Annotated in this window: 43 protein-coding genes; 16 read left to right on the top strand and 27 right to left on the bottom strand. The window is 29.5% G+C overall.

The window, feature by feature from the left end:
* Positions 1-119 precede the first annotated feature (119 nt).
* The 11 genes from Q1A46_RS19650 to Q1A46_RS19600 form a co-directional block, all read right to left on the bottom strand.
* Positions 120-2,051: a T9SS type A sorting domain-containing protein gene (locus Q1A46_RS19650; RefSeq protein ID WP_299683130.1), complete on the bottom strand. Its 1,932-nt coding sequence runs from the start codon at positions 2,049-2,051 to the stop codon at positions 120-122.
* 227 nt (positions 2,052-2,278) lie between these two features.
* Complete coding sequence (locus Q1A46_RS19645; protein ID WP_299683128.1) at positions 2,279-3,205, bottom strand: hypothetical protein; 927 nt, start codon at positions 3,203-3,205, stop codon at positions 2,279-2,281.
* A gap of 64 nt (positions 3,206-3,269) precedes the next feature.
* Positions 3,270-4,550, bottom strand: coding sequence for an argininosuccinate lyase (gene argH / locus Q1A46_RS19640; protein WP_299683126.1), 1,281 nt, complete (start codon positions 4,548-4,550; stop codon positions 3,270-3,272).
* Between the two features lie 44 nt (positions 4,551-4,594).
* Complete coding sequence (locus Q1A46_RS19635; protein WP_373456523.1) at positions 4,595-5,686, bottom strand: M20 family metallo-hydrolase; 1,092 nt, start codon at positions 5,684-5,686, stop codon at positions 4,595-4,597.
* Positions 5,665-6,441 (bottom strand): acetylglutamate kinase, encoded by a 777-nt coding sequence (argB, locus tag Q1A46_RS19630; RefSeq protein WP_299683124.1) that lies wholly within the window; start codon positions 6,439-6,441, stop codon positions 5,665-5,667. The genes Q1A46_RS19635 and argB overlap by 22 nt, the downstream gene beginning before the upstream one ends.
* 1 nt (position 6,442) lies before the next feature.
* Positions 6,443-7,378, bottom strand: coding sequence for an acetylornithine carbamoyltransferase (locus Q1A46_RS19625; protein ID WP_299683122.1), 936 nt, complete (start codon positions 7,376-7,378; stop codon positions 6,443-6,445).
* A 112-nt stretch (positions 7,379-7,490) separates the two neighbouring features.
* Positions 7,491-8,630: an aspartate aminotransferase family protein gene (locus tag Q1A46_RS19620; RefSeq protein WP_299683120.1), complete on the bottom strand. Its 1,140-nt coding sequence runs from the start codon at positions 8,628-8,630 to the stop codon at positions 7,491-7,493.
* On the bottom strand, positions 8,627-9,427 hold the full coding sequence (gene proC, locus Q1A46_RS19615) for a pyrroline-5-carboxylate reductase (protein WP_299683119.1): 801 nt from the start codon (positions 9,425-9,427) through the stop codon (positions 8,627-8,629). Before proC ends, Q1A46_RS19620 begins: the two co-directional genes overlap by 4 nt.
* A 164-nt stretch (positions 9,428-9,591) precedes the next feature.
* Positions 9,592-10,569 (bottom strand): N-acetyl-gamma-glutamyl-phosphate reductase, encoded by a 978-nt coding sequence (gene argC, locus Q1A46_RS19610; protein WP_299683118.1) that lies wholly within the window; start codon positions 10,567-10,569, stop codon positions 9,592-9,594.
* Positions 10,562-11,749: an argininosuccinate synthase gene (argG, locus tag Q1A46_RS19605; RefSeq protein ID WP_299683116.1), complete on the bottom strand. Its 1,188-nt coding sequence runs from the start codon at positions 11,747-11,749 to the stop codon at positions 10,562-10,564. The genes argC and argG overlap by 8 nt, the downstream gene beginning before the upstream one ends.
* On the bottom strand, positions 11,746-12,363 hold the full coding sequence (locus Q1A46_RS19600) for a GNAT family N-acetyltransferase (protein WP_299620346.1): 618 nt from the start codon (positions 12,361-12,363) through the stop codon (positions 11,746-11,748). The genes argG and Q1A46_RS19600 overlap by 4 nt, the downstream gene beginning before the upstream one ends.
* Positions 12,364-12,813: 450 nt before the next feature.
* Here Q1A46_RS19600 and Q1A46_RS19595 point away from each other — a divergent pair, with 450 nt between their 5' ends.
* The 10 genes from Q1A46_RS19595 to Q1A46_RS19550 all read left to right on the top strand — a co-directional run bounded on the left by Q1A46_RS19595 (position 12,814) and on the right by Q1A46_RS19550 (position 19,239).
* Positions 12,814-13,230, top strand: coding sequence for a DUF2141 domain-containing protein (locus Q1A46_RS19595; RefSeq protein WP_299683114.1), 417 nt, complete (start codon positions 12,814-12,816; stop codon positions 13,228-13,230).
* Positions 13,231-13,283: 53 nt separating this feature from the next.
* Complete coding sequence (locus tag Q1A46_RS19590) at positions 13,284-14,639, top strand: 2TM domain-containing protein (protein WP_299683112.1); 1,356 nt, start codon at positions 13,284-13,286, stop codon at positions 14,637-14,639.
* 5 nt (positions 14,640-14,644) lie between these two features.
* Positions 14,645-14,944, top strand: coding sequence for a 2TM domain-containing protein (locus Q1A46_RS19585; RefSeq protein WP_299683110.1), 300 nt, complete (start codon positions 14,645-14,647; stop codon positions 14,942-14,944).
* On the top strand, positions 14,934-15,215 hold the full coding sequence (locus Q1A46_RS19580; RefSeq protein ID WP_299683108.1) for a 2TM domain-containing protein: 282 nt from the start codon (positions 14,934-14,936) through the stop codon (positions 15,213-15,215). The genes Q1A46_RS19585 and Q1A46_RS19580 overlap by 11 nt, the downstream gene beginning before the upstream one ends.
* Positions 15,216-15,217: 2 nt before the next feature.
* Positions 15,218-15,562 carry a 2TM domain-containing protein gene (locus Q1A46_RS19575; RefSeq protein WP_299683106.1) on the top strand — a complete coding sequence of 115 codons (345 nt, stop codon included), beginning with the start codon at positions 15,218-15,220 and terminating at the stop codon, positions 15,560-15,562.
* 4 nt (positions 15,563-15,566) lie between these two features.
* Entirely contained in the window at positions 15,567-15,911 is a 345-nt protein-coding gene (locus Q1A46_RS19570) for a 2TM domain-containing protein (protein WP_299683104.1), read from the top strand.
* Between the two features lie 18 nt (positions 15,912-15,929).
* Entirely contained in the window at positions 15,930-16,283 is a 354-nt protein-coding gene (locus tag Q1A46_RS19565) for a 2TM domain-containing protein (protein ID WP_299683102.1), read from the top strand.
* Between the two features lie 14 nt (positions 16,284-16,297).
* On the top strand, positions 16,298-17,053 hold the full coding sequence (locus Q1A46_RS19560) for a LytTR family DNA-binding domain-containing protein (protein ID WP_299683100.1): 756 nt from the start codon (positions 16,298-16,300) through the stop codon (positions 17,051-17,053).
* An 84-nt stretch (positions 17,054-17,137) separates the two neighbouring features.
* The gene (locus Q1A46_RS19555) at positions 17,138-18,496 is read left to right on the top strand and encodes a sensor histidine kinase (protein ID WP_299683098.1); all 1,359 of its coding nucleotides are present in this window, start codon (positions 17,138-17,140) and stop codon (positions 18,494-18,496) included.
* Between the two features lie 2 nt (positions 18,497-18,498).
* Positions 18,499-19,239, top strand: a complete 741-nt coding sequence (locus Q1A46_RS19550; RefSeq protein WP_299683096.1) for a LytTR family DNA-binding domain-containing protein — start codon at positions 18,499-18,501, stop codon at positions 19,237-19,239.
* Between the two features lie 4 nt (positions 19,240-19,243).
* Here Q1A46_RS19550 and Q1A46_RS19545 read toward each other — a convergent pair whose 3' ends face one another.
* From Q1A46_RS19545 to hutI, 3 genes are read right to left on the bottom strand one after another with little or no spacing between them, the layout of a single operon-like run.
* A complete protein-coding gene (locus tag Q1A46_RS19545; RefSeq protein ID WP_299683094.1) occupies positions 19,244-20,422 on the bottom strand; it encodes an MFS transporter in 1,179 nt (392 codons plus the stop codon).
* A complete protein-coding gene (locus tag Q1A46_RS19540) occupies positions 20,419-21,426 on the bottom strand; it encodes a formimidoylglutamase (RefSeq protein ID WP_299683092.1) in 1,008 nt (335 codons plus the stop codon). The genes Q1A46_RS19545 and Q1A46_RS19540 overlap by 4 nt, the downstream gene beginning before the upstream one ends.
* A gap of 1 nt (position 21,427) precedes the next feature.
* Complete coding sequence (gene hutI, locus Q1A46_RS19535; protein ID WP_299683090.1) at positions 21,428-22,663, bottom strand: imidazolonepropionase; 1,236 nt, start codon at positions 22,661-22,663, stop codon at positions 21,428-21,430.
* Positions 22,664-22,716: 53 nt separating this feature from the next.
* Here hutI and Q1A46_RS19530 point away from each other — a divergent pair, with 53 nt between their 5' ends.
* The 3 genes from Q1A46_RS19530 to Q1A46_RS19520 all read left to right on the top strand — a co-directional run bounded on the left by Q1A46_RS19530 (position 22,717) and on the right by Q1A46_RS19520 (position 24,205).
* Positions 22,717-23,145: a DUF3995 domain-containing protein gene (locus Q1A46_RS19530; protein ID WP_299683088.1), complete on the top strand. Its 429-nt coding sequence runs from the start codon at positions 22,717-22,719 to the stop codon at positions 23,143-23,145.
* A gap of 93 nt (positions 23,146-23,238) precedes the next feature.
* Positions 23,239-23,745, top strand: a complete 507-nt coding sequence (locus Q1A46_RS19525) for a DinB family protein (protein WP_299683086.1) — start codon at positions 23,239-23,241, stop codon at positions 23,743-23,745.
* A gap of 7 nt (positions 23,746-23,752) precedes the next feature.
* Complete coding sequence (locus Q1A46_RS19520; RefSeq protein ID WP_299683084.1) at positions 23,753-24,205, top strand: HAD domain-containing protein; 453 nt, start codon at positions 23,753-23,755, stop codon at positions 24,203-24,205.
* Here Q1A46_RS19520 and Q1A46_RS19515 read toward each other — a convergent pair.
* The 11 genes from Q1A46_RS19515 to fumC all read right to left on the bottom strand — a co-directional run bounded on the left by Q1A46_RS19515 (position 24,197) and on the right by fumC (position 40,423).
* A complete protein-coding gene (locus tag Q1A46_RS19515) occupies positions 24,197-25,066 on the bottom strand; it encodes an aldose 1-epimerase family protein (RefSeq protein WP_299683082.1) in 870 nt (289 codons plus the stop codon). The two genes, Q1A46_RS19520 and Q1A46_RS19515, sit on opposite strands and share 9 nt — an antisense overlap.
* A gap of 49 nt (positions 25,067-25,115) precedes the next feature.
* Positions 25,116-25,589 (bottom strand): nucleoside deaminase, encoded by a 474-nt coding sequence (locus tag Q1A46_RS19510; protein ID WP_095071501.1) that lies wholly within the window; start codon positions 25,587-25,589, stop codon positions 25,116-25,118.
* Positions 25,590-25,634: 45 nt separating this feature from the next.
* Positions 25,635-26,774, bottom strand: a complete 1,140-nt coding sequence (locus tag Q1A46_RS19505; protein WP_299683077.1) for a tryptophan 7-halogenase — start codon at positions 26,772-26,774, stop codon at positions 25,635-25,637.
* A gap of 12 nt (positions 26,775-26,786) precedes the next feature.
* The gene (locus tag Q1A46_RS19500) at positions 26,787-29,972 is read right to left on the bottom strand and encodes a LodA/GoxA family CTQ-dependent oxidase (protein ID WP_299683075.1); all 3,186 of its coding nucleotides are present in this window, start codon (positions 29,970-29,972) and stop codon (positions 26,787-26,789) included.
* Positions 29,973-30,326: 354 nt separating this feature from the next.
* Entirely contained in the window at positions 30,327-31,727 is a 1,401-nt protein-coding gene (locus Q1A46_RS19495) for a vanadium-dependent haloperoxidase (RefSeq protein WP_299683073.1), read from the bottom strand.
* 483 nt (positions 31,728-32,210) lie between these two features.
* Complete coding sequence (locus Q1A46_RS19490; RefSeq protein ID WP_299683071.1) at positions 32,211-34,649, bottom strand: TonB-dependent siderophore receptor; 2,439 nt, start codon at positions 34,647-34,649, stop codon at positions 32,211-32,213.
* On the bottom strand, positions 34,650-35,579 hold the full coding sequence (locus Q1A46_RS19485; protein ID WP_299683068.1) for a FecR family protein: 930 nt from the start codon (positions 35,577-35,579) through the stop codon (positions 34,650-34,652).
* Positions 35,580-35,635: 56 nt separating this feature from the next.
* Positions 35,636-36,157, bottom strand: a complete 522-nt coding sequence (locus tag Q1A46_RS19480) for an RNA polymerase sigma factor (protein WP_299683066.1) — start codon at positions 36,155-36,157, stop codon at positions 35,636-35,638.
* Between the two features lie 251 nt (positions 36,158-36,408).
* On the bottom strand, positions 36,409-37,560 hold the full coding sequence (locus Q1A46_RS19475; protein ID WP_299683064.1) for a cytochrome-c peroxidase: 1,152 nt from the start codon (positions 37,558-37,560) through the stop codon (positions 36,409-36,411).
* 268 nt (positions 37,561-37,828) lie between these two features.
* Positions 37,829-38,845: a DUF4476 domain-containing protein gene (locus Q1A46_RS19470; protein ID WP_299683062.1), complete on the bottom strand. Its 1,017-nt coding sequence runs from the start codon at positions 38,843-38,845 to the stop codon at positions 37,829-37,831.
* A gap of 180 nt (positions 38,846-39,025) precedes the next feature.
* A complete protein-coding gene (gene fumC / locus Q1A46_RS19465; protein ID WP_299683060.1) occupies positions 39,026-40,423 on the bottom strand; it encodes a class II fumarate hydratase in 1,398 nt (465 codons plus the stop codon).
* 151 nt (positions 40,424-40,574) lie between these two features.
* Here fumC and Q1A46_RS19460 point away from each other — a divergent pair, with 151 nt between their 5' ends.
* Together Q1A46_RS19460 and Q1A46_RS19455 are read left to right on the top strand one after the other, a co-directional pair.
* Positions 40,575-40,748 (top strand): hypothetical protein, encoded by a 174-nt coding sequence (locus Q1A46_RS19460; RefSeq protein ID WP_198517136.1) that lies wholly within the window; start codon positions 40,575-40,577, stop codon positions 40,746-40,748.
* 382 nt (positions 40,749-41,130) lie between these two features.
* Positions 41,131-41,325: a hypothetical protein gene (locus Q1A46_RS19455; protein ID WP_299683049.1), complete on the top strand. Its 195-nt coding sequence runs from the start codon at positions 41,131-41,133 to the stop codon at positions 41,323-41,325.
* 72 nt (positions 41,326-41,397) lie between these two features.
* Here the strand turns inward: Q1A46_RS19455 and Q1A46_RS19450 are convergent, their stop codons facing one another.
* Positions 41,398-43,836, bottom strand: coding sequence for an outer membrane beta-barrel family protein (locus tag Q1A46_RS19450; RefSeq protein WP_299683047.1), 2,439 nt, complete (start codon positions 43,834-43,836; stop codon positions 41,398-41,400).
* 142 nt (positions 43,837-43,978) lie between these two features.
* Entirely contained in the window at positions 43,979-44,440 is a 462-nt protein-coding gene (locus Q1A46_RS19445) for a cation transporter (protein ID WP_299683045.1), read from the bottom strand.
* A gap of 91 nt (positions 44,441-44,531) precedes the next feature.
* On the opposite strand from Q1A46_RS19445, the gene Q1A46_RS19440 reads away from it, so the two are divergent.
* Positions 44,532-45,404, top strand: coding sequence for a DMT family transporter (locus tag Q1A46_RS19440; protein WP_299683043.1), 873 nt, complete (start codon positions 44,532-44,534; stop codon positions 45,402-45,404).
* Positions 45,405-45,517: the final 113 nt, after the last annotated feature.

Here is a 45,517-nt window from a genome sequence, read left to right as displayed (position 1 = left end):
GTTCGCTTTTTCTTGGGTACAGTGTTATTCATAAAATAAGTCTAAATTGTGTAAACTTATTTCAGGACGGGACACAAAATAAAATAAAAGCCTTTCTTAAAGAAAGGCTTTTTGTTGTTTTAATTACGTTTAATAAAGCTTTTTGTTCCTTTTTCAGTTTTGATAAAATACAAACCAGTTTGAAGAGTTTGTATTTGAATTTTTTGCTGTTTAGTTTTTATAACTTCTCGACCATTTGTATCATAAATTTTAATTAGAGAGTTTTCAGGTATTCCGTTTATATTCAATGTGTTTTTTACTGGATTTGGATAGATATTAAATAGACTGATATTATCATCAGTTTTAATATTGAATCTTGAAGAGATAGCACTTAATAGTGTAGCATTCAAATTAGAACTTCCATGTAACCAAATTGATTTTCCAATTTCGTTATTCCATCTTGAAGAAATTCCTGTATTAGATTGAACTCTTGCATCTCCCCAATATCCCTCAGCATATCCACTCCCAGGTCCGAATTTAGAAGTGTCTTCATCCCAATTCACATTAATGTAATCTACAGCTCTAATAACATCTTTGTTGGCATATACATATTCAAACATTGGTGTATACCATTCATTCCAAATTTGATTAGATGATTTATTCTGACAATTAGAATTAGCAGTTCCGTCTATAAACCCAATATTACATTTTGTTCCGGCACTTACATCGTAGCCTTGAGGTGAAGTTTCAGAAAGCTTTACAGGTTTATTTTTACGCCTAGCCAAATTAATTACTTCATCAGCTAATTGTCTTTGTGTTGCAGCTTGATATCCGTTTCTTTCATAGACACGATCTGGAACTAAAAACCAAGAAAAACCTAGCCAATCTACATAATCATCTCCTGGCCAAAAATCTTCAATATTTTCTCTTCTTCTGTCAATTAAATCATCAACAGGAGAAGCACAAGCCTGCCAAACAAAAGCTACATTGGTTACACCTTCAGCTCTCATTACATCAACAAAACGTCTCCAAGCTCTTTTAAATTGACCACTATCGTATCTATTCCAAGCACCATCAAATTCAAAACCTAAACGTAAATAAATGGCAATATCATTATAATCTTTTGCAAATTTTGCAAATCGTTTTATATTATCGTCCCAAACACCATTTCCTATTTGATTCAAACATCCAGCACACCAAGTTTCAGATTCATTTCCTTCAGCAATACTCATTCCTATAGATAAACTAGAATTTGGAAAACCTATAGCACCACTGTGACTATTTAAAGGTCCAGCTCCCCAATTAATGTCTATACCAGTTGGAACTCCATTTGGATTTTCACCTAATGCTCCATATTGTGGATTAGATGGATTTAAAAGATTGTAAAAAGCAACATATTGTGTAACTCCTCCCATTGCTGGATACAAATTAGAATTATCGTATTCTGCAACAGTTTTTAAATCTTGACCAATGGTTAGTAATATTTTATCATTAGGAGGTAATAATCTCGCATTTAAACCAGATGTGGGATTACAAGTATTTGGACAAGAACCTCCACAATCAATTCCGGTTTCATTTCCATTTTGAATTCCGTCATTACATGTAGGAGGTGGAGTTATATCGCAAGAGTTTGAACAAGAACCTCCACAATCAATTCCAGTTTCGTCTCCGTTTTGAATTCCGTCATTACATGTAGGAGGTGGAGTTACATCGCAAGAGTTTGAACAAGAACCTCCACAATCAATTCCAGTTTCGTCTCCGTTTTGAATTCCATCGTTACAAGCTGGTGTTACAGGATCATTACAAGTTTCATTACATCCACCAGAACGAGCTTGTTGTTCATCTACCCAACATCTTCCACAAGCGTATAAATTATATCCAGGAGGACAATCACCAGCGCAATTTTTGTTTTTATTTTGTGTTGTAGTTGTTTTTTTAGAAGCTACTTTTTTTAAGACTTGATGAATGGCCTTTGTTGTTTGGTCTAATTTTTTTGAATTAGAGTTTTGTGCAGACAAAGAAAATGACATCACAAAAAATAGAGCGTAAAATAAAAGGGAATATTTAAACATGATTTTAAAAATGATAGGTTAATAATTATTGCGAAATTAATAACGTACATGGTTTTAAATTTTATGTTTTAATAAAATAAGTTTTGAATTTTAAGAAATGTGTATTTTTTTAAGATATAGATTTGTTAGATTCTTACTAGCCTTAATGGTCTTTTTATAATTTACGTAAAGCTTTACGTAATTTTTACGATTATTTCTTGTAGTTTGAGAATATTCCGAAATGAGTTTTATTGATTATTTAAATCAATTTTTACCTTATAAATCCTACTCTGACCATTCATATAACCATTAGTAATTGTATTGAATTCTGAAAGACTATCTGTTTTTTTAAGTTTTGTATTATCTCTTTTACTTGTAAAATAAAGTGTATTTGTTTTTTCATCATAAAAAGGGCAATAATCCATTCTCTCTGAGTTAATCAGATTCCCTAAGTTTTTTCTTTTTTGAAAATAACCTTTTTCATCTTTAATGCTGATGTATAAATCACCACTTCCTATTCCATCTTTAGCTTTATATATAGTATACAAAAGGAAATTTTCATCTGGATCAATAAATGCATTAAATTCATAACCTTTACCATTGATGTTTTCATTTAAAACCTTTGGTTGCTCGTAGTTTGATCCATTCCATTCGGCAAATAAAATATCATCTTTACTTGTTTTGTTATTTTGATCTGAAGTATAATAGATATTATGTTTTTTACTTAAAGAAGGATAAAATTCATTATGTTTTGTATTTACAGGAGTTCCTAAATTTATAGGTTGAGACCATTTAGAATTAATAGTTTTACGTTCTACATACCAAATATCGTAATCATCTTCTTTTCCATTTTTATTCTTAGGTCTGTTTGACGAAAAATACAATCTTAAATTATTTGGAGATAAAAAAGGTTCAATGTCTCTGTGTTTTCCTGAAAATGAAACTATTTCAAAATTTCTCCATGTATTATTAATATTTTCAGCCTTTACAATAGCAGCTTTACTTTCATTTAAGTTTTGAATAGTAAAGTAAGCTTCTTTTCCGTTAGTTGATAAAGTAAAATCTCTACAACTTATAAATTGTTTAAACGATTGATCTATAGGAAGTACTTCTTGGGTTTGGCTAAAACTAAATAATGTAAATAGAAAAATGTACCCTGTAATAATAGTTTTCATAAGAATTCATTTATCACAAAGTACATTTTAATATTAGTAATTGTTTACAGAAAAGTAACTTTAACTAAAGTTTAGCATCCAACTTTTCTTTTATTTTGTCTAACGATAAGTTGTTAATACTTCCAATATGTGTATGCTTTTTTGAAGTATCTGGAACGTAGGTTTTGTTTTCTACTTCGCCACTAATCTTTAAATAAGCTTCTCTAAAAGGCGTTCCGTTAGTTACTAGGTTATTAATATTATCTACTGTAAAGAGATATTTATATTTCTCATCGTTAATATTTACATCTTTTACAATGATTTGCTGAATACTATAGTTGAAAATATCTAAAAGTAATTTTGTGTTTTCAATAGCTTTAATACTATTTTCTTTTAATAATTGATAATCTCTATGATAACCACTAGGTAGATTATTTGTTAACAGCAACATTTCAGTATGTAATGCTTGAATTTGGTTACACTTACCTCTAATTAATTCAAAAACATCTGGATTTTTCTTATGTGGCATAATGCTGCTTCCAGTTGTTAATTGATCAGGAAAAGAAATAAAACCAAAATTCTGACTCATATATAAGCAAATATCCATAGAAAATTTACTTAATGTATTGGCTAAATTACCTAATGAACTGGCTAAAACTCTCTCATTTTTACCTCTAGCCATTTGTGCAGCTACTACATTATATTTTAGAGTTGAAAATTCAAGTTCTTTTGTTGTAAAATTTCTATCAATAGGGAAGGAACTACCATAACCAGCTGCTGAACCTAATGGATTTTGATCTACAATTTTTAAAGTAGCTTTTAATAACTCAATATCATCCAATAGTGTCTCTGCATATGCAGAAAACCATAAACCAAAAGAAGAAGGCATTGCCACTTGTAAATGTGTGTATCCAGGCAATAATTTTTCTTGATGTAATTCTGCTAATTGAATTAAAGTGTTAAATAAAGTTTTTACTTTGTCAATAATTACTTGTAATTCATTTTTATAGTATAGTTGTAAAGCCACTAAGACCTGATCGTTTCTTGATCTAGCGGTATGAATTTTCTTTCCAGTATCACCTAGTTTTTTAGTTAATTCATATTCGATTTTAGAATGTACATCTTCAAAATCATTCTCTATAATAAATGATTCATTTTCTATTTCTTTAAGTAAAGTATCTAGAGCTTGAATCAAAAGTTTTGCTTCTTCTTCAGATATGATTTTTACTGAAGCCAACATTTTTGCGTGTGCTTTTGAAGCAATCACATCGTATTTTGCTATATGTAAATCAATCTCTCTGTCATTGCCAACTGTAAAATTTTCAATGACTTTATCTAGAGAAAATTCTTTTTTCCAAAGTTTCATGTTTTCAATTGTCAGTTTTCGGTTATCACTTACTAGTTAATTGATCAATGATCAGTGAGAATTGTAGTAAGTATTTTAATATAAATATCTATTCCTTCTTTAATTTCATCAATGTAAATGAATTCATCTGCGGTATGAGAACGTCTACTATCACCAGGACCTAATTTTACAGACTGACAATTTAAAACTGATTGATCTGATAGGGTAGGAGAACCATAAGTTTCTCTACCTAAAGCTATACCAGCTTGAATTAATTCATGATTTTTATCTATTGATGATGAATTTAATCGTAAACTTCTCGGTATAATTTCACAAGGAGCTTCTTTTTGTAATAAATCAGCAATTTCTTGATTTGTATATTTATCGTTCACACGAACATCTACTACTAAATCTACTGCAGATGGAACTGCATTATGTTGTTTACCTGCATTAATTTGTGTGACTGTCATTTTTACATCACCTAAAACTTCTGAAGTTTTATCAAACGTGTAGTTTTTAAACCATTCTAGAACCTTTATTGTATTGTAAATCGGATTATCATTATTAGGATGTGCGGCGTGACTTGGTGTTCCTTTTACTTTAGCATCAAAAACAATCAATCCTTTTTCGGCAATAGCTAATTGCATTAATGTTGGTTCTCCAACAATGGCTACGTCAATTTTAGGAATTATAGATAACATGCTATTTAATCCGTTTGGACCACTACTTTCTTCTTCAGCAGAACCAACAAAAACTAAATTATAGTTTAAATTTTCTTGATGATAAAAATGAGTGAATGTTGCTAATAAAGAAACCAAACATCCTCCAGCATCGTTACTTCCTAAACCATATAATTTTCCATCTTCTACAATGGCTTTATGTGGATCTTTTGTGTATCCGTTATTTGGATAAACAGTATCGTGATGAGAGTTTAATAAAATAGTTGGTTTACTTTCATCAAAATATTTGTTGACAGCCCAAATATTGTTATTTGTTCTCTTATAATCAATACTGTGAATCGTACACCAATAGGCTAAAACCTCCGCAGTTTTATCTTCTTCTGAAGAAAACGATGGAATCTCTATAAGTTTTTTTAAGAGATCGATAGCGCTATAGGTAAGTTCTTTTTGTGTCATTATTGTTGAAACGTTGTACATTTTACATTCGTGTTAAAAGGCATTGCGTTATTTCCTATATGAACACTGTTTACACCTTTTTTTATTGCTTGTAAACAGTTATGTATTTTAGGAAGCATACCTTCATTAATTATTTCTTCACGCTTTAAATCTTCAAATATCTTTTCATTAATCTTTTCAACTACGGAATCATCATCAGTAATATTTGTTAATACACCATTTTTTTCAAAACAGTAATAAAGCGCAACTTTGTATGATTTAGATAATGCTATTGCTAGTTCAGCAGCAATAGTATCTGCATTTGTATTTAGTAATTGTCCGTTTTCATCGTGTGTAATGGCACAGAAAATCGGACTAATTTTATTGTCTAGTAAAATCCGTGAAGTTTCAGTATTTATTTCAATAACATCACCAACAAAACCATAATCTATAGTAGTTACAGGTCTTTTTACAGAAACAATAGTATTGCCATCTGCACCAGAAAAACCAATACTATTACATTTTCTAGCTTGTAATTGTGCAACAATATTTTTGTTGATTTTTCCACCGTAAACCATAGTTATAATCTCTAAAGTATCAGCATCAGTAATTCTACGTCCATTAATCATATTAGGGCTGATTCCCATTTTTACTGATAATTCTGAAGCAGCTCTTCCACCACCATGTACTAAAATTTTTGGTGATTCAAGTTTTGCAAAATCATCAAGGAAATCACTCAATAATTTTTCATTGTTGATTACGTTTCCTCCAATTTTTATAATCTTTAATTCTTGCATATTATAAGTTTTCGAGGATGTTTTTTAAAACAACCTGAGCTGCATATGTTCTATTGTTTGCCTGATTTATCACCAAAGAATTATCAGAATCTAAAACTGCATCTTCAACAACAACATTTCTTCTAACAGGTAAGCAATGCATAAATTTAGCATTATTAAGTTTATGTTGAGTGATCATCCAATCGTTATCTTGACTCAATATTTGTCCATAATCCTCATATGAACTCCAGTTTTTTACATAAACAAAATCCGCATTTTTTAAAGCCTCCTCTTGATCGTAACTTACCTGAGTGTCTTTTGTGATTTCAGTACTTAACTCATAACCTTTCGGATGTGTAATTGTTAGGTTTACAGGTAATTTTTGCATCATGTTTACAAAAGAATTCGCTACAGATTGTGGTAAAGCTTTAGGGTGTGGTGCCCAAGACAAAACTACATTTGGTTTCTCATTTTTATGAAACTCATTAATAGTAATTGCATCTGCTAATGCTTGTAATGGATGCGCTGTAGAGCTCTCTAAATTTATTACAGGAACATCTGCGTATTTAGAGAAACTATTCATGATTACTTCTGTATAATCCAACTCTTTGTCTTTTAATGTTGGAAATGCTCTTACAGCAATTATATCTGCATATTGAGCAATTACTTTTGCAGCTTCTTTAATATGTTCAGATGTTGATAAATTCATCACAGTTCCGTCTTCAAATTCTAAATTCCAAGAGTCACTAATTTGTAAACAAATAACATCCATTCCTAGATTTTTAGCAGCTTTTTCGGTGCTTAATCTAGTTCTTAAACTAGCATTAAAAAACAACATTACTAAGGTTTTATTTTTACCTAAGTTTTTATGCTCAAATGGAGCCTTTTTTAATGCTATTGCTTCTGTTATTGTTTGGGGTATATTTTTAATATCATTGATTTCAGTATATTTTTTCATGGGTTTTGAGTTTTGTATAAGGTCATACTGAGTTTATATCAGGATTTCAATTTTTTTTAAACTTTATTTAATGAAATACTTAAAATAATACAGCATGACGGATAATTAATTTTTATACTTTTTGTAACTCTAATGCTTTTGTTAATGCATTGATAAAAACATCTATATGTTCTTTCTTAACTGTTAAAGAAGGAAGAATACGTAGTAAGTTCGGGTTTTTAGAACTTCCTGTAAAGATGTGATAATTATAAATCAATTCTTTACGTAATTCTACAATTGGGAAGTCAAATTCTAAACCAAGCATTAAACCCCGTCCTTTAATTGTTTTTATTTCTGAAATTTGTGATACTTTATCGATAAAATAGGTCGAAATTTCTTCAACATTATCTAATAATTTTTCTTGTTGAATCGTTTCTATAACTGCTAATGTAGCAGTACAAGCCAAATGATTTCCGCCAAATGTGGTTCCTAATAAACCAAATGATGCTTTAATTTTCGGATGAATTAAAATTCCTCCAACAGGAAAACCATTTCCCATTCCTTTTGCCATTGAAATAATATCTGGTTCTATTCCATGTTTTTGAAAAGCAAAGAAATCACCAGTTCTTCCAAAACCAGATTGAACTTCATCAGCAATCAATAAGGTTCCGAATTGTTTACAAAGTTGTTCTACAGTTTTGTAAAACTCTGTAGAAGCTTCATCTAAACCACCAACTCCTTGAATAATCTCTGTGATTACTGCACACACATCTTCTTTAGCTAAAATCTTAGTTAAAGCTTCGATGTCTCCAAACTCAACGAATTCAACGGCTTGTTGTGCGTTAATCGGTGCAACAATTTTTGGGTTATCTGTTGCAGCTACAGCTGCCGAAGTTCTACCGTGAAATGCGTTTTTAAAAGCTACTACTTTATGTTTTTGCGTATGAAAAGAAGCTAATTTTATAGCATTTTCGTTGGCTTCTGCTCCAGAATTACATAGAAATAACTCGTAAAGTTTGCATCCAGATGCAGCTGTTAATTTATCTGCTAGTTGTTGTTGTAAGGGATTTTGGATAGAATTACTATAAAATCCAATATTTGCTAGTTGTTGTTGTAATTTTTCTACGTAAGTAGGGTGAGAATGACCAATGGAAATCACTGCATGTCCTCCGTATAAGTCTAAATATTGTGTGCCACTTTCATCATACACATATACATCTTTAGCCTTTACAGGAGTGATATCGAATAATGGATAAACGTTAAATAAACTCATATTTGTTCTTTTTTAATAGTGTTAATTTTATTGAAAGAAGCAACCATTCCTTGAATTAATGAAGAGCTTAAACCTTTGTGTTCCATTTCATTTAAACCTTCAATTGTACATCCTTTCGGTGTAGTTACTTTATCGATCTCTTGTTCTGGATGATTTCCAGATTGAATTAATAAATTAGCAGCTCCTTCACTTGTGAACATTGCTAATTCCTGTGCTTCTTTAGCATCAAAACCTAATTGAATAGCAGCCTGTGTTGTAGCACGAATTAAACGCATCCAAAACGCAATTCCACTTGCACAAACTACTGTTGCAGCTTGCATTAAGTTTTCAGGAATAATCATGCTATTTCCAAGTTGATTAAAAATAGATTCTGCAATAGTAATTTTACTAGTATCATTAGTATTGGCCGAAATACAAGTCATTGATTTTTCTACAGCAATAGCTGTATTAGGCATTGCTCTTATAATTGAAAACCCTTGACCTAAAATATTTTCAATTTTTTCTATGGAAAAACCAGTGATTGTTGAGATTACAAGTTGTTCTTTACTGATGTATTCTTTAGATTGAAACAAAATTTCTTCCAATTGCTTTGGTTGAACTGCAAAAATTAAAACATCAGAATTTTGAATTGCTTCACTATTATCACTCGTGATAATAATATTCTCTTGTTTTGGTAAATCGTTTAATTCACTTACGTTTCTTTTAGTTAAATAAAGCGAATTAAAGTTCTGACCTTTTATCAATCCTTTAGCTATTGATTTTCCTAAGTTTCCTGTTCCTATGATTGCTATTTTCATGATTTCATTTATAGTTGATAAAGAGATTATCTAAAAATTGTAATTCGTCAAACTGAATTTGTTTCAGTTTCTTATCATAATTAATGATCTACTAGGTGAGATTCTGAAATAAATTCAGAATGACGTTTGAAATACGAATTATATATTCTCTTATAGTTTGATGTTTAGAAAAAGTTAGCTTTTAATTGTAACCCTTCTGTTTCCTCAAAACCAAACATCAAATTCATGTTTTGTACTGCTTGTCCAGAAGCTCCTTTTAATAAATTATCAATACAACTTGTGATTAATAATTGATTCTCATGTTTATGAACATACACTAAACATTTATTAGTGTTCACTACTTGCTTCAGATGTAAAGTTTGGTCAGCAACAAAAGTGAAAGCAGCATCTTTATAAAATTCTTTATAAATTTTAATAGCTTCTTCTTCTGAACCTGAAAACTCAGTATATACAGTAGCAAATATTCCTCTAGAAAAGTTTCCTCTATTCGGTAAGAATAAAACTTGGTGTTTACTCTCTGATTGAAATTTTTCTATGGTTTGATAAATCTCTCCTAAATGTTGATGCGTAAAAGGCTTGTAATAGGAGAAGTTATTATCTCTCCAGGTAAAATGTGTAGTTTTTGATAAGCTAGTTCCTGCACCAGTTGCACCAGTTACAGCATTTACATGAATGTTATTTGTGATTAGTTTTTCTGATGCTAAAGGAGCAATAGCTAATTGAATCGCAGTAGCAAAACAACCTGGATTTGCAATATAATTCACATTAATTATTTCCTTTTTATTGATTTCAGGTAAACCATATATGTATTCATTTCCTTGAAATACTTTATTGTTTACAAGTCTGAATTCATTACTTAAATCAATAATTTTTGTAGTATCAGAAAATTGATGTTCCGCAAGAAATTTACCAGAATTTCCGTGTCCTAAACACAAGAATAAAATATCAACATTAGTATTAATTGTGTCTGTAAATTTTTGATCTATAGATCCAACTAAATCTTGATGAATCGCGCTAATTGGATTACCAGCATTTGAAGTACTAAAAACAAAATCAATTTTTACTTCTTTATGATGTATTAATAATCTAATTAATTCACCAGCTGTATAACCAGCTCCACCTATAATTCCAGCTTTAATCATGACTGTTGGTATTTTGATAGATTTTAGTTTGATTTCCGTAAATATTAATGAAACCTTTAGCGTCTTCTGCCGTCCAAGCATTATTCATTTCACCATAGCTACCAAATTTCGATTGTAACAAATCGTTATCTGAAGAAATTCCGTTTAAAGTAAAATGATAAGGCTTTAAAGTTAAAAATACATCGCCAGTTACTTGTTGTTGACTGCTACTTAGCATGGCTTCTAAATCTCTCATTACAGGATCTAGATATAAACCTTCATGTAAGTGATTTCCGTACCAATTAGCTACATAATCTTTATGTTGTAATTGCCATTTGGTTAATGTATGTTTTTCTAATAAGTGATGTGCTTTAATAATTAATAAAGCAGCAGCGGCTTCAAAACCAACTCTTCCTTTAATACCAAGAATTGTATCACCAACATGAATATCTCTACCAATAGCGTATTTAGAAGCGATATTGTTTAGTTTTTCAATGATAACTCCAGAAGCATCTTTCTCGCCGTTAATTGCTACAGGTTCTCCTTTTACAAAGGAAATTTTAATATCTGTAGCTTTTGTTTCTTGTAGTTGAGAAGGATATGCTTCTTCTGGTAAGGCTAGGTGAGAGGTTAAAGTTTCATCTCCACCAACACTAGTTCCCCATAAACCTTTGTTTACAGAATACTTAGCTTTACTCCAAGATAAATCTACACCGTGACTTTGTAGATAAGCAATTTCTTCTTGTCTGCTTAACTTTTTATCTCTAATTGGAGTAATAATTTTAATATGAGGAGCTAATGTGTTAAAGATTAAATCGAAACGAACTTGATCGTTTCCAGCTCCTGTACTACCGTGTGCAATATATTCTGCTCCAATAGATTTTGCATAATTAATAATTTCTATGGCTTGTACAATTCTTTCTGCACTTACTGACAATGGATACGTATTGTTTTTTAATACATTTCCATAGATTAAGTATTTAATTACTTTTTCGTAGTAATTGTGAACTGCATCTATATTTTTATACGTTTTTACACCTAATTGATATGCTTTATTTTCAATATCATGTATTTCTTCATTGGTAAATCCACCTGTATTTACACTAACAGCATGAACTTCAAAATTTTCATCCTTTGTTAAGTGTACTGCACAATAAGAAGTGTCTAAACCTCCGCTATATGCTAAAACTAATTTTTTCATTTTTTCTCTTTTTTTAAGAATAAATGTTGTTTGATACTTTTCAACCTAGTGAATGTTTTCTCTTTAAATTTCTTAGGTTGATTTTTATTTTCGGTAGCTGGATCATATAACATTCCTGTACATAAACACATTTTTTGTTCTGTTCTCGTCAAAACATCATAATTCACACAAGTTTTACATCCATCCCAAAACGTTTGATCTGTTGTTAATTCAGAAAATGTAACGGGTTTATAACCTAGGTTACTATTAAGTTTCATAACTGCTAACCCAGTAGTAATACTGAATATTTTAGCATTTGGAAACTTAGTTCTTGAATGATCAAAAATCTTTTGTTTTATTTTCTTAGATAAGCCTAAACCTCTAAAGTTAGGATGAACGATTAATCCAGAATTGGCAACAAATTTTCCATGTCCCCAAGATTCTATGTAACAAAAACCGGCAAATGTATTTCCATCTAGAGCGATAACTGCGTTACCTTTTTCCATTTTAGAAATAATATATTCTGGTTTTCTCTTTGCAATACCTGTACCTCTAATTTTAGCTGCATTTTCTATGGTAGTACAAATTTCTTCTGCGTAAATTTTATGTGATATATCGGCAATAATGATTTCCATTACCTTAAATTTAAAATTGTTTGTTGTCTCTTTTTTTCTGAAGAAGAACCGGACTCACCTAAGTTCTATTAGTCATATTAGCCCTTACGGGCGCGGGAAATATCGTCGTACAGAAATTCTATTATCAGTTGTGATAATTATGAATGTTAACGATAAAAAAGTATTGTAAGATTGCATGATGATGTTAATAAGATGAATTCAAATTTCTATTGATTCTTAGGCAAGAATAAACTAGCTACGTCGCATGGGGCGTCGTCGGCGTAATGAAATTTGATTTGTCTTATTGCTTGTATGCATGCCGCTAATGTATAAAAAAAATCAATACTTCAAACTTATTTTTTTAAAATTTACAATTCATCATGTAAAATTTACAGTTCGGTAATAATAAGTTTTAAAATAAACAATGTCACTGCATCTTTGAAGTGTAATTAATCTTTAAAACTAAATACAATGAAATTTTTAAGTACTATTTTATTCGCATTATTAACGTTTAATAGTGTGTTAGCTCAGAAAGGAAATCAGAAAATTACAGTTACAGTAATTAATGCTACTTCAAGTGAAGGAACTGTGAAATTTGCTCTTTCTGACAAAGAAAATTTTTTAATAGGAAAACCAATTCAAGCTAAAGAAGCAAAAATAGAAAATGGTAAATCTGTAGTTGTGTTTGAAAATGTTCCTGCAGGAGAATATGCAATTACTTGTTTTCATGATAAGAATAGTAATGGTAAAATGGACTTTCAACCAAGTGGTATGCCGATGGAAGATTATGGAGCTTCTAATAATGTAATGAATTTTGGTCCCCCAAGATATGATGATGCAAAGTTTACTATTACCAACAAAGATGTATCTTTAGATATTAAATTCTAAGTGATTTTAAATACACAAGAATATAGAAACTAATATTTATTAACTGTTTTATAATGAGGTCAAAAGAAAAACTGTTTTCAATCAAATATTTTCAAAAAGAGATAACACATACGTTAAAGTTAACATTTGGTTTTGGTTTTTTCTTTTGGCTTGTTGGAGGCACATATACCGTTAAATTATTATGGATCTCTATTGGAATTTCTGCAATGTACTCTTTTGTATTAGCACTTACTCAAGGTGTTGTAAATGATTATTTGAGTAGTAAATGGGATTGGATTACTGAAACGAATCAAAGAGTTTGGGCGGGAATTTTATTTACAATCTTATATACAGTGCCTGTAATATTGGCAATTAACTACATCCTTTTTGTGAAAATTCAAGGTATGCCACCTGAAGATTTCTTTAAAAAAGGAATGATTTGGACACATTTATTTTGGATTCAGTTTTCTTTTGGAGTTTCCGCTTTTTTACATGCTAGAGATTTTATGTTCAATTGGAAAAAAGCAGCAAGTCAAGAAACCAAACAGCAACAAATTGTAGCAAAAACAGAAACTGCAAAGTTTGAAACATTAAAAAGCCAGATTGATCCTCATTTTTTATTCAATAGTTTAAATGTATTGACTTCCTTAATTGGTGAAAATCCGAATCAAGCTGAGAAATTTACAACAAAACTATCGAAAGTATATCGATATGTTTTAGAACAGAGAAACAAAGAATTAATACCACTCGAAGAAGAATTAAAGTTTGCTAAAACGTATATGGAATTATTACAAATGCGTTTTGAAGATGCTTTAGAATTTGAAATTTTAACCAATGTAACTACTAGTGATTTAAAAATAGTACCGTTATCGTTACAATTACTTTTAGAAAATGCTGTAAAACACAATGTAGTTTCAAGTTCTCGACCGTTGCAGATTTCAATCTATGAAGAAAACGGTTACTTGAAAATTAAAAACAATATTAATCCTAAAGAAGCCATAGGGAAGAAGAGTACAAAAGTGGGGCTTCAAAATATTGCAGATCGATACGGACTTATTTCTAACGAAAGAGTTCATATCGAGAATAATAACAAAACATTTACAGTGAGTTTACCACTGTTATCTAAAACAAAAGACATTATGAAAATATCAGATAATTTCGAAAATAATAGCTACATCAAAGCAGTTGAACGTGTTGAAAAAATGAAAGAGTTTTATAGAAATTTAGCGTCGTACTTAATTTGTATTCCGTTTTTCATTTTTATCAATCTACGATTCTCTCCACAATTCCATTGGTTTTATTTTCCAATTATAGGTTGGGGAATAGGAGTGTTATTCCACGGATTAGAAGTATATAATTATAATATGTTTTTAGGAAAAGATTGGGAAGAGCGTAAAATCAGAGAATTAATGGATAAAGATAAATTTTAGTAGTTATGGAGTTACCTAAAGAAGAGGAAATCAGATATATGAGAGCTCTTAAAAAAGTAAAAGAGATTAAAGAATTTTATAGTCATTTATTGATTTACATCATTGTTATTCCGATACTAATTTTTATCAATTTAAAATTTTCTCCACAATTTCATTGGTTTTGGTTTTCAGTATTTGGATGGGGAATAGGATTATTTTCTCACGGATTTCAAGTTTTTGATGGCTTTAAATTAATAATGGGAAAAGATTGGGAAGAACGTAAGATTAACGAATACATAAAAGAATACAACAGAAATGGAAAATAATTATATAGAAGAACAACGCTATTTAAAAGCAAAGAAAAAAGTAAAAGAAATTAAAGGTTTTTATGTGCATTTGGCATTATATCTTTTAAACACACCAATTATAGTATACACTAATTTAACTTTTTCTCCTCAGTTTCATTGGTTTTGGTTTTCTGTGTTAGGTTGGGGAGTTGCTATAGGAATTCACGCTTTTTTAGCTTTTAATGATAATCTTTTTAGTAAAGAATGGGAAGAGCGTAAGATTAAAGAGATAATGGATAAAAAGTATTAACGATGGAGCAAGATTTTTTAGAAGAGCAACGCTATTTAAAAGCTAAAAAGAAAGTTAAAGATATAAAAGGATTCTATTCTCATTTTGCAGTATATATAGTTGTGAATTTATTTCTTAGTGCTATCATAATTGTTGGTATCATGAATGATAATGGGAATTCTTTTGAAAAAGCAATTAGTAACTTCGGTGTATATTCTACTTGGTTGTTTTGGGGAATAGGAGTTTTCTTTCATTGGTTAGGAGTTTTCGGATTTGGTAATTTGTTATCTAAAGATTGGGAAGACAAAAAAATTAAAGAATTTATGGAAAAGGATAGAAAGAGAAATCAAAAAATGTTAAATCACTAAAGCTATGTTTGTAACAAATTATACTGAAGAACAAGAATATATTAAAGCTAAGAAGCGAGTTGAGGAATTGAAGAATTTCTACAGACATTTAGCTGTATACATCATCATAAATTTTTTCATTTCAGCAATGAAAATTAGAAGAAATTTATTGAATGGAGAATCTTTTGAAGAAGCTTTTTTCGATTTTGGAACGTTTGCTGTATGGATTTTTTGGGGAATAGGAATAGTTTTTCAAGCATTACGATTATTCGGACCAAACTTTTTATTCGGAAAAGATTGGGAAAGAAGAAAAATAGAAGAGTTAATGCGTGAGGAGGAAGATAAGAAAAGAAAAATGTTAAGAAATTAATTTAAATCAGAAAAGGTTATGGTATTAGATGTAAAGAATAAATATTTACTAGCTAAGAAAGAAGTGGCAAAAATAAAATCGTTTTACGATCACTTAACAGTTTATCTGGTTTTTAATATAATTTTTGCCTTATCATCTAATATATCAGAAATAAACTTTCATATATTCGGTGGCTTTAAAATTAGTAATCTTTGGTATAATTTTGAAAATTTTAAAGTGTACCCTCTTTGGGCTGTTTGGGGAATTATTGTAATTTTTCAAGCCGTAGACGTTTACGCAATATCAATACTTTTAGGAAAGAATTGGGAAAAAAGAAAAATTAAAGAGCTGATAGAAAAAGATAAAAAACTAACAAATAAATATATAGACTAATTGGTATTAACAATATGAATGTTTTAATAATTGAAGATGAAAAACCAGCAGCAAGACGTTTAAATAGAATGTTAGCTGAATTGAATATAGAAGTAAATACAATGTTGCATTCTGTAGAAGAAGCGTTAAATTGGTTTCAAAAGAATGAACATCCAGATTTAATCTTCCTAGACATTCAACTTTCAGATGGTTTGTCTTTTGAAATTTTTGAAGAAATACCAGTAAAATCTGCAATCATTTTTACTACAGCTTATGATGAATATGCACTTAAAGCTTTTAAATTAAATTCTATTGATTATCTATTAAAACCAATAGATGATGATGAATTGAAAGTTGCAGTAGATAAATATAAAGAACAACAACCAAAAAGTAATAATATTCAAGTTGATATTAACGAAATTAGAAAGTTGTTAATTAATCCGATAGATAGAAAATACAAGAAGCGTTTTACGATAAAAATAGGTCAACATATAAAGATTATACATACAGACAATATCGAGTGTTTGTATTCAGAAAATAAAGCTACTTATATACATACGAACGAGAATAGAAATTACTTGATAGATCATTCTTTAGAGCATTGGTACGATCATTTAGATCCAGAACAATTCTTTAGAGTAAATAGAACGTTTATAGTTCATATTAACGCCATAAAAGACATCATATCGTATACAAATTCACGATTAAAATTAGTGTTACATTCATTTACCGATCAAGAAATTATTGTGAGTAGAGAGCGTGTGAAAGACTTTAAAAATTGGATTGATTAACTGTTTACTATTTATTTTTTACAGTTCACTTACTTTTGTTTTTTTATAAAAAGATGATAATACATCTTTGAAGAAAAAATAAATATGAGTAAGTCCATAAAATCATTATTAATATCAGTTTTTGTTAGCTTTTTAATTGTTTTATCTATTCAACAAATATTTTCAGAAGCCATATTAGAGATAGAAGGAATAAGAGATCTGTTTATTCTTTTTCCATTTATAACTACTTCAATATTTATAGGGATATATTTTTCACATAAATATAAAAACTTTATAAAATCATTATTTGGTGTAACTATTGGTTCTTTTTTGTTTCACTTATTACTACTATTCTTAATTACTAAAATTTATAATTTAAAATCCGATTCACTTTATAAAATACTTTTTTTAAGTGCTATAATTACTTCATTTATAACTTTAATAACTTTTTTGATAACAAGTTTTAAAAGAGAGGAAAGTGGACCTTTAAATACTCAAAATCTAATTATTTCATATTTTACTCTTACAATTATTTATGAGTTTTCTATTTTAATTTGGGTTAATAAGTTTAATAATTATTCTATTATATATAATACTTTAATCATTGGTTGTTTCATTTTATTAGGAGCACTATATTTCTTTGATTCTGTAGATAAAAAAATAAAAGTGTTCAGAATTAAAGGTTTTTTAATTCCATTTTTATACTTTATTTCATTAATTATTTTACCGCTAATAGGAGTAGATTTTAGTGTTTTTAAATATATAATATTAACTAAGGAAACAATTGTCGGATTAATCTTAATAAAAGGAATCTATTACGCAGCTATTGTTTTAATTGTTCATCTAAACTATATTTTTAAGAAAAGTAAAAATGAGAAAGAAAAACTAGAACAACAAAGTTTACAATCACAACTCAATTATCAACAGTTAAAAAGTCAGTTAAGTCCTCATTTTCTATTTAATAATATTAATGTATTAACTAGTTTAATTGAAGAGAATCCTAAAAAAGCTACACTTTTTTCTACCAAACTATCGGATATTTATCGTTATTTTTTAGAGCATGAGAAATCAGATGTAGTAAAAGTTGGAGAAGAATTAGAGTTTATATACAATTATTTAGATTTATTGACTATTCGTTTTGAGGAAGGTTTAAATTACCAAATTGATTTGTCCGCTGATGTAAAAGAACTGTATATTATCTCTACAGCTATGCAACAAGTTTTAGAAAATATTGTAAAACATAACGAAGTAAGTAAATCATTTCCGGTACAAATTTATATTAATAACAAAGAAAATTATTTAGTTATAGAAAATAATAAGAATAATAAAATCTCTAAAGAAAGAAGTCATAAAAGAGGAATAGTTAATATTAAACAACGTTATTCGTATTTTACAGATAATGAGGTTATAATTGAAAACAGTGGGAACAAATTTATAATTAAATTGCCTTTATTGACGGAGTAAATATGAAAGTAATTATAATTGAAGATGAATTAGTAGCATCTAGAAGATTAGAGCGAATGCTTTCTAGTTATAAATTTGAAATTCAAGCGAATTTAGTTTCAGTTAAACAATCTGTATCTTGGTTGAAAGCAAATAAACACCCTGATTTAATTTTTTTAGATGTCCATTTATCTGATGGTTTATGTTTTGATATTTTTAAAGAAATTAATATTCAATCTAAAATTATTTTCACAACTGCTTTTAGTGAATATAGTATTAAAGCTTTTGAGTATAATAGTATTTTTTATTTGTTAAAACCAATAAAAGAAAAAGAGCTTCAACTTGCAATTAATAAAGCTGATACAATTCAGAAAATAGAGAATGAATATAAAACGTTAAAAAATTTATTTTTAGATGTAGAAGAAAAAAAGTTTAAAACTTCTTTTACTATCAAAATCGGAAAAAAGATTAAGATTATTAATCAAGAAGAAATTATAGGGTTTTATAGTGAAGATAATGTTACCTATATAAAATCGATACAAACAAAAGGAATCATTCATAATTCACTAACACATTTAGAGGAAGAATTAAATCCTAAAAAGTTTTTTAGAGTTAATCGATCATGGATTGTTCATAAAGATTTTATATCAGATATAAGTATACATAAAATAGCTAGATTAAAATTAGTTTTACATTTTTTTACAGACCAAGAAATTATTGTAAGTAGAGAACGTGTAAAAGACTTTAAAAATTGGATTGATTAAAAAACTAATGGGTTATAGTTTTATTGTTTTGTTTTAATGCCAATAATCCAAATACTGGACCTATAGCCAACACAACAAATAAATATTCTTGAGGAATAAATTCTCGTAAATAGTTTATCGTTTGAATACTTATAATTGTTAAACTATATCCTAAACAATTTACAATAGTAAGGGCAGTTCCCTTAATTTCTACAGGAGCATTTTTAGCTACTAAGGTTGAAAAAAGAGGAGAATCCATAATTACTGTAAAACCCCAGAGTAAAACAAAAAGAATAAATATAAATAACGGAGAAGAAAAGAATAGAGAAGAAGTAAGACAGCATAATCCAGATATTGCTAATGCGATCATGGCAATCTTCTTAGTTTTCCATTTTAATGATAAATAACCACCTAAAATACATCCTAAACTACCAATAGCTATAATACTAAAAGATAGTAGAGATATATTAAATTTTATGGTTGGATTTCTATCTAAATAAATACCTAGAATAACGGGAAGAAAAGCCCAAAAGGTATATAATTCCCACATATGACCGAAATATCCTAATGCAGCAGATCGAAAATCTTTCTTTTTAAAAACTTGAAAAATAGCATTCAGTTTTAAAGAACTACTTTTTTTTCTGAAAGGACCATCAGGAATGCATATTAAAATTAGTAAACTCCCTAATAAAGATAAACCTGAAGTACTATAAATAACAATTTTCCAAGGTAAAGCTGTTGTAAAAAAGGATAAAAAATGAGGGAAAGCTGTACCTAAAACAAGTGCACCAACTAAATACCCTAAAGATTTGCCTAAGTTCTTTTCAAAATGATCTGCGGCAATTTTCATACCTACAGGATAAATACCAGCTAAGAAGAATCCGGTTAAAAATCGAAAGATTACTAAGCTATTTATGGTATTATCAGGATAAACAATTCCTAAGTTAAAAACGGCTCCTAATAATCCACTAACGAAAAATACTTTTGAAGGAGAAAATCGATCAGCAATATTTAATAGAGCAAAAGATAAAGTTCCAATAATAAATCCGAATTGTACTGATGATGTAAGACTAGCTAATGATCCGTTTTCTAAATTAAAAACAGTAATTAAATCATTTAAAACTCCATTACCAGCAAACCACAAAGAAGTACAGAAAAACTGCGCTAAAACAATTATTAATAATATAGTTGAAGCTTTTTTCAATTAGTTTTCGATTTAATAAAATCAGTAATTAAATAACTGATATATTTTCCTACTTGTTTTGTAGTTAGTTTTTCATTGGATAATGAAGGAGCACCTTCACAAATATGCAAATAGTTTGCTGATTTATGCTTACCAAAGAAATAAACAACTCGTCTGGCTTCTCCAGGAGTAAATCCACTTGGAGTCATTGCACTACTAGGAAAAGATTGAATACAATCGAGATCAATTTCAATTCCGAAAGGTTTCTCAGCAATAAAATTTAAAGCTCGCTGTAATTCGCTTTGAAACGTTGTGCTTTTGTAAACAGCGATTTCTTCAAACATATTATATTCAAGATTGATGTTGTTGTGAATAAGATCGAATATGTATTGAGGTGTATAATTTTCATGTAAACCAAACATGAAATATTTATCTAAAAAACCATGTTGTAAAGCGTAAGAAAAACCATTTCCACTATGGCGTTCTTCTAATTTTCTAAGATCGGTATGAGCATCAAGATTAATCACATTTACCGATTGATTCAAAGCTTCGGAAAAACCTTTAATATTTCCATAAGAATTATTGTGTCCTCCACCAATTACAATTGGAATTTTGTTAGCTTGAACAATAATAGAAATCCATTTAGATAATTCAGTATCTAACTTTTTTAATAGTTCATTTCCTTTATTACGATCTTCAGGATTAAAATCAATTACTTCATCTAAAAAATCTAAATAACCAAGAATCAATATATTATTACCATTAAGAAACTGATTTTGTTGTGTATTTAATAATGCTTGTAGTGCAGGAATGAAAGCTGTGTGAGCTCCTGCATTTCCATAGTTCATTTGTACACCAATATCTTCAGGAACACCTAAAATAATAAATGTAGCAGAAGATGCTTTCAATTCTTCTACTACATTTTTATTATTATGTATCGTTTGAACATGTTCGCCAAGTTTAGATTCTCCATCTCTAAGTGACACAAATTCTAAAATGGTATTACTAGAAAATGTTTGCAACATGTTATACAAGTTTTCCGTTTATATATACAGATTCAATAACGCTAGATCCGAAATTATAAGGCAAGAAATTATATGATGAGATTTCTTTTGTTATAAAAAAGTTTGCTTTTTTACCTTTAGTGATCGACCCTACTTCATCAGATAAGTTCATTGCATATGCACCATTTATTGTTGCCGCATTAATAGCTTCTTCTGGAGTCATTTTCATTTTAATACAAGCTGTAGCAACAACAAAGTTCATATTTCCAGAAGGAGTAGAACCTGGATTATAATCTGAAGCTAAAGCTAAAGGCAAATTACTATCAATAATCTGTCGAGCTGGTGTGTAAGGAATACTTAAGAAATAAGAACATGAAGGAAGTGCAACAGGCATAGTTCCTGAGCCTTGCAATGCTTTGATGTCATCATCGCTTAAAACTTCTAAATGGTCAACAGAAAGCGCATCGTTAGAAACACATTTTTCTACACCACCAATAGTTGTAAATTGATTTACATGAACTTTAGGTTGTAATCCTACTTTTTTAGCTGCCTGAATAATTTTTTCAGTTTGTTCAACAGTAAAATATCCTGTTTCACAAAAAACATCAACAAATTCAGCTAAGTTTTCAGAAGCTACTTTAGGTAGCATTTCATTAATGATTACATCAATATATGCTTCTTGATTTTCTTTAAATTCTTCAGGAAAAGCATGGGCACCTAAAAATGTTGCTTTAATAGGTAAATCGAATTCATCTCTAAGTCGTTTTACAACTCTAAGCATTTTTAGTTCAGCATCGGTAGTTAAACCATAACCAGATTTTATTTCTATAGCTCCAGTTCCTAAACGCATCACTTCATCGAGTCTAACTTTAGTTAACTCATATAATTCCTGTTCAGAACTTTCTCGTAATCTTTTTGCCGAATTTAATATTCCACCACCATTTTTAGCAATTTCTTCATAAGTTAAACCGTTAATTCGATCTACAAATTCTTGCTCTCTTGTTCCAGCGTAAACGATATGCGTATGACTATCACACCACGTGGGGAATACCATTTTACCTTTACAATCTATTAAAATAGCGGCAGAATAAGAAGGAATGTCTTCCATTAAACCGAAATCTATTATTTTTTCATCCTTAATAGCTAAAAAAGCATTTTTTAAGGTTGGTAGTTCTTTCATTTCATTACCAGAAACCTTCTTAACGTTTTCTTCTCTAACTTGAATTAATTCCTTGATATTTATCAATAAGGTTGTCATAAGGGATCTTTAACTTTGGGTAATAACAAACATACATAAAAAGACGAATCAAAATGACATTTTTTCTTGCAATTATATGTAGTATTATATTACTTATTATTTCTTTATTTCATTTCTATTGGGCTTTTGGAGGCACTTTCGGTCTCGATCGTGTTATTCCAACGAATACAAAAGAAGTAAAAGTTTTAAAAGCCCCGCCAATTTTAACGTTATTAGTTGCGTTTTTTGTATTGCTGATTTTTAGCAGTTATATACAAGTAGCAAAAATCTATGACTTTTATTTTCTACCTCAATGGATTAAGACGAATGGATTATTAATTTTTTCTTCCATTTTTTTATTAAGAGCTATAGGAGATTTTAAATATGTAGGTTTTTTTAAGAAAGTTAAACAAACAAAATTTGCTGTAAATGACACCAAATTCTTTTCACCTTTGTGTTTATTTTTGGCTTTGTCAGGATACATTCTTTTATTTTTAAACTAGGAAATGGTATTTTTAGCATTAAATTTTAAAAGATATTAAACGACAAAGGCTTATAAATTAGTTTTTGGTTTAATAGACATAGACTAAAAATTTATGATACCAACTACAGAATATAACCCGTATTATACTTCGTTTATTACAAACTTAGAAACTGAAAAATCTATAATCGAAAATTTAAAGATAGTTCAAGAAGATTTTGAAACTACTTTAAGAACTATACCATCAAATAAAGAGAATTATGCTTATGCTGATGATAAATGGACAATTAAGGAATTAATTCAGCATTTAATAGATACAGAACGTATTTTTTGTTATCGAGCTTTATGTTTTGCAAGAAATGACAAAACCGATTTACCTGGTTTCGATCAAGATTTGTTCGTTATTAATTCTATAGCTCAGGATAGAGATTATAAAGATTTACTTGATGAAATGAATTTACTTAGAAAAGGAACGATTCAGTTATTTAAAAGCTTTAGACAAGAAGATTTACTGAAAATAGGTTCAGGTTCTGGAAATAAAATATCTGTTCGCGCTTTAGGAATGGTTATGGCTGGTCACCAAAAACACCATTTACAAGTTATTAAAGAACGTTATTTATAAAAATACATTGAAGAAAGTTTTAATATTAGATTTAGACGGAGTTCTAATTACAACCCCACCATGGAAGTCTGATACTATTCACATAGATGGTTATTCTGATTTTAATCAAAACTGTGTATCAAACTTGAATAAACTTTTGGAATATGCCGATATCGAAATTTGGTTGAGTTCTACTAGAAGGTTGAGAAAAACATTATCTGAATTCAATCAAATTTTTAGAAATAGAAAAATTCAAAAAGAAATATCAGGTTTTTTACCAGCTTATGAAAATTGTAAAAATAGGAGAGAAGAAGTTCTGAGATTTCTTTTAGATTATCATATAAATGATTTTATAATATTAGACGATGACAAATCTCTTAATAGTTTAAAAGAAGAGATAAAGCAAAAGCTAATATTGACAGAGTTAACTATTGGGTTTAATTCTGAAAAATTGAAAGAAGCTTTAGTAAAACTAAAATAATTCGATCGTATATTCTTTTTCAAACTCCTTATTTACATCTAATTTGATAATACTATCTTTTTGAGTGAAATCTTGGTTGGTAGTTTCAAGATCAGCAGCTCCCATCCATGGTTCAAAACAAATGAAAGGAGCATCTTTTTTGGTCCAAAAAGCAAAATATTCCCAGTCTGAACTTAAAAAATTAAGTCCGTGTTCATGTTTATTTGATTTTAAAGCAATCTTTTTAGAGGAAATGTTTTTATAAATTAAAGCGTCATCTTTAAATAATTCATAATTTAATTTAAAGATTTTATCAAGCGATTGTTCAGTTGGATTTATAGTACGTAACCCGTTAGTTTTATTTAAAGAATATTGTAGAGGAGTTTCAGAAGTCTCAAATTCAATATAATAATCAGAAAAAGATGTTTCAGAAGTAATTGGGCAAGAAAAAGCTGGATGCGCACCAATTGAAAAATAAATTGCTTTATCGTCCTCATTTTTTACGTGATACTCAATTTTGATAGAGTTTTCTATTAGAGTGTAAGAAACGTGTAGCTTAAATTTATAAGGATAAATTTCTAATGTTTTGTCAGAATAATTTAGTTCAAATGTTATTTTATTACCATTGTTCGAAATCAAAATGAATTCATTATCTCTAGCAAAACCATGTTGCGGTAAATGATATTTCTGATGATCTACGAAATATGTATGTTCTTTTAGTTTACCAACAATAGGAAATAAAATAGGAGCGTGACGTTTCCAAAATTTCTCATCACCATTCCATAAATAATCTAATTGAGTTTGCTTTGAATAGATTTTAGTAAGCTCTGCACCAGCAGTTTTTATTTGTACTTGTAGTTGGTCGTTTTCTAGCGTAATCATCTTTTTTGAAATAAAAAAATCCTTATCAACAAGATAAGGATTTTCAAAATTAATATTCAATTTTATCGTCTTTTTCTGTCCACTTTTGAAAAGGTTCTAAGGCAATATCTCTACCTACTTGTTCAAAAGGAATACTTCTTTTCTCGTAAGGTAACGGAATTTCTTTATAAATAAACTCATCATCAAAACCTATATTGGCAGCATCTACTTGATTACTACCATAAAATACTTTATCCGGACGCGCCCAATAAATTGCTCCTAAACACATCGGACAAGGCTCGCAAGAAGTGTAAACAATACAGCCATCTAATTGAAAAGTTCCTAAGTTTTTACAAGCATCTCTAATTGCTGTAACTTCTGCATGTGCTGTTGGATCATTTGTTGATGTTACTTTGTTATTACCGCGTCCAACAATTTCACCATCTTTTACAATAATACATCCAAACGGACCTCCTTCATTGTTTTGCATTCCTCTTAAAGCAGCTTTTACTGCCTCACTCATATATTCTTCGTGTGTATTCATGTTTTTATTTTAAAGATAAAAAAAGGGCAGTAAAAATAGTAGATTTTACAATACGAATACATTTTCATGTCTTCTTTTCCAAAAAAGTGCATTTTTCCAACGAGTTTCTGCACTATAGAATAGTTCTTTATGTTTTAAGTAATGATTCCATATTGAATCTATTTGTGAGGTATAATTATTTGATAGGTAAGCTATTTTTTCTTCATTTAAGTTAGATGAAATATTTACTTTTTTCAGTAAATCACTTACTTGCATAGCAGTTGCCATGGCATTAAACATTCCTTGAGAAGATAGAGGATCAAAACTAATTGCAGCATCTCCTAAAGCTAACCATTGTTGACCAACAACTTGATTTAACTTCGTAGAATTTGCGCTTACAACACCATGAAATTCAATAGCATTAGTTTGATTTTCGATAAATTGATTTGCAATTTTATTTTGATGAATAAGTTTTGAAAACGAACTGAAATTTTTAAAAACACTTTTCTCTATAATATCTGCGTCAGTTTGATATGATAAAATTCTTTTATTATTAGGAATTACCGCACTGTACCACCAACCAAACTCATCTGGTATAATAGTACTCATCGTATTTTGTTTGGTGTTTGGAAGACTTAACCAGCAAGAAATTAACGAATCGTATTTTGTTCTTTTAATATTTTGAGTTTTTGCAAAATGTGCTCCTCTTCCTGTAGCATCAATAACAAACTTTGAAGAGAAAACTTTCGTAGTGCGATTTTTTATATCATCAGACTTACAAGTTATGTTCCATGTGTTATCTTGATAAGAACTATTAAAAAAGCGCAATCCCCAGAAACAATCAACGCCTTTTTCAATAGCTTTTTCTCTTAAGTACAAAGCTAATTTTTTTCGATCGACACTTTTTGACGCTCCATCAGGATTTCTTAAGTGATCTATTATTTGTACTTGATCACTTCCCCAGTAGGATTGCATTCCGAGGTTATTGATAAAAATATTTTGATACTCGCTATCGCTAAGTTTAAGTCCGAGTGTATTTAAAATTCGATGTGTAGCTGGCGCTAAAGATTCACCGACTTTTTCTGTAGGCTGAATTAATTTATCTACTAGAGTTACTTTATAAGTATCTGCTAAAGAAATGGCGGCAATACAACCAGCAATGCCGCCACCTAAAATTAATATTTCTGTATTATGATTTGATATCATGTATCTTTCTCTTTATTTCGGAATAAACCTTGAGAATCGTGTCATTTTCTCTGGAATACCAACTTCGATCTTTTTCTCTGGTGCCGATTGATGAGATTTTGTTTTACTAATATTATGTAGTTTGGAAGCTATTAAACTCACTGTATTAATAACATTTGCTGTTGGAGCAAAATCTTTTGTGATTTCATCTTCAACTAAAGTTAATAATTCATTTTGAGCACTTTCTAATAATAGTTCTTCGTTTAATAAATTCTTATTTGATAATTTATTTACGGCAGTAGTTAAAATTTCTTTAGTTTCATCATTTAAAGTACCTACATCTAAAATTCCAGCTAAATCTTCTAATGTTGCTTTTAATAAAGCAGCTTCTTGCGCTGGAGTAGGAGTGATACCAACTTGCATTTCTTTAGGGAAATTAGGATCGTTTAACACTCCAGGACGTTTTTGAACTACAGCTAATTTATCAAAATACTTAACCATACTGTTAATTTGATTCGTGTAGTTTGGTGATGCTCCATCTAAAGGAAGATCACTCAACCAATCTGCTCTATCAGCAAAAGCTTCCATTCTTGTTTCTTCTGCTAAATTTGAATCTAAAGTTTGATCGTAGCGTTTCTCATTTAAAATATTATTAGGAACTCTCGCTGGCCAGAAAGTTGGTAAATATGGATCGTATGTAGTTGTATAACCATCTCTACAACTTGCTGTGTCAGTTTGCCAAGGAATAGCCATCCAACGTGTAATTCCACCAGCTACTTGTCCACCTAAAATAGGTCCTTTTGCTAAAGTTAACGTATCGCTATTCATTGTAGGTCCGTAGTAAATATTATTTACAGGAGGAGTTGCTTTTGCATGTTTAACTCTAAAAGCACTCATATACATTCCAGAAGAACGCATTGGCCAAGTCATTTCACAACCTGGATGGAAAGCATCAGCTAAACAGAAATCCATTGCAGCTTTTGTTAACATATTTGGTTGTTCTTCTACTGGTAAATCATCAATTTTCTTTGGTTCAGCATGAAACGGACAACCTTCTGTATCCATATAATCAGCATCAAAATCTCCAGTAACCCATTGATCTAAAAATTCTAATTGTAATTCAGATAAAGTTGCATGTTGACGAACTGATCCTGTAGAAGGAATACTAATAGCATCTCCATATAACCAAGGCCATAATTGTGGAGCTTCAGCACCTTTTACATCAATTCTTCTGAAATTATTAGAGATTGTTCTTCTCATTTCAAGAAAAGCAGGAGAAGGATTTCCTAATTTTTTAATCCATTCTTTTGAAGTATAATTGAACTGACCTCCCCAACCAAAAGCTCCAGCGAATCCAGCATTTACCCATTGTAAATCTGTCATACGTTGAAAAATTGGTAAAATATCTTTTGTGAATGACGGGCGTTGAGGTCTAGTTAACATTCCAGATTTTACAGCAACACTTCGCATTAAATCCCACATTGTTCTTACAGATTTTTGCATTGGTGCATAATCTGGCGGAGCACATACAACCCAAGCTGGATCTACTTTTAATTTTGTACCGTTGTATTCAACTTCAGCAGTTACTGGTCCGTCTGAAGTATCATCATACCAACCCTCATTATTGGCGAAAGTAATGGCAATATCACCATCTATATTTTCTGATTTTCCATGTCCACCTAACATAATTAGCCTTCCTTTTTCATCAGTACGCATTTCACCCAAATACACTTTTTTGTTTAAAAAATCACCTTCAAAAGTTGGTCCGTCTTCGATACCTACACCAGAAATAGATTGAGCGTTACCATCGATTAATAATGATTCACGATTCGGAATATTAATGTTTCTTAAAAATGAAGGCGGAGCATCTGCAGCTTCAGGAATATCTAAAGCCAATTGAAATTGATACCAAGAAGCTTTCTGATTTGCTAAATGACAATGCCAAGTAATGTTTGCATTTTCAGCAGTTAATTCTTTTACAGCTTTTCCTGCTGCATTAAATCCATATATTCTAAACTGTGCAGCTTGTCTTTTTAAAGCTCCGATCTCGTCTCTGTATGCATACGGATCTTCTTGAGCAATTGGTTCGTCAACAAGGGGACCTAAGAAATATTCATTCTGACTGTTACCAACACGCATAATTCCTATTGGAGGATAAATTCCTGCAGTAACAATACAATCATCATTTTCATCGATATTTCCTTCGAAATGTGGATTCCTCTTTTTAGGTTCTTCTAGTAATTCTCCGTTAGCTTGATGTCTGGTTTTTGCACTGGCAGCGTACACAACTTTTCTAACTTGAGCAATTGAACCTAATGGCTCGTGTTCTGGTAGCGTTCTCCAAATATTAAAAGCTAAATTACTTCCAAATTCAGCTTGACCAATAGCAGCTACGTTTTGTTGAGGTAAATGTAATTTTGCGATACAGATATACGGACTTTCTTCTGTACTCCATACAACTTGAGCATCGTCAATGGGCATGGTTTCAGGATTTGTTCGTAATTGAATTTCAAATCTGAAAGTAGCATCACCTTGTAATAAACGTTTTTCAAGATCAATCTTTAAATAATCATTTTCATTAAAAGGAGTTCCTTCATAAGTGTTTTCTGGAACTAAACGATATTTTACAATTTGATTTTCTCCTAATTTGAAAGGTAAAATAGCCCAATAATTAGCACTTAGCACACTAGCTTCCTCTTTTGTCATAGCTTTTAAGATAGCTGCTAATTCAGGATGTTTAGCTATGTAAGAATCGTAATCTCTATCGATAACACCAGTAGTAGTAAAACTACACATCTGTTGTGCATCTCTTGCAAAAAAACGATCGATATTTTGCATTATGAAATCGGCATTTGTACCGCCATCTAAAATGTTTTCTCCATCTATTCCAAAAAGCTTAAGTCCAATTCCTAGAGTAGAATGTAAATCAGGAGAAGTTGGTTCTGTATCACTAGAAAAACGAACAGCACACTTATAAGAATCTCCAGTAAATAAACCTAGTTTAAAACGATCTTCAATATCTTTATTAATAACAAAGTTACCGTAAGCTATTCCGTGTTGTTTTCTGAATACAGCTCTTTCAGCAGGTTTTTGCCCTCTTTCAATTCTTGTTTTTTGTCCCATTTCTACAAACATCTCTTCAAGACGTCTTGTCACAATTTCGATGTCTCCGTCACAGTTCCAACATGACGATGATTTTTCGTTTTGAGGTTTTTCCATTATTTCGTTGGTTTTAATTTATTATGAGATTAGTTAGTTTTAAAAGTAAAATTTAAAAGACGAACTAACTCAGGAATAACCCTTGAACGTATTCTTTTTAGTTATGGCTGTGTAGTTTTTAGGATTGAAAGAAATAGGAAATTATTGTAGCTTATATTGTTTACGATAAGATGAGATTTTTTAAAATGAAACTCTCTCTAAAGAATCTATTAATGATCTTTTTAGAGAGAATTTATTTATTATTCAAGATGTAAATACTCTGAGACTAGCTTTATTCCGATGAAAACTAAACTACCATTATAACCTATAATTATTATAAAGCTTCGTCTCAGAGAAATTTACTTTTCAGGAAAATCAATCGCGTAATTGTAAATTAAGGTTATTTACAGCTTCCGCAATTTCATATCCTAATCGCAACCCTTCAATTGCATCTTGTTCTATATGGACACCTAATGGTAGACGAGAGTATGCATTTTCTCTTGCCATTTCGGTAAAAGAAGTAAAACTTCTTGCTGAACCATTAAATGATATGTTTACAGAGTTGGTGTATGTATTATCAGTAAAATTTATATTGTCTGTACCAAAAAAGTTTATAAAAACTCCAGCTGCTGCTGCTGCAAATGTTGCATGACCAGATGGGTAACTTGGAAAAGCAGGATTTTCTTCCTCTATAAATCTTGATAAATTTGTTGTAAAATTCTCGTTTATGTATTTTGTAATATAGTTACTAGGACGTTCGATATTGTAGGTGTATTTATCGTCCCATGCTGAAACAGCAGCATCATTTATTGAAAAACCTAATCTTAATAAAAGTTCCAGTGCTTTATCGTAACTTAAATCATATTGTTTAATTAATTGGTTTGCAATTGAGAATTGTCTTCCTGGTGGACTAATCATAATTCCTTCCACATCATCTGCCCAAAATTCTGCAATCCATAAATCTTCATTATTTTCAGCATTAGCTGTAATGGTTGTTTGGTATACATTATTCATTTGTTGGTAATAATCACTTGACGTAGAGGTACTGTATTGCAAAACATCATCAAAAGCTACACTACTAGATTCTTCTGGAGTAATGGCAAAAGTTCTCACTTTTCTCCAGTATGGAAACCAAGCATCTTCACTTTCTTTAGCTTCCCATAAGCCTACACCGACTGGAGCTATATAACTTTGTGGAGTAGGATTGTCTATTTGCCATTCCGCATCTTTATCGCTTTTACTAAAATCTATTATACGTTGTGCGACATATTTTCCCCAATTTTCGGAGTTTTCTATTTGAGATGAAGAAAGACCTTCAATTAATGTTGTTGCTTTTGTGTTTTCAAATTCAGAAATATTTTGTCTGACACCAGATTCAAGGTTTATCATAAAGTGATCTATAACTTCGGAATAGGCAGCATTTAAAGCTAAGTTCAGGTTTACATTATCTTTTAAATTTGAAAAGTTGATATTCAAATTAGAATATTGCTCTGAATTTGAAGAATAACTACTCATAAACGGAACTGCTGTTTCATAACCTGTTAAATGAATATATGCCAAAGCTCTGGTTACACTGTTAGGTCTCATGTTTTCTGTGTATTGATCTATAGAAATCCAGAAATTATTCCATTCTGTAATTAATGTAGTTGTTTCGTCGGATACAGAGATAGAAGTGTTTATATCTATAATATCGGTATCTGCATCAGTATTACAAGATTGAAATATTGTAATACTTAGGAATATTAATACTATCCATTTTAAAGAAATTACTTTCATAATTTTAGCGTTTTTAAAAAACTTAAATACTTTTAGTACAAGTTTGTAATTCGTAAAAATGTATTCTTCTCTCGTTTTTGGCCGTAAACAATTTTGAAAAGAGTAATTGTATGATCAATAATTTAAATTTTAGGTGTTTAAAATTTTTATTAACCTAAGTTCGATTGTACTAGAAAGTTATATTCCTATAAACATAAATCCCATAATTTGTCACGTAATATTATTTTCTGATAGTAGTTAATTTATCGAACTCAGGTTTTAATAAAAACTAAATTATATCCATTTGCTTATAGTACGTTTGAATTGTTTTTTACCCAACCTCTTTTTTTAAAAAAAGAACATTTTTTAATCTTTTTATAAAGGTTTTTAGTTTATGTTTTTGATTATTAATGTTTTGTGAGTTTTGTTTTTTTGAAGTTTTTTTTAGTGAAAATTATTGTTCTGCTGAAGTTTATCCTTTTTAAGGTAAATAATTTAGCTTTATTAGAACACTAAATTCACTTGTAGGTTAGGAGCAAAGCCGCTTGTTTTTCGAAATGTATTTGCAGTAGGATTTTGAAAAATATTCACAGTATTATCCTGGTCATAAACATTTAAAATAGACAAACCAATTACTGTTTTAAAACTTTTTGAAGTATTATAAAAAGTATAAGAAGAAGAAAAATCTAATTGATGTGAACCATCAAAACGATCTGAAAGTGATAGGTTAGAAGTGTCAATATTAGGATCATCAGGATATATTACTGGCATGCCTGAGAAATAACGCCAAGAAAGTGCGAATTTCCATCGGTCAATATTTATTAAGTTTGTTAAGTTTAAAATATGACGCTGATCAAAAAATGCATCAGAAGTTGTATTTCGAAAAGTTGTTTCTGTTTTACTTAAAGAATAACTAGCCCAGGCTTCGATATTATTCCATTTCTTTTTTACAAATATATCCGCACCTATACTTGAAATATTCCCGCGAATATCTTCTATTTTCAATGTTATACCGTTCGATCTTTTCTTGAAAAATTCTAAATCAATTAACCATTTTTTTTGATTAAAAACAGCTCCAAACATAAATTGTATTCCTTTTAGTGGAGCTATTTCTCTATTTGGTAAAAACCAAAATTGATTGGTAATATTAAAATCATCAAAATCATTGACGAATTTCTTCTGTATAAACTGATTTGAAGTTCCAAAAGAAGATTTGATATATAATTTTTTATTTACCGCATAACTAGCGGTAAGTCTAGGATTCACAAAGAATTCACCTGAAGGAGTATAATAATTATTATGAAATCCTAAATTGACATCTAATTTATCGTTCCAGTTTTTATGAAATGAGATGTAAGTTGAATGAATAGTTGCTTTTTGATCTCGTCTTGCATCCAAATTATTTTCTTGCTCCAATTCATTACTAGTCAATTCGTGGTTAATCACATTATAACCCGCATCCAGTTTTGTATTCGGATTAAACTGATAGCTAGCTTCAGCAATAAAACGAGTGTCGGCAATTATATTTTCATATTTAAGAAAACTATTACGTTGATCTCTATTAAAACCTTCACTAACGTTATTAATGCGCATATTCGATTTACTAAATCGTAATTCAGTATTAAATTTATCAGAAAACTGTGCTTTCCATTTACCTGTAATTCCCCAGTTATCAAGATCAAGATCAATAAAATCAGTTTGATTTGGATTTTGAACTTCTCTTACTTCGGCAAATAAATCATTTTCAATATTAATAAAACTTACAGTTGCAGAGTGTTGCTCATCGATTTTATAATTCAGTGCAATGTTCATATCTGAAAAACCAATATCAAGATTTGTAGAACCTACTACATTTTCAATTCGGCTACCTTGAAATATTAATGTTGAAATGGTTTCTAATTTAGGAGAATTAAATCCAGGGTAACTTCTTCTGTAAGCCGCTAAAAGTGAAAGTTTGTCTTCAATTAGTTTTGTATTCACCGCAAGACCTGCAAATAAAGTATTCCCTATAATTTCATAACTGTTTTTATTAGGAATTTTATTCTTAGTTTTCATATTGATTAAACCACCAACACGACCACCGAATTTGGCAGGTAGCATATTTCTTTGAACTTCAATATTATCTATAACTGCAGCATTATAAGGAGAAATTGCACCTAAAAAATGACCTGAATGGTAAATAGGAATATCATCTATTTGAACTAAATTTTGATCATAAGTATTACCTCTAAAATTCAAATTCCCTGATTTTCCACTTGGCGAATGTATACCCGGAATATTACTGATTACATTAAAAATATCACCATCAGTTTCACCGGCTAATAAACCTAAATTTTTTGTTTGAATTTGAATACTATGATCACTTATTTTTGAGTCAATTCCCTTAGTTAAATAGTTCGTGAGAACAATCTCATTTAACCGAAATTGTTTAGTGTAAAATTTCAGTGTATTATTTCGTTCTAAATCTTTGGCTTGTATATGAATGGTTTTGTGAAAGTAAGATTCTAAATGTATCGAATCCAACGGAAATATATTTTTGAGTGTAAAAACTCCATTTGAAAGTTCTAAGTTTTGTTTTGGTTTGTTTTGAATTTGATATACTAAAGAAGTTATAGGTTCATTCGTTTCATCTTCAATTATTGTAAAGCTGAAATCTCTTCTTAATGGAATAACTAAATAATTCGTGTCTTTTTTTTCAAATTTTACCGGGATTTTTTTCTCAATTCTAGTTATACATTCTGAAATACTTGTACAGTTAAAGTCATTCTCTAAAAGAATTGTATTAAAGAAGGTGTGGTTATAAGAAAGATTTACATTGAATTTTTTTTCAATCTGATTTAGTTTATCTGAAAGCGTAATGCGATTACTCTTCTGAGCAAATAGAGGAGTAATTAACAAACAAATAAAAAAAAGTAATTGATAAGAGAAAAATCTCAAATTCATCTATTCCAAAATTACGGTATTATCTTTATCAATAACATACTTTATTTCCATAGTTACAAATAAAGTTTGTAAAGCCGTATCTAAGTTTTTATGAGTTAATGTTCCTGAAAATTCTAAATCTTCATATTTTTTAGGTAATTGAATCTGAATAGTATAGTATTTCTTTAAATCTGTAATAACCTCTTGTAAGTTGGCTTTATTGTATTTACTATAACCACTCGTCCAATCTGGTGCGGTATTACTATGTGTTGCTTCCTTTAGTTTGTTTTTCTGAACTATTGCAGATTCTCCTTTGGTTAAAATTAACTCATCATTTTGATACGTAACTTTTACTTTACCTTCATAACAAATCACTTCAAAATTAGTATTAGAAGTTTTTACATTGAATTGTGTACCTAGTACATTTATGTTTCCTTTATCTGTAATTACCTTGAATGAAGATCCTTTTGTAACATCAAAAAATGCTTGTCCGGTTAAATTTATAGTTCGATTGTCATTCCATTTTTTTTCTGAGTAAGATATTTCAGATAGTGCGTCCAGTTTTATTATTGATCCACTAGGTAGTTCAATAGTTTTGTTTTCTGCTATTTGGGTATTTATGGTAATGGTTTGGTTAAAAAAGAAATCCCATGAAAAATATCCAGCACTAATTAAAATTAAGATACTTGCAGCGATTTGTAACCAACGATTATTATTGCTAATTTTCTTTGATGTTGGAGTAGGAGCAATGACTAGTTTTTTTCGTTTTTTAAGATCGGCTAAACCTTTTTCCGAATCAAACTTTTTGACTTTCCATGTATCAATTTCATCCAAAACAATCTTAAGTTCGTCTAATTCCCCAGAGCTATCTAGTTTCTTTTTTTGCTCATCGCTTAAACTATTATCGAGCCATTTAGCAATTAAATTATCTTTAAGTAATTTTTTATTCACGCTTAAAAGTTTTACTATTCAGTTACTTAACGTTTTAAAGGTTCTATTACCCAACCTTATATAGAACGTTTTTGTAATTCAGTTATTTCTTTAAGTTTAATTAATGCTTTGGAAATACGTTTTTCAACAGCAGTTTGACTAATTTCTAGTTTCTCTGCTATTTCTTTATAAGTTAGTTTTTCAATTCTATTTAATAAAAAAGCTTCCCTTTGTTTTTCTGGTAATTCTGAAATTACAGTCTCTAATTTTTGTTGAAACTCTTTAGTTCTTAAATGAAAATATGGATCTTCTATATCTTGAGTAGGAATACTATTTTTTTCAAATTTTAAGGCTACTTTTTTAGATCTTATAACATCAATAAATAGGTTTTTAGAAACTGTATATAAAAAAGCAGCAGCTTTTTCATAAATAATACTGCTACATTTTTGCCAAAGTTTAATAAAAGCTTCTTGAACAATATCTTCAGCCTGATTTAAATCGCCAAACTTAAAATATAAATGATTTCTCAAACTTTCAGCATGAGTATTATATAACTGATCATAAACATGTTCCTCGCAAACTGAGAAATTTCTTTCCATTGTATCCTAATTAATTAAAGTAAATATAGAATAATTTTAAAGATTGCTGTTTTTGAATCAGACAAATTCATAAGGAAATATTCAGTCTTTAAAAACTATGTTTAGCCTTAAAATAAGAAAACTCCACTTTATTCTTTTAATAATTGATAAAGTGAAGTAATCTATTTCTTTTAAATAAGAAAATTTAATTTTTTGAATATCTCCTAACTTTACTAGGTTTGACAATCTTTTTAGATAAAAGACGCATTATTTTATTGAATAAAAGGATCCCCATATTTCTCGTCGTTTACAAAATTATTATCAGTAAGTGTTAATAGAAAATCTACAAGAGATTGCTTTTCGTCATTAGTTAAATTTAAACGACGTACACCATTTCCTTGTCTTAGTCTATTATCTAAATTAGGATTGTTTTGTACACGGCTATTATAATGTTCAATTACTTGTTCTAAACTAACAAAACGTCCATCATGCATATAGGGTCCGGTAAGCTCAATATTTCTTAACGATGGAACTTTAAATCTTCCACCACCAGCACCTTCATCTGTAATAATAGCATCTAGACCAATATTTCTTGGAGCATCTCCAACAAATACATTAGTATTATGACACTCAAAACAACGTGTTCGATTACTAATAAAAAGAGCTTTTCCTCTGTTTTCTGATGCCGTAAAATTTGGAAAATCATTTTCGATGTTGTTTACCTGTGCTAAACCTTCATCAAATTTAGATTCATAAGAAACCATAGAACGGATAAATTGTGATAGTGCTAAAGCAACTCTTTCACTAGTTATGGTTTCATCACCAAAAGCATTTATAAATAATGAAGTATAATGATCTTCTTGTGAAAGTTTATCTTCTAATTCTGTTAGTGTTAAACCCATTTCTACTAAATCTTGTACGGGCATTAAAGTTTGCTCTTCTAAACTTTCGGCTCTTTCATCCCAGAAAAAACGACCATTTTCATAAAATCGTGCATTAGCTAATCCCATTGAATTTCTAGCAGTTAAACCACCTTCAAAACCAGTACTAAATCGACTTGGATCTGAGAATCCGTTTGATTGTTTATGACATGAAGCACATGAAATCGTATTGTTTTTAGATAGATTGGTATCGTAAAATAAAACTCTACCTAAAGTAGCACCATGATCTGTAATTGGATTATTATTAGGTGTATTATCTTCATTTAAAACTCCATTATTTAAGAAAGAGTTTGGTAGTTCAATATTAGCATAATTAAAAGGTATTCCAGGTAAATCTAAAATATTCGATTCAATAATTATGTCATTCGTTGTGTCATTCGTTGAGTTATCAGTAACAATATCAATATATTCATTTTCATCATCATTAGAACAAGCTGTAAAAGCAACAAAACATATTAGTAAAGGGAAAAGAAATTTTTTCATACACTTAAATTGTTAGTTTTTATATGTAATTTCTTGTAATACGTTAAGGCTACAGTTTTACCCAACCTTTGTATGTCATTTTTTTTAAAATTTTGAAATCAATAAGTTTAACTTTATATCAAGAACTTGTTTTTATGTTTAAAATCAGTGTTTTATGAGTGCTTTTAGATTTAAAAATATTGTACAAATAAAAAATTAGGTTTTGTGCAAAAAGAAAACCACAACATTTTGTTGTGGTTTATTTATAAAAAAGTAAAACTTTATAATATTAGCGATTCAATAAAAATTGATCAAATTCTCTTTTATATCTAGAGAAACTTAATGTTTCTTTTAATCTATAAAATTGATCTTTATCAGGACAGTATTGATAACTTAATTTTAGAATATTTAATTTATCCTTATCAAAGCTAAATTCTTTAACAATAGCTCTAATTCTTTCAATAGAAAAACAATTACGTTCTACATGTTGTTTTGCTAGTTTTAAACGCTCTTTTGTAAATCTTTCGTCTTTTATTGATTTTAAAACATAATCATATTCATTTTGAGATAAAGGTCTACAATCATCAAATCCAACATGATTATTTAATTGACTTATTTCTCTATCAATAAATCTATTTAGCTGTTGTTTTAAATAATTATCGCTAATTAACTGCTCTGTATAATAAAAGTTTTCAAGATCGTAAGAAAATTGAAAAGCAAATTTTAGTAAATCATAACGATTTCTATTGCTTTGTAACTTTTCAGTTAGCTTCATTATTTGTCTAGTACTTAAACAATTGTTAGAAATAATATCTTTTAAATAACGATTTCCATTATTTCTTCTATTTCCAATTTGACTGTAAATGTTTCTGAATTGATATTCAGGCATCGGTTGATTACAGCTATTAGTAGTTGGACCTCTGTAATACTCAGCATTCGGATAATCTATCTGAGAAACTTCATTTTGATTTGCTTGTGTGTTATGATACAACTGCATTGCAAAGGAAAAATTTCTGAATAAATCATAAACTTGAAAGAAGTTTCTTTTATCAATTATTCTTGGATATGCATTAACACAAATTCTGTATTTTCTTCTATCACTAGAGAAGAAACGACAAGCGTCTATAAGTTCTGAAACATAAATATCATGACTAGAAGAATAGTTTAATGCTTTATCTAAAATTACTTCTGGCGTATACTTTTTTTGTTTTAATTCTTTTTTGAAAGTAGCATATTCCGTTTTCTTTTGTGCAAATGAAGAAAAAGAAATGCTTAGTGCTAAAAATAGTAGTGTTCTTAATTTCATAAGTTCTGTTTTAAGTAATTACTAAGCTTTTTTCAAACAACGTGCCAACTATTTTAAATTTAATAAAATAAAAATACATTTTGTTTTTAAATATCATGTAATCAGTGATTAAAAAGTGTAAAATAAAAACCACAACAAAATGTTGTGGTTTTTAATTATTTATAAAATTTAAAGTTTTATTTATTTTAAACTTCCAGTCATATCTTCTGGTTTAACCCATTCGTCATATTCTTCTGCAGTAACATAACCTAAGTTAATTGCTTCTTCTTTTAATGTAGTTCCGTTAGCATGAGCAGTATTTGCTATTTCAGCAGCTTTATAATATCCAATCTTAGTATTTAAAGCGGTAACTAACATTAAAGAGTTGTTTACTAATTCAGTAATTCTTCCGTGGTTAGGCTCAATTCCAGCTGCACAATTAACATCAAAAGATACACAAGCATCTCCAATTAATTGAGCAGATTGTAATACGTTAGCCGCCATCATTGGTTTAAATACATTTAATTCGTAGTGACCTTGAGTTCCTCCTACAGTAACAGCAACATCATTACCCATAACTTGCGCACAAACCATTGTCATAGCTTCTGCTTGAGTTGGGTTTACTTTTCCTGGCATAATAGAAGAACCTGGCTCGTTAGCAGGAATAATTAATTCACCAATACCTGAACGTGGACCTGAAGCCATTAAACGAATATCATTAGCGATTTTATTTAATGAAACAGCTAATTGCTTTAACGCTCCATGAGTTTCTACTAAAGCATCGTGAGCAGCTAAAGCTTCAAATTTATTTTCAGCAGTTACAAAAGGTAAACCTGTAAAATCAGCAATATATTTTGCAACTAAAACATCGTAACCAGCAGGAGTATTTAAACCAGTTCCTACAGCAGTTCCTCCTAAGGCTAATTGACTTAAATGTGCTAAAGAATTCTTTAATGCTTTAATACCAAAGTTTAATTGTGCTACATATCCAGAGAATTCTTGACCTAAAGTTAGGGGAGTAGCATCCATTAAATGTGTACGTCCAATTTTTACAACATTTGCAAAAGCTTCAGATTTTGCTTGTAAAGTATCACGTAATTGCTCAACTCCTGGAATAGTAACTTCTACGATTTTTTTGTAAGCTGCGATATGCATTCCTGTTGGGAATGTATCGTTTGAAGATTGGGATTTATTTACATCATCGTTTGGCTGAATCGTTTTTTCACCTTCACCAATTTTCTTACCAGCAATTTCGTGAGCTCTGTTAGCAACTACTTCATTTACATTCATGTTACTTTGCGTACCAGAACCTGTTTGCCAAACTACCAATGGGAATTGATCATCGTGTTTTTCAGCTAAAATTTCATCGCAAACTTGTGCAATTAAATCACGCTTTTCTTCAGCCAAAACACCTAATTCACAGTTTGTGTAAGCAGCAGCTTTTTTTAAGTAAGCAAAACCGTAAACTACTTCTAGTGGCATTGTTGCAGCCGGACCAATTTTAAAATTGTTTCTAGAACGTTCAGTTTGAGCTCCCCAATATTTATCAGCAGGCACTTTAACTTCACCCATGGTGTCCTTTTCAATTCTATATTCCATTGTTATTTATTTAGTATTTAAGAGATTTCAAAGTTAATAAAACTCAAAGAAAAGTAAGATTAAAAACTATAATGAAATATTTTTAAAAATCATATTTGAATAATAAAAATAAGTGTTATTTTTGCAATCAGATAATTTACAATAAGAACAGATGTTAGATTTTTCACAATTTTCAGGATTAGTATTATTCATGTTTATTTTTACAACTGGTTTTTGGTTGTTAATTTTCTTACTAACGTTTGTAGTTCCTTACTGGATTGGTGGAACTATCTGGGAGAATTTAAAGTTAAAGAAAGAAGCTAAAAAGGCTGCTGAAGGAAAGTAAGCTATAAAAAATAAATTTCATAAAGGTCTGCAAATGCAGACCTTTTTTATTGTTTTAAATTTTACATAAAACTAATGTAAAATTAACTTTTTTAGTTACAGTTTGGAATGTGTTTTGATAACTATTAAGTTATCAACTTAAATAAATTAATTAACACAATTCCTATGAAAAACTTATTCTGCCTATTTTAGGTACGATACTTTTCTTTATTTCTTGTTCTGACAGTAATGAAGAAATTTTAGACGATACTTCACCAAAATTATTTATACAAAGTCCAATTTTACTATTTAATTATTCAACAGATATAGGAAACAGTAATGTTCCATATAGTGTAAACATTCAAGCAGAAGCGACAGATGAAACGAAAATAGAGTCGTTAAGTTTGAAAATAAAAGATGAACAAGAAAATATTGTTGTAGAAAAACATATTAATAGTAATAATGATAATGCTTTTATTTTGAGAATTCAAGAAGGGTTTCAAACAACAAAAGCAGGGACATACACGGCTGAATTTGTCGCTAAAGATACTAGCGGAAATTATACCTTTAGATCGTTGACTTTTGAATACAACGACTAGTAATTAAAACAACGAAAAACAGCATACTGTAACCTGAGTATGCTGTTTTTTATTTTAATGTATTCTATAATTTTAAAAAGCTTCGCCACCACCATCATATTCTCTTTGTGGTCGTTCTCTTTTCTTCTTTTGATTAAATCTATACGTAAAGCTTAATGTAATTTGACGTTCTCTCCATTGAAATTCTTGATCAGCTATTGTAGAAGGATTCTCTTGACTAGGATTAAACGTTTGACTTCTACGAATACGATCATTAAGTAAATCATTAACATTTAAAACTAATGTAGCTTTTTCTTTAAACAAATCTTTACTAAAAGCTAAATTGGCAACAAATACACCATCACGGTTTCCTTGAGCATTAGCTTGTGGTCCACGATAACGAACTCTAGTTTGCCACTGGATTTTTGCAGGCAGTGTAATTCTAGAGTTAAAACGTACAAACCAACTATCATTATTAACTTCGGGTAAAAGTGTTGTTACTTCTGTTCCATCTGTTGCAGTAGATGTAAAAGAGAATTCATTTGTTTTGAATTTAAAATAATTGAATGTACTAGATAAACGCATCCATTTAAAAGGATTGTAATTAGTTGTTAATTCAAATCCATATCGATCTTCATTATTTAAGTTAAATGGTTGACGAACAAAAACATTTGTTGGTTGTCCATTAATTTCTCTTTCTTCAATAATAGAAACTCGCTGTATTAAATCTGTTGAACGTTGATAGTAAACAGAAGAATTTAAAGTTAACTTTCCTAATCGAGTTGTGTACCCTAAATCATAAGAATTCGTAAATGTTGGAGTTAAATCCGGATTTCCTTTAAATACAGCTGTAGCAGAGCTTCTAGTTTCAAACGGATTTAAAAACCAAAAGCGAGGTCTACGTAAACGTCTACTATATCCTAAAGTAAGATTATCTGTTTCATTTAATTCATATCCTAAGTTAACAGTAGGGAATACTTGTGTAAAATTTTTCTCAGACTCTTCATTAGTATTAATTAATAATAAATCAATTTCAGTAGTTTCAACTCTTAAACCTAGTAAATAAGAGAATTTATCGAATTTACTTCCGAACTGTGCGTAATGTGCATAAATATTTTGCTTGAAATTAATGTTATTAGAAGGATCAGGATCTAAAGGAAGACCATTAGCATCTCTAACTCTAAAGTCTGAGTTTAAATCTTGAAATTCGGATTTATGTCCTAATTCTAACTGATGTTTTTCTCCAATAGGTAATACATAATCTGCTTGAAATAAAGTGTTAGTAGAACTAGTAAATTGACTATTTAATTCCGACAAAGTATTATTGTCTGTTATACTAGAAAATTCATCTTCATTGTTGTCACTATGTTGAAAATCGATAGTTAATTTTTGACCTTTATCATCAAGATTATTCGAGTAATTCAAAGAAAACTGTTTGTTAATTCCATCTTCTCTTTCATTTTCTATCCTAGTAATTTCGTCAAAGCTAACTCTGTTAACATCTAAAAAGTTAGTTACGTTAGTCGCTATATCATCACCATTATTATCTCTGTAGAAAAAAGTACCTGTTATGGAACTATTCTTATTTAAATAATATTCTAAGCCTATAGATCCGTTGTAATTATTATTTTTCCTTTGGAATGTTCTGTCTTCAGTTCTAAAATCTGTGATAACACCATTTTCAAGATTTGTAAAATCACTAAATGAATTTCCAGGTCCGTTTCTGAAAGAATATCCTAAGTTTGTAAAAATGTTAAACTTTTTAGTTCTGTAGTTTAAATTTCCTGATAGTTGAAATAAATCAGGATTACCAGCAGATAAATTTAAAGATCCATTGAATCCAGTTACTTTTCCTTTTCTAAGAATAATATTTAAAATTCCAGCTGTACCTTCAGCATCGTAACGAGCAGAAGGAGAAGTAATAACTTCTACTTTTTCTATGGCATCTGCAGGTAAATTTCTTAAGGCATCTGTTCCATTCAATCCAACTAGGGCAGAAGGTTTACCATCAATTAAAATTCTAACATTTTCATTTCCTCGTAAACTTACAGCACCTTCAGCATCAACATTAACAGAAGGAACGTTATCTAGAACGTCAGAAGCATTTCCACCTTTGATAGTCATGTCTTTACCTACGTTATAGATTTTTTTATCTAAACGAATTTCAACCGTAGATTTTTCGGCGATGATTTCCACTTCATCTAAAGTTTCAGCATCTTCTTTCAATGTGATAGTTCCTAAATTTGTGTTTTCTATAAGTGTTTTTTGTGGAAGTTGTTTAGTTTTAAAACCAATAAATTCCACCTTCATACTGTAAGGTCCTTTTGGTACATCTATAGAGAATTTACCGTTTATGTCGGTAACTCCACCAGTAACTTTTTTTGTTTTTAAACTAGTTAATATAAGGGTTGCATATTCTAAAGGTTGATTAGAACTTGCTTCTATAATTTTACCACTAATGTTTATTTTTTGTGGCTTTTGAGCAAAAACTGATATTGCTATCAGTAAAAAAAGTAAAGTAATTTTTTTCATTTATATCGGTTAATAGATAATTCTATTTAGACAACGAAGTTCTGTAATGGTTTAAAGACTCTTTGTTAAAACTCTGTTAAAGAAAAAGCTCCTAAAAGTTAAACAACTTTTAGGAGCTTTTAAATAATATATTTTAAAGAAATTATGCTTTTTCTGTTTTACAACATTCTTTGTTAGCATCGCCTTCTTTACAAGCTTTCTTACCGTCTTTTTCTGTAGTACAGCAATCTTTTTTAGCTCCTGGTTCACAATGTGCTTTAGAAACTTCAATAGCTTTATATGATTCACCATCTCCAACACCCTCAATAAAAGTGATCAATTCTTCTTTATTTAATTTATTTCCATCATATTTAATAGTAGCTAAACTGTCATTAAAAATAACTTTAGCTTCAAAAACACCTTCTTTTTTAGCTAATTTAGATTCAATAGTTTTTGCACACCCCATTTCACATGTCATCCCTGTAACATTTAAAGATAATGTTTCAGCTTTTGCTAATGCAGTTGCATCAATTTCTTTTTTTACTTCTGTTTTTGGTTCTGTTTTACAACTAATAGCTATAGTGGCTATAAGAAATAAAGCAAATACTATTTTTGAAACTTTCATATTAAACATCTATTAAATTATTGTACAAATTTATTAAAAAAGATTATGAAATGCTTAAAATAAGCGATTTTTGTAGTTTCAAATTGTATAGATGAGCAAAATTCAATCAAAATGGTTTTATCTGATCTTTCTTGCTTTAGTTTGGGGGAGTTCTTTTATTTTAATGAAAAAAGCGTTAATTGGATTATCTCCAATTCAAATAGGAGCTTTACGTATCACTATAGCCACTATTTTTTTACTTATAATAGGTCATAAAAGCCTAAAAAAAATAAAGAGAGAGCAGTGGAAGTATGTTTTTTTAAGTGCTCTTTTAGCTACTTTTTTTCCTTCTTTCATGTATGCGTATGCTATTTCTGGTATTGATAGTTCTATAGCTTCAATTTTAAATTCATTAACACCTTTTAATACTTTATTAATTGGTTCTTTATTTTTTGGAATAACTTTTAAAACAAATCAGTTGGTAGGTATTTTAATTGGACTGTTAGGAACTTGTATTCTCATTTTAAAAGGAGCAGATTTAAATCCGAATCAGAACTATTGGTTTGCTTTACTACCAATTTTATCTTCGATAGGGTATGCATGTAATGTAAACATTATTAAAAAATATTTACAAGAATTAGAGCCATTGGCAATAACTACAGGAAACTTTATTTTAATTGTTATTCCTGCTTTGATTGTTTTATCTTTTACAGGTTTCTTTACTACATTAGAATTTACAGAAGAAGTAGGTGAAGGGTTATTTTACATATCTATTTTAGCTATTGTTGGTACGGGAATAGCTAAAGTTATGTTTAATAAATTAATACATATTTCTTCGCCAGTATTTTCTACTTCTGTAACTTATTTAATTCCTATTGTAGCTGTTTTGTGGGGAATTGTAGATGGAGAAAAATTAAGTTTAATTCAATTATTAGCAGGTGTTATAATTTTATTTGGAGTGTATTTAGTAAATAGAAAGAAATAAAAAAGAGCTAGTAAATTACTAGCTCTTTTTAGTTATAATGTCCCGTCCTGAAATAAGTTTACACAATTTAGACTTATTTTATGAATAACACTGTACCCAAGAAAAAGCGAACT

The organism is uncultured Tenacibaculum sp., from assembly GCF_947502995.1.
Taxonomy (GTDB): Bacteria; Bacteroidota; Bacteroidia; order Flavobacteriales; family Flavobacteriaceae; genus Polaribacter.
This window is presented reverse-complemented; position numbering and strand designations above follow the sequence as displayed.

Bases quoted from the DNA above. Each gene is read 5' to 3' on its own strand.
- Q1A46_RS19525 (WP_299683086.1), top strand. From the start codon at position 23,239: ATGATACCAACTACAGAATATAACCCGTATTATACTTCGTTTATTACA.
- Q1A46_RS19480 (WP_299683066.1), bottom strand. From the start codon at position 36,157: ATGGAAAGAAATTTCTCAGTTTGCGAGGAACATGTTTATGATCAGTTA.
- Q1A46_RS19510 (WP_095071501.1), bottom strand. From the start codon at position 25,589: ATGAATACACACGAAGAATATATGAGTGAGGCAGTAAAAGCTGCTTTA.
- Q1A46_RS19570 (WP_299683104.1), top strand. From the start codon at position 15,567: ATGTTTGTAACAAATTATACTGAAGAACAAGAATATATTAAAGCTAAG.
- Q1A46_RS19515 (WP_299683082.1), bottom strand. From the start codon at position 25,066: ATGATTACGCTAGAAAACGACCAACTACAAGTACAAATAAAAACTGCT.
- Q1A46_RS19460 (WP_198517136.1), top strand. From the start codon at position 40,575: ATGTTAGATTTTTCACAATTTTCAGGATTAGTATTATTCATGTTTATT.
- Q1A46_RS19565 (WP_299683102.1), top strand. From the start codon at position 15,930: ATGGTATTAGATGTAAAGAATAAATATTTACTAGCTAAGAAAGAAGTG.
- argG (WP_299683116.1), bottom strand. From the start codon at position 11,749: ATGAAAAAATTAGTTTTAGCATATAGCGGAGGTTTAGACACTTCTTAT.
- Q1A46_RS19580 (WP_299683108.1), top strand. From the start codon at position 14,934: ATGGAAAATAATTATATAGAAGAACAACGCTATTTAAAAGCAAAGAAA.
- Q1A46_RS19490 (WP_299683071.1), bottom strand. From the start codon at position 34,649: ATGAATTTGAGATTTTTCTCTTATCAATTACTTTTTTTTATTTGTTTG.
- Q1A46_RS19440 (WP_299683043.1), top strand. From the start codon at position 44,532: ATGAGCAAAATTCAATCAAAATGGTTTTATCTGATCTTTCTTGCTTTA.
- Q1A46_RS19450 (WP_299683047.1), bottom strand. From the start codon at position 43,836: ATGAAAAAAATTACTTTACTTTTTTTACTGATAGCAATATCAGTTTTT.
- argB (WP_299683124.1), bottom strand. From the start codon at position 6,441: ATGCAAGAATTAAAGATTATAAAAATTGGAGGAAACGTAATCAACAAT.
- Q1A46_RS19595 (WP_299683114.1), top strand. From the start codon at position 12,814: ATGAAATTTTTAAGTACTATTTTATTCGCATTATTAACGTTTAATAGT.
- Q1A46_RS19620 (WP_299683120.1), bottom strand. From the start codon at position 8,630: ATGAGTTTATTTAACGTTTATCCATTATTCGATATCACTCCTGTAAAG.
- Q1A46_RS19600 (WP_299620346.1), bottom strand. From the start codon at position 12,363: ATGGAAATCATTATTGCCGATATATCACATAAAATTTACGCAGAAGAA.
- proC (WP_299683119.1), bottom strand. From the start codon at position 9,427: ATGAAAATAGCAATCATAGGAACAGGAAACTTAGGAAAATCAATAGCT.
- Q1A46_RS19625 (WP_299683122.1), bottom strand. From the start codon at position 7,378: ATGAAAAAATATACTGAAATCAATGATATTAAAAATATACCCCAAACA.
- Q1A46_RS19645 (WP_299683128.1), bottom strand. From the start codon at position 3,205: ATGAAAACTATTATTACAGGGTACATTTTTCTATTTACATTATTTAGT.
- Q1A46_RS19650 (WP_299683130.1), bottom strand. From the start codon at position 2,051: ATGTTTAAATATTCCCTTTTATTTTACGCTCTATTTTTTGTGATGTCA.
- Q1A46_RS19505 (WP_299683077.1), bottom strand. From the start codon at position 26,774: ATGATATCAAATCATAATACAGAAATATTAATTTTAGGTGGCGGCATT.
- Q1A46_RS19540 (WP_299683092.1), bottom strand. From the start codon at position 21,426: ATGTTGCAAACATTTTCTAGTAATACCATTTTAGAATTTGTGTCACTT.
- Q1A46_RS19530 (WP_299683088.1), top strand. From the start codon at position 22,717: ATGACATTTTTTCTTGCAATTATATGTAGTATTATATTACTTATTATT.
- Q1A46_RS19555 (WP_299683098.1), top strand. From the start codon at position 17,138: ATGAGTAAGTCCATAAAATCATTATTAATATCAGTTTTTGTTAGCTTT.
- Q1A46_RS19445 (WP_299683045.1), bottom strand. From the start codon at position 44,440: ATGAAAGTTTCAAAAATAGTATTTGCTTTATTTCTTATAGCCACTATA.
- Q1A46_RS19635 (WP_373456523.1), bottom strand. From the start codon at position 5,686: ATGTACAACGTTTCAACAATAATGACACAAAAAGAACTTACCTATAGC.
- Q1A46_RS19560 (WP_299683100.1), top strand. From the start codon at position 16,298: ATGAATGTTTTAATAATTGAAGATGAAAAACCAGCAGCAAGACGTTTA.
- Q1A46_RS19495 (WP_299683073.1), bottom strand. From the start codon at position 31,727: ATGAAAGTAATTTCTTTAAAATGGATAGTATTAATATTCCTAAGTATT.
- Q1A46_RS19590 (WP_299683112.1), top strand. From the start codon at position 13,284: ATGAGGTCAAAAGAAAAACTGTTTTCAATCAAATATTTTCAAAAAGAG.
- hutI (WP_299683090.1), bottom strand. From the start codon at position 22,663: ATGACAACCTTATTGATAAATATCAAGGAATTAATTCAAGTTAGAGAA.
- argH (WP_299683126.1), bottom strand. From the start codon at position 4,550: ATGAAACTTTGGAAAAAAGAATTTTCTCTAGATAAAGTCATTGAAAAT.
- Q1A46_RS19550 (WP_299683096.1), top strand. From the start codon at position 18,499: ATGAAAGTAATTATAATTGAAGATGAATTAGTAGCATCTAGAAGATTA.
- Q1A46_RS19585 (WP_299683110.1), top strand. From the start codon at position 14,645: ATGGAGTTACCTAAAGAAGAGGAAATCAGATATATGAGAGCTCTTAAA.
- Q1A46_RS19500 (WP_299683075.1), bottom strand. From the start codon at position 29,972: ATGGAAAAACCTCAAAACGAAAAATCATCGTCATGTTGGAACTGTGAC.
- Q1A46_RS19470 (WP_299683062.1), bottom strand. From the start codon at position 38,845: ATGAAATTAAGAACACTACTATTTTTAGCACTAAGCATTTCTTTTTCT.
- Q1A46_RS19475 (WP_299683064.1), bottom strand. From the start codon at position 37,560: ATGAAAAAATTTCTTTTCCCTTTACTAATATGTTTTGTTGCTTTTACA.
- argC (WP_299683118.1), bottom strand. From the start codon at position 10,569: ATGATTAAAGCTGGAATTATAGGTGGAGCTGGTTATACAGCTGGTGAA.
- Q1A46_RS19575 (WP_299683106.1), top strand. From the start codon at position 15,218: ATGGAGCAAGATTTTTTAGAAGAGCAACGCTATTTAAAAGCTAAAAAG.
- fumC (WP_299683060.1), bottom strand. From the start codon at position 40,423: ATGGAATATAGAATTGAAAAGGACACCATGGGTGAAGTTAAAGTGCCT.